The sequence below is a fragment of the Ensifer sp. Root1252 genome, from assembly GCF_001425885.1.
GTDB classification, from domain to species: Bacteria; Pseudomonadota; Alphaproteobacteria; order Rhizobiales; family Rhizobiaceae; genus Ensifer; species Ensifer canadensis.
The window spans coordinates 1-55,548 of record NZ_LMDT01000026.1; the positions used below are offsets into that span (position 1 = coordinate 1).

Consider the following 55,548-nt stretch of genomic DNA (forward strand, 5'->3'; position numbering starts at 1 on the left):
GTCTTCCGGGATCGGCACGACATTGTATTCCGGCAGGCAGACGAATTCGCCGAACGAGCCCGGCCGGTTGACGCCGACGCCGAGCGTGTTGCGGCAGAGGTGGCCGCGCCCGGCGCGGCAATTGCGGCACTTGCCGCAGACGATATGGCCCTCGCCCGAGACCCGCTCGCCGACATGGTATTTGGTGACGGCCGAGCCGACCGCGGCGATCTCGCCCATGAACTCATGGCCGACGACCATCGGCACCGGAATGGTCTTCTGGGCCCATTGGTCCCAGTTCCAGATATGCACGTCGGTGCCGCAGATCGCCGACTTCTTCACCTTGATCAGCACGTCGTTCGGTCCGACCTCGGGCACCGGCACGCGTTCCATCCAAAGCCCGACCTCCGGCTTCGTCTTGACCAGCGCCTTCATCATCTTCGTCATTTGGTTGTCTCCAAAATCAACTGCCCGCCTGGGGCCTGCCCCTCATCCGGCTGCCGCCACCTTCTCCCCGCGATCGCGGGGAGAAGGGACATGCCGCAAACTTCGCGTCCCTCTCCAACGGCCGACCGGGGCCAGTCCGCTCTCCCCGTATACGGGGAGAGGGTCAGGGTGAGGAGCAGAGCTCCACACTCACTTGATCACACCGAGCTCGCGGCCGACCTCTTCGAATGCGGCRATCGCCCGGCGCACGTCGTTTTCGCTGTGGGCGGCCGACATCTGCGTGCGGATGCGCGCCTGGCCCTTTGGCACCACCGGGAAGGAGAAGCCGATGACTGACGTAGACGCCCTTCTTGAGCATGCGCGCCGCCATCTCCTGCGCCAGTGCGGCATCGCCGAGCATCACCGGGATGATCGGATGGCCCTCGCCGGCSAGCGTGAAGCCGAGCTTCGACATCTGGTCACGAAACAGCGCCGCATTGTCCGACAGCCGCGCCCGCAGCGCATCGCCGTTGTCGATCAGGTCGAACACTTTGAGCGAGGCGGCGGCAATCACCGGCGCCAGCGTGTTGGAAAACAGATAGGGCCGCGAGCGCTGGCGCAGCCAGTCGACAACCTCGGCCTTGGCCGACGTGTAACCGCCCGAGGCRCCGCCGAGCGCCTTGCCGAGCGTGCCGGTGATGATGTCGACGCGGCCCTCGACACCGCAATGTTCGGCCGAGCCGCGACCGTTCCTGCCGACGAAGCCGACCGCATGGCTGTCATCGACCATGACCATGGCGCCATACTTNCGGCCCTCGACACCGCAATGTTCGGCCGAGCCGCGACCGTTCCTGCCGACGAAGCCGACCGCATGGCTGTCATCGACCATGACCATGGCGCCATACTTGTCGGCGAGATCGCACACCCCTTGCAGATTGGCGATGATGCCGTCCATCGAGAACACGCCGTCGGTGGCGATCAGCTTGAAGCGACTGCCTTCGGCCTTCTTCAGCTCTTCTTCGAGCGCCGCCATGTCGTTGTTTGCATAGCGGAAGCGCTTGGCCTTGGAGAGGCGCACGCCGTCGATGATCGAGGCATGGTTCAAGGCGTCGGAGATGATCGCGTCCTCTTCGCCCAGCAGCGTCTCGAACAGGCCGCCATTGGCATCGAAGCAGGAGGAGTAGAGGATCGTGTCTTCCAGGCCGAGGAAGGCGGAGATCCGCGCCTCCAGTTGCTTGTGCTCTTCCTGGGTGCCACAGATGAAGCGCACCGACGCCATGCCGTAGCCGTAACGATCGAGCGCCTTTTTGCCGGCTTCAGTCAGTTCCGCGTTGTCGGCCAGGCCGAGATAGTTGTTGGCACAGAAGTTCAGCACCCGCTCGCCCGAGGCAACCTCGATCTCGCCCGCCTGCTTCGAGACAATCACCCGCTCCGACTTGTAGAGACCGGATGATTTCAAGCCGTCGAGTTCTGAGCGGAGATGGGAAAGAAAGGCATTGGTCATGGCAGGTAAAGCCTCACTCTTGCCGGCGACACACTTCCGTGTCGCAGCACTGGGAAATCCATATTGAACAACGAGGACCGGGCTGTTGCCCGATCGTTTGCCACAATCGCCCGGCCTTCACGCACGATCGGCGGGCTGGCTGCCGCGAGCGCGTGAAAGCGGGCAATCAGGACTGAAGTCAGGCCGCCGCGGCAAACCCGTTGCGGCACAGCTCCTTGAGCTCGTCCAGCGACATCGCGTCGAGATCAAGGGCCGTCAGAAGGTCGTTCTCCGCGGTGAAATCACGGCCATACATCGCCGAGAAAATTCGGATACCCGCCTCGTGCAGTTCCGCGGGATGGCCTGCGAGACGGCCGATCTTCGCCGTCATGACCAGACCGAAGGGCACGTCTTCCGTCACGTAGCGGCTATCGGCGGTGGTCGGGCCGCTGCCGCCATTGCCGGCTTCGTGCATCTCCTGATTCATCTGGGAGATGGAGCTCATCGGCACGTGGAATGACAGATGAAAGTGCTGAAAGATATTGCGCACCTCAAGTCCGAGCTTGCTGGCGATGGCGATGCGCTCCCGGTCGAGATCCTCAAGAAGGCGTCCGACGTTCGGCGTCACGTTCTGGCCCTGGCTCCAACTTTCGCCGCGCTCCATGCGGGTCATGTTGCCGAGCGCGATGCCCATATGGTTCTGCGGATTGAGGTTGGAAAGCGCGATCGCCATCAGGCTGCCGCGGTCGAGGAAACGGTCGCCGAACAAGGACTGGCAGATCGAGAGCCCCTTGGCGCTCTCGGATGCCGGCACCGTCGCGAGATCGACCTGCTTGCGGATCGTGTTCACATTGACCGAGGTCGGGCTCAACTGCCTGCCCGACACAGCTGTCGTGCCCCAAGCGACGATCGGGACAGTAACGCCGCGCGCTGCCAGCAGGCGGGAGAGATAAAGCGCACCAAAGGAGGCGTGCGAACTGAAGATGACGATTTGCCCCGGCGTGATATGGGGTGCGATGGCGTCCAGTACAGTCTTGTGGCCATAGGCCGGCAGCGCGATGACGAGCGCTTCGGCACGGGCAACAAGGTCCTTTGCGCTGGTGGCAACGGCCGGATGGAAGGTGCCCTTGATCGCGCCTTCCGCAACCAGCGCCTGGCCGCTGGCCAAGGCACGCGTCCGTTCGCCGGATGGCGACCACAAGGTCACCTCGTGGCCCTGCTGCTCAACAAGCGCCGCCGTTCCAAAAGCGATCGAACCCGCCCCGACTATTCCTACCCGCATTATCATTCCCTTTTCTGCTCATGAATTCGGCCCGCTGGCCGATCGTTATTTCGGACGTATCGCCGTTCTCGGCGTGTTCGGCCCGACATCGCCGGACGCAACCACCAGGAATGCCCCCGCCCCGACAGGACCGACGCTTGTCAGCGAATGGGGGACGTCGGCGGCATAGCGCGCCGTTTCTCCGGCCCGAACGATCATGGTGTTGCCTGCGCTGCGCACCACGATCTCACCCTTGGTGCAGTGCAGATGCTCAACGGTGCCTGCCCCATGCGGGTCGCTCACCAGTTCCCCTTCAGCCTCAAAACTCAGCAGATACCATTCGATCAGCGACACCATGCTGGCCGGGGACAGGATCTGCAGCGTGCAACTGCCGTCCGCACTGCGGATGGTCGGCGTCAGGTTTCCCGGCTGGAGGTCGATGATGGAATCGCCGCGCTCTTCGCTTGCGCCGCTGACCAGACTGTTGAGGTCGATCTTGAGCGCACGCGTCAGATGCCACAGCGTTCCGTAGGTCGGGTTGGCATTACCGCGCTCAATCTCCGACAGCATGGAGCGCGATACGCCGGACATTGCAGCCAGTTCGGCGAGTGTCAGATTCAACTCTTTTCGATATGCCTGCAAGCGCGGCCCGATCTCGGGCGGGCTGACCAACACCATGGCTTGTCCCTCTTTGCCAATCGAGTGAGCGTCTCCTCCTGTCATTCCCTGATCGGTTCGCCGAGCGTATGCATAAGCCGGTTGGCCCAGCCGAACAGAGACGTGGACAGGATGAGATCGAGGATTTCCTCCTTACCTAAACCGGCCTCCACCAGCGCCGCCATATCATCGGCGCTTGCTTCGGACGGGCATTTCGAAAGCTTGACCGCAAACTTCAAGATCGCCTTCAACCGCGGCTCGATCTCGGCATCGACGCCATCGGCAAAAATGGATGCAATCACATCGGTACTTTTGGTCAACTGGTTGTAGCGACTGGCATGAACGGCCGCACAGTAGACGCAACGGTTGACGATGGAAGCACCGACGGCCCCGATCTCGCGCTCGGCGCGTGACAGGCCGCCACTATTATACATGACACCGTTGAAGAGCGGGCTTCTGTGCGTCAGCGTTTCGACGTCATGCGCCAGCACCAGCACGTAGTCAGAAACCTTGGTATTGGATGGCGTGACCTTGAGCGCTTCGAGCTGCTCGGCGCTCGCGTCCGCCAGCTTGAGCGGGGTCACATAAGGCTTCCAGACCGGGATATCGGTGGTGAAGTCGTGCACGATCTCGCTCATGCCAACCCCCTCATCAACTCAAGGCCGACGGCAACCCTGATCTGGTAGCTGACGAAGGCGACGAGTTCTGAAAGCCGCACGATGTCGTCATCGGCAAGACCCGCTTCCTGCAACAATTCGATGTCGTGGCGGGTTGCCTGCTTCGGCGCATGCGCCACCAGGTCGACGTGGCGGATCAGCGCCTTGGCACGGATATCGCTGCCACCATCGAACCAGATATCGGCCATCCGGGCAGCGGCGTCGGGCGCACCGGCTTTTTCCAGCAAAGCCTCGAAATGATCCTCGAAGGCTTTATGGTCATTGATCTTTGCAATGCGCCAGGCAAGTGCTGCGCGCTCGGCATGCGACAGGCCACCGGGATTTTCCGGCGTCAGCGCACTGTCATGTGTCTTCTGGGTAAGCGCCATGATGTCCGCGCGCGCCGATAGCACGCCGGCCATCGCGCTGCCGGGCTCGATGCCGACGATCGCGGCAATCACGTCCTCGTTTTCAGCCATGTAATCCTCCTATGCCTGCTTGCGATCGTTGACCGCTACGCTGTCCGGCAAGGGCGATGCCGTCCATTCGTCGCCGCGCAATTCGGGCGTGTCGTAGTCAAGTAAACGCTGCCAATATTGGTCGAAATTCTCTGAGTAGAGCTTGGCGGCGATCTCCCGCACCAGCCACGACGCGCCTTCGCTGATGCCCGGAATGTCGCCACTCACCTTGCCGAGGCTGGCGGCAGCGCCCGAGTTGAAGCTGTGGATGTTGGCAAGCCACGGCGCCTGGCCTGGTACGCGCTCGAGGAAACTGAAATCGTCGGCGAGATAGGGGAACCGGCCGAGCTGATCATTTTCCTCGCGCGCTGGCGGCGTGAAGCGGTCCTGCCACAAAAGGATCTTGTCGGCGTAGCCGTCGAGTTCCTTGCGCGCCAGCGGATCGACCCCAAAGCCGGTGCCGAGGATAAGGAAATCCGCGCGGACCGACTTGCCTTGCGACGTCTCGATGACGATTTCGTCGCCGTCGAGTTCGACACTTTCGACGGCGGCGTCAAAATGGAAATAGGCGTTGGGATGGCGGCTGACGCGCATCGTCGACCCACGCGGCGCCGGCGTCTGGGTGCGCAGCGAGTAGTTCATGATCTGCCACCGGCTGGCGTCACCCAGCTGCGGGAACGCAGCGGTGAAGCCGAACGAGCCGATACCCATCAGTTTGTTGATGCAGGGCATTTCCTTGCGTCGGATGAGATGGCGGACTTCGGCAGCCCCCGCTTCCAGCGCCTCGGCGGCGTTGTCGACCGCCGATGCGCCGACCCCGACAACCACGACCCGTTTGCCGCTGAGGGCAGCAAAGTCGATCTCGTGGGAGGAATGCGCCCAGTATTTCTCCGGCAGATCGCCGACGAAGTCGGGAATGCTGGGATGCCCCATGCCGTCGCGGCCGGTTGCCATTACCACCTTCCGGGTAAGCACCGACGTTTCCCGCGCGCCCTTGCCTGTTATCGTCAACCGCATGAAAGCGCCCTCGGGCTGGATCGCCTTGACCTCGACGCCGTTTTCGACCGGCAGATCGAGCACCTTGCGGTACCAGCGTAGATACTCCATCCACATCGGGCGGGGGATCTTGTCGAGCTTGGCCCATGCGTCATTGCCGAACTGGGCAACGTGCCAGGCGCGGAAGGTGAGCGAGGCCATGCCATAGGCCGGGCCGGTTAGTTGCTTGGGCGAACGCAGAGTCTCCATGCGCGCATAGGTCAGCCATGGCCCTTCGAGGCCCTCCTCGCTGCGATCGAAGATGCGGATATTCTGAATGCCGGCGCCGATCAGAGCGAAACTGGCGACCAGGCCGCACATGCCGCCACCGATGACGACGACGTCATGGACCTGTTCATCAGAGGCGGTGGGCACAACCCAGTTTGCCGGCGGATAGCACAGGCAGGCAAGATCGTCGCGGACACGCTGTTCCAGCTCCAGCAGGCTCGTCGCCGCCGATGGGATCGGTGTCTCTACGTTATAAGCCATGGTTCACCTCCGTCGGCCGATGGAACTTGGGGTTCGCATTGGCCGCCTTGCCTGCTTAGGACCCGCACCAATGCGATGCGCGCCGTTGGTTGATTAGTTGTGAGCGTGCCGGTCGGGAATGACCGTCGCCGTCTCGGGCTTCCAACCGACCCAGATGTCCTCGCCGTTAAGTTGCGCGACATCGCTTGGATGCACAAGGGTGTTGAGCAAGGTGCCCGCGCCGACTTCGACCATCAGCGAGGTGTGGTTGCCCTTGAACACCCGTTGACGGATCTTGCCCTTGATGCGGTTTCCGCTGGTCGGCTCGCTCGCCGAACAATGGATCGCCTCCGGGCGCAGGACCACGTAGAGATGCTCGCCGACCTTCGGCGAAAGCCCGCCTTGGTTTGCCGTGATGGTGATGCCGTTCCAGCTGAGAGCCGCGACATCGCCTTCGGTTCCGACAACGGTACTGCGCAACAGGTTGGTCTCGCCGATGAAGTTGGCGACGAAGACCGAGCCGGGGCGGCCGTACAGCGTGTGGGGATCGCCCATCTGCTCGATCCGGCCCTTGTTCATGACCACGATCGTGTCGGACATGGTCAACGCTTCTTCCTGATCGTGGGTGACGAACATGAAGGTCTTGCCGGTCTTTTCCTGGATGGCCTTGAGCTCGATCTGCATCTGCTGACGCAGCTTGGCATCGAGTGCGGAAAGCGGCTCATCGAGCAGCAGCACGTCCGGATCCGGCGCAAGGGCGCGCATGAGCGCGACGCGCTGGCGCTGACCGCCGGACAGCTCCGCCGGCAGGCGATTGGCATAGTCCTGGAGCTGGACCAGTTCCAGAAGTTCCGATACCCGGCGATGAATCGCCTGGTTGTCGAGGCCCTTCAGCTCGAGGCCGAAGGCAATGTTCTTGGCAACAGTCATATGCGGGAATAGCGCATAGTCCTGGAACACGATGTTGACGTTGCGCTTGTTGGGCGGAACCTTGGTGACGTCCTTGCCGCTCAGCAGGATGCGGCCGGATGTCGGCGTTTCGAAACCGCCAAGCATGCGAAGCGACGTCGACTTTCCGCAACCGGAAGGTCCGAGCAAGGTGACGAACTTGCCAGCCTCGATGCTCAGGTTCAGGTTGTCGACGGCGACGTGCTTGCCGTAGCTCTTGTTGACATTGTCGAATTGGACGACGGGTTCCATCAGCGGGTCCTCGCGCGGCGGGTGAGATGTTCGGCGTACAGTCCGACCGCGGCCGTAACCACGAGGACAAGCGTCGCCATTGCGTTGATTTCAGGAGACATGCCGCCCTGCACCTTGGCGAAGATCAGCATGGGCAGGGTCGGGCGATAGCCGCCAAGGAAGAAGGTGCGGACAAAATCGTCGATCGACAGAAGCACACAGAAGATCATGCCACCGAGCAGCGCCGGTCCGAGATAGGGCAGCGTCACGCGGAAGAAGGCAACGACGCTGTCGGCACCGAGATCGCGTGCCGCATCGACGAGGTTGCCGGGCATCGAGCGCAGGCGGGTGAGCGCCATGACGACGACGAAGGGCACGGCGTGCACGGTGTGGCCGAGGATGACGGCCGCCGTACCCGTCGGCATGTCGATGGTCGAGATGAAGATGCGCAGTGAGATCGCCGAGATCATGCCCGGGACGACCGCCGGCAGACAGGCGAGCGCGAAGATGATGACCTGGCCGCGGACGCCCTCGGCAACGATCAGCATGGCGATCCAGACACCGAGGATTGTCGCCGCAAGCGTCGTCGCTCCCGCGATCATGATGGAATAGAGGCAGGCTTCCAGGAACTGCTTGTCCTGCATCACCTTGACGTACCAGTCAAACGTCCACTCCCCGATCGGGAAGGCGACGAAATTGGCGCCCTTGAAGCTCATGGCCATCATCAGCGTGAGCGGCAGAAGCAGATAGAGGATGAAGGCCCAATAGAACGCGGTCAGTGATGCGCGCGGGGCATCGGAAAACAGATTGCGCATTAGATTGCTCTCCTTTTACGCCCGCCGACCAGCCGCATGAAGATGGCGGCGGCGACAAGTGCGGTCACCAGCATGATCAGGGCGAAGGCGGCGCCGACCGGCCACTTGTCGCTGGCACCATGGAAGAAACCGCTGATCGTTTCGGGAAACAGCACGGTGTTGGGGCCGCCGAGCAGCATCGGGGTGGCAAAGACGCCGATACATGTCAGGAAGACCAGGCAGCAGCCCGATACGATGCCATCGCGCGACAGCGGCAGGATGATCCGGCGGAAGCGCGTGAACGGCCCGGCGCCGAGATCGGCAGCCGCATCCAGCAACGGCGACGGGATCTTTTCGATCGCCGAATAAAGCGGCAACAGCATGTAGAGGCAGATCAGGTAGACCAGCCCGAAGCCCAGCGAGAACGACGTGTAAAGCATCGGGATCGGCCGGTCGATCAGGCCGATTTCGCGCAGCAGCACATTCACGGCGCCGCGGTTAGCAAGCAGCATGATCACCGAAAACGTCCGGATCAGCTCGCCGGCCCAGAACGGCACGAGCAACAACAGCAGCGCCTTGGAGCGTCCCTCGGGCCTGACGATCTTGGCGACGTAGTAGGCAACAGGATAGACCACGACCAGGGTCGCAGCGGTCGCGACAGTGGCAAAGATGAAGCTCTTGATCAGCGGCGTGAAGTAGATCGCCTCGCGGAAGAAGATAGCATAGTTGTCGAGAGTGAAGCGCGACTCCACGCCCGACTGAACCGGGTAATGGGAAAGGAGACTGATCTTCAGCATCTGATAGATCGGCCCGACATGCAGCATGATCAGCCAGATCATCGGCACACCGGCCAGAAGGATGATGCGACCGATCCGCGATTCCACCGCCGCTCCCAGCGTGTGCCGGTAAAGCGCGGAGTTGACCACCTTGGCTATCCCCGTCGAATATTTCGGTACGGGGGCATCGCGCACCGTGCCGTATCCGGCTGTCGTGTTGCTACTCACCATTGAACGATCTCGGTTGGCGCAGCCCGACCGGCACCGCGCGGCGTCGCCGGCAGTCAGTCCTTGCGCGTTGTTGGCTGGAAGGGGCCAGCAGACCGGCAGCCGTCCCGGAGCTTACCGAAGCGCTCCGGGACAGGTGCAAGCTATGCGAAGCGCCGCCTGATCAGGCCGCCTTGACCTCTGTGGTCGCGCGGTCGATCATTTCGTTCTTCATGTCGCGGTTGACCGACGAGAAGAAGATGATGCGCTCGACTTCTTCCTGCGGAAGCGTCGAGGCGAGCTTTTCGCGTTCGTTGAGCAGATCGCCGACGCCGTTCATGGTCGAGCTGTAGCCCGACTGGCGGGTCATTGCAGCGCCGACTTCCGGGCTCGCCAGGATGGCGTCGAGCAGCTTGTAGGCATTCTCTGCGTTCGGCGCGTTGTTGACGACATTGAGTGTGTAGCAGAAGCCGAACGTGCCTTCCTTCGGCACTGACAGCTGGATCGGATGACCGTCGATGATCAGTTTGGCGGCCGGCCCAGACCACGAATGGGCCAGATAGATGTCCTCGTTGATGAACATCTGCTGCACTTCAGACCCGGCATCATAGTACTTGCGAACCATGTCCTTGTTCTTGATCAGGAAGTCGCGCGCCTCGTTGGTCGCCTTCTGGGCGACGTCCGCTTTACCGGCATAGCTGACGAAATCGCCGTCATGGCCGAGATATTGCATGACGATGGTCATGAAATCGCTGACGATGTAGGAGGTCTGGCCCTTGAACTGCGGATCGAACATGATCTCCCAGCTCGGCGCCTCCTTCACATAGTCGACGTTGCGGGCGAGACCCTCGTAGCCGGCCAGGATTGGCAGACCCCACAGATTGCCGTCGACACGCGCCCAGGGCGCGTCCTGATAGGCGGGATTGAGGTTCTTCCAGTTGGCAATCTTGCCGGTGTCGAGCGGCTGCAGCAGCTTTGAGCTGATGAACTGTGAATAGCGGTGGCCGGCAACGGTGACGATATCGGTCGACGGATTGGCACCCTCGGCGGTAAGCAGGTTGTACTGCTTGCCCTGGTCGTCGGTCAGACGGATGCGAACCTCGATACCGGTATCCTTCTGGAACTTGTCGATGAATTCCTGCGGCAGGAACTTGTCATAGGTGGTGATGTTGAGGACACCATTGTCGGCCCAGGCCGGGCGCGGACGAATAATGTAAGGCGCCGCAAGAACAGCCCCTCCCGCACCAAGCAGTTTCAGCGCCGTTCTACGATTGATGGATACAATTTCACTCATTTAAGTCCCCCTTTTTTAGTTTTGACTTGTGAGAGCAGATATTCTGGAATGTTCACGCACCAACCGGGCGCATTTGTCCGCAGGCAACATGGTGCCTCAGCGCGATCTGTCGAAAAGGCCTCCCCGCCTTTGTCCGGTATACCGAACTTTGCGTCCGCTAAACAGGAATTGACCTGTATAATGGACGAATGTCAAGCGAGCTTTGCAGGAAAATTACTGGGATCATCGACCATGATGGGGTGGAATCGAACCCGAGAAAAAACGCACAGGTCCGGTTGACGGAAACCGCCCAGCACGGTCTCTCTGGTTTCGTCGCTCAAAGTCGTGATTAACAGTGATTGCTTTCCTATATCGAGAGATGCCAAACCCGGCAGAGTGACGTGTTTCCGAGAAGACAAGGTTGAATTTTCATGACCGAGAAATCCCCCGCCGATAATTTCCCCGCCGGCTATGCACTTCCTAAGGTCTGGACCTGGGAAGCGGGCAATGGCGGCGCGTTTGCCAGCATCAACCGCCCGATTGCCGGCCCGACCCATGACAAGGCGTTGCCCGTCGGCAAGCATCCGCTGCAGCTCTATTCGCTCGCCACACCCAATGGCGTTAAGGTCACGATCATGCTGGAAGAACTTCTGGCTGCCGGCCATTCAGGCGCGGAATACGACGCCTGGCCAATCCGCATCGGCGATGGCGACCAGTTCGGTTCCGGCTTCGTCGAAGCCAATCCGAATTCCAAGATCCCGGCGATGATGGACCACGCGCCGAAGGGTGGCGGGGCGCCGGTTCGCGTTTTCGAATCTGCTTCCATCCTGCTCTATCTCGCCGAAAAGTTTGGCGCCTTCCTGCCAACCGAGCTTCGCGCCCGCACGGAAACGTTCAACTGGCTGTTCTGGCAGATGGGCTCCGCGCCCTTTCTCGGGGGCGGCTTCGGCCATTTCTATGCCTATGCGCCGATGCACATCAAATACGCCATCGACCGCTACGCCATGGAAGTGAAGCGTCAGCTCGACGTGCTCGACCGCCATCTCGAAGGCAATCGGTTCATGGCCGGGTCCGAATACACTATCGCCGACATGGCCATCTGGCCCTGGTATGGCGGCCTGGCCCTCCACCAGACCTATGGTGACGCCGGCACCTTTCTCGATGTAGGGAGCTACAAGCACGTCCAGCGCTGGACGGCCGAAATCGCGGCGCGTCCGGCAGTCAAGCGCGGCCGCATGGTCAACCGCCTGAGCGGTGATCCGTCGGAACAATTGCACGAACGCCACGATGCCTCCGACTTCGACACGAAGACGCAGGATAAGATCGCCCAGAAAGAGACCGCGTAAGGAGAGTGGAATGGCCAAGCTGCCTGATATGACGAAACACCGGGGATTTCCCTACGCCATGCCGGGTACAGGCATCCAGTTCGTGATCCGTCGCGCCAATCCAAAGGGGGCAACGCCGATCAAGGCGTTGCCCCGCCATGCGCGGCCGGGCTCGGGAGCGCACCGCATCGACGCGGCCTTCCTCCACGCCCTTTGGCATCATTTCGGCGCGGAACCGTTCGAACGTGGCAATCTTGACGCCGCCCGGCTGAACCTCCTGTTCGGCCGCGAGGTCTTGGCTGTGGACAAGGACTTCGACCCGGTGTCCTATGAAGCCTTGCTCGTCATCAACGAAAAGGTCGCTCGCCAGAGCTTCCCGGAATCGTTCGAGGACGTCTTCGAGGTATGAAGGTAACGGGCCGCGACCAGTGCGCCTGTTAGCGGCCCGCACCAGCAGATACGGGGATCAACGGCGACCTGAGCCAAACGTAGGGCGGATGCAAACTCTCCGATAATGCCTCGACACGACGCCTGAAGGGCGCTGGAACTGCTGCAAAATGCGGGCCATCCTCGCCCCCACGCGCAAGCTGCCCCGATTGAGGGCCGTCAGCTAGTTCGGAGCGATTGCCTTGATACCGGCAGAACTGAGCTGGCCGCATCGCCAGACACCGTAGCCGGCGTTGGTATCCCAGTCATAATAGAAAGCGGCTTCCAATCGCCCTGACGACATGAGGTCGCTAAAAACTGATCGTATCGCCGCCACCGCCCCGGTGCGCTTCTGGTCGTCGAGCGGGCAGGAACGGGCGGAGTTCGCCACGCCCCATTCGGTGATCCAGCAGGGCTTGCCTGTGTCCCCTGCCCCGCAGAAACGAAGGAGTTCGCGGATATAGCCGGCAAGCTTCGGCCCTGCCTTACGTCCCGGATAGACGTGAATGCCATAGGCGTCGACATACTCATCGAGCCCACGCAATTTAAGAAGGGTGATCACTTCTTCCGGGTCCAGGCGCTCCATGCCCCTATGATCCGCCTCCCCGGCGCTCATGTCGGACAAGCCGGCAGAAACGACCACCGCGTCGCGGCTATGGATCGTCGCCTTCAGCTCCTGCCGGGTAATCCTGGCAACCTCCACATAGGTTGCCAGTCCTCGCTCGAAGGCCTGCCTGTTGCGGATGTCGGAGACACGGCGCGGTGTGACGGCACCGGGTTTTCGATAAACGACGAGATCGCCATTGTAGGCGCTATAATTGATCTCGTTACCGGGCTCGACGGCCATCAGCGTAACGCCTGCATCGTCCAATCTGCGCAATGCCGCCTTGAGGCTTTCGCGGTACTTCGCCGGATCGAGGTCGGAGAGGCGGCGAATGTCCCAGATACGACCGAAGCCGGTTCGAGCACGAACCTCATCCGCGTAGTAGTCGGGATTCGCGAGCTGAATCTCCAGCAGGATCTTCAAGCCGAGGCCATGAGCGATCTCGACCGCGTCGATGCTCTTGTCTACCGGGGCCGACAGGGATAGCCGCACGTGGGTTGCGCCGCTCGCGGCAATGTCACCAAGGATTTTTCTCTGCTCGTCGGGTGTCTGCCAAGCGAGATTGACCCTATTGATCCCGACGATCGCCGCCGGGTTTTGATCCTGTGCGATCGCCGATCTGGCCTCGAAGACAAGAAGCGAAATCAGCGCGCAAAGAAGGACTTTGCGCGCTGCAACCTTCCATGCCACGCGCTCAGATCCCAATCTGGCCGAGCACATTTCTGAAGTTGGTCTCACAGGCGCGATAACGGTCGACGGCCGCCTCTGCGTCGATCTTGGAAAGGAAGTTCGAAAGATAGGTCCGCTTGTCGGCCTCGCGATTCCAAGTCGCCGCCTCGATATAGGGGAAGCCGATGAACTCGAGCATTTCGCGCATGCGGTCGTCGACCGCGATCATCAGCGCCGGAACGCCGGCCTGCATGCCGATGATGCAGCCATGGAATCGACGGCCGAAACACATGTCTCTGGTCGTCGTCCAGCCTCGCCATTGGTTTGTGTCGAAGAAGGCGATCAGCTCGTGTTCGCGCTGCCACTTCTCCTTGTGCTTGTACTGCGTCGCCCCGGTAATACGTCCACTGGCGCGATCGTAAACCGGGGTCGTATCCTCACCCGGCAGGTCAAGATTGTAGGCGATGACCTCGTCCTGGACCACATAGCTGGCAACGGACTTCGGCCCCAGTAGTGCGTGCGCGTCGACGATCGTGTCGGCGACGCTGCCGAGGTAACCACCGAAGGCGATCTTTTGGGCATCCGCCAAGGCCGGATTGGCAAGTGCCGTGAGCGATCGGACCATTTCGTTCGGGGCGAAATAGAGCGAGGGGCAGCCCGTCGGCTTGACGAATTTCATCCCCTGCTCTCTCAGGAACTCCGCGGTAAAATAGCCGCGTGTCAGGAAGAAGCTTTCCCTGTTCCTGAGCACGTCCAGGAACTTGAGCGTGCCTGCCGGCAGCAACTCCTTGAGACCTTCCTTGCGCTGGATGCCGATGCCCATCACCACCACGGGCATCTTCAGCTTGGCGAAAACCTCGGCTTCGAGATCGGCGGAATATCCGGGCCGCAACAGGTTGGCGGAAGCGAAGACACAGATATCGAATTCGCGGTTTGCCTGCTCGTAGAGCTCGTCCGAAGTACGATTGTTGGCGAGGTGCCAGAAGGGAACATAGGTGACATCGTGCCCCCGCAGGCTTTGTGCGGCACCCTCGCCGATCAGATAGTTGCCGGTATTGGCTATTCTCCTGACCTGGGAGAGGAAGTCCTTCTTCGCCGTCACCTCGTCGAAATAGGGGCGGTGGTGCACCGTCATGCCGGCAACTGAGCCGATCGTGCGCTGCAGATACGAGGGGATCCCTGTAAGTAAGATACGCATAACTGTCCTTTGAACGAGCGCTTAGGAGGATGCCGAGTTCTGCTAGTGACCGATGCCGATTTCCCGCAAAGTCGAACGGAATCTGCGCTCGCGATCGGAATATCTGTCAACGAGTTCCGAAGCATTGAGCTTCCCAAGATGGTCGGCGACGAATTCGCTGCGGTTCTCGGCGCTGTCGATCTCGTTGATGTCGACTGCAGGCAATCCGGTGTAACCGAGCATTTCGCGCATGCGGTCGTCCACCGCGACCATCAGGCTCGGTACGGCCGCCTGCATGGCGATGATCGAGCCGTGGAAACGGCGGCCCAGATTGAAGTCCATCGACGAAGCCCAGGCTCGCCACTGATTGGTGTCGAAGAAGGTGCGCACCTGGAATGGCTTGCCGAGCCTGTCGGCGCCGGGATAGGCGAGGTTGCCCACCATGGTGCCCGACGCCGTGTCGTAGACGCGGCCCTCCCCATTGGGCTCGACGCTCATGTCGAAGTGGAGAAACTCGTCCTGGACCACGTATTGCGGGACGCTATCGCCGCCAGGCAGAGCCTTGGCATCCAGGACCGTATCCTGGTTGCCGCCAAGGTAACCGGAGAAAATGGTGCGCGCCTTGCCGACATCGACCTCAGGCAGCTTTCTGAGCGATTTCCGCATGTTGTCGGGCATGAAATAGACGGACGGGCAACCGGTCGGCCGCACGAAGTTAAAGCCTTGATCTTTCAGGAAACCTTCCGTCTCGAAGCCGCGCGTCAGGAAGAAGTGCTCACGCTCCTTGAGAATGGCCAGCAGCCGCTTCGTGCCCTCTGGCAGGTTGTTCTCCAGATCCTTGCGGTTCTGCTGACCGATGCCGAGCATGACGATCGGCATCTTGAGCTGCTCGAGCACATCGGCTTCCGCGTCAGCCGAAAGCCCTTTGCGCAGCAGATTGGCGCAGGTGAAGACGCAGATATCGAAATTCGAGTTGAATTCGTCGAGGCCGACGCCATTCTTGGCGCAATTATAGAGATGCCAGAACGGCACGTGCTTGGCGTGGGGTGAAAGCGCGCGCAGGGCACCTTCGCCGATGAGATAGTTGCCGGTGTTGCTGATATTGCGCAACTCCTGCAGAAACTCCTCTTTCGTCTCCGGCTGTTTTTGACGCTCCGCATAGGAGACAGACAAACCGTGGGCGCCATTGACGAGGCGGGTGTAGTGACCGGGAATACCGGTCACAAGAATCCTTGCAGGCATGCAATCGACCTTTCTGCTTGAAATACCGGCGTGGGCTCAACTGGCCGCCCGGATGCCGGCGTCTACCGCTGGATCCGCTGGAAAGACGGCCGTTCTTGACTGGGACGAGTTATCGACCCAGGTGTCGCACCACGCGAGAAACTGCGAAAACGAGGATGTCCACGAACGACGGGATGCAGTCTTGATGCAGCCTTCGATCAGCGGAGCAAGTTGGTCTGGGTTGCGGGCAACCGCCTCGATGGCCTGTGCCATCGACCTGACGACTTCGGGATCGGCGGCCGCATGGATCAGCACGCCATCTTCGCCGTCGATGATGAGTTCGTCGACGGCGCCAACCGCCGTGGCAATCGGAACGCATCCGAGCTGCTGTGCCTCGGCGATGGCGAGCGGCGCACCTTCCCAACGGGACGGCATGACGAGCACATCCGCCCAGGACAGTGCCTTGATGAGTTCCTTGCTGGCGAAGGCCGGTGGACGGACGTCGACGGAGAGATCCTTCAATCGTTCCGTCCATGAGACGCTCGAGTCGGCAAGAATCTCGCCGCCGACGGCACGCGCCTCGAATGGAACATTCCTCGCTCGAAGCTCGGACAACGTGGCCGCCAGCCTGTCGATCCCCTTCTGCCGATCAAGCCGCCCCATGTAGAGCACGTGCAAGCGCGCATCGTCGCGCGGCTGCCGTCGGGCGGCGATCACGTCTGCCTGGACTTTCGGTGGCACCGTAAAGCCCGCGCTGTTGGAGACGGCAAAGACCTTTGCGTGCGGCACGCCGAAACTGTGCAGGTAGGTCTTCAACTGCTCGGAGCAGGTCAGGAACGCGTCATAGCAATGTTCGTGAGCGATCGCGGCAAAAGGCTGGCCCGCCGGGCGCTTGAACGCGGTGTTGTCGACGACGTGAAGATAGCATGCCGTTCGCGTTCCCTCGGAACGCAGCCGGGCGATGAGGGGATGGACGGCCATGACATGGTTGTTGATCACCAGATCGAAACCAGACAGCTGGCCCTTCAACGCCTGCCAATCGACTCCATGCTCGTCGGCGATAAAATCCTGTCCGAGGAATGAGCCCGACCCGCCCCATGCAGGAACGCCGGCATCCCAGAAGTGAATGTGATCAAAGCTCGCATCGAATTCGTCGATGACATCCATCTTGGCGCTGCCGAGCACGAACAGATGTGTTTCGAAACCGGTTCGCTTCAGCTCGCGCGCGACAGCATAAATGACCTTTTCGGCCCCACCGAAAGAGGCGTTCGGCACCAGCAGAGCCGCAGTGCGCTTGCCGGAGCTGTGCCCGAGCGGCAGGACCGGCGAACCGCCGACTTCCCTTCGCAGCTCCTTGTATAGCTCGCCATAGGGCACCAGCCGCGAAGGCCGCCATGTCCACCGTTTGCCCGCCGTATGGCGCAAGGGGCTGGAAGCAATGGCATTGATGCAATTGATCATCATCTGCTGCGGCGTGATCAGCGAACGGCGCGACAGGCTCTTGGGGAAGGGAAAGCGAACTTTCAGCAGCGTCACCGTCGGCCAGACCTGCTGGTTGCCGATCGATGCGAACCACTCCAGCGCGTTGTTCTGGATCACGTCTCTGACCAGCGGCGTCGGAAGGAAAACAAGGTCAGCCGGGCCGACATTCTGCGAACCTGCCGGTAGTGCAACCGCCTCGATCCCACGCTTCACGCCGTCATTTGCAAGTTGAACGAACAACGCGTTGGTATTTTCGCTCAACCGCTCCAGGTGGGCGAGAATGTTTGGAAGCATGCGCGAGCGCAATAAGAGATCGAAAGCCGAACCACTGCCCGCCACGAGAAAGGGCGGGAAGTGTGCATTGTCGGGTTCGCCGACATTTGCCCAGAACGCCGGGATGATGTCGTCCAGCCGAAGCACGGTTGGTGCCTTGGTCGGATCGGTAAACAGCGAGATCGACGCATTTTCGGTTCGGGCGAAGAGATAGCGCGGCGCTTCCTCATGCTCGAAATCGACGAGCATCGGGCGGCGATACAGAGCCTTGTGGCGTTTTCTGAGGTAACTGACCGAAGTAGCGCGCTCCCGGTTGGCTTCCTTGAAACGGCTTTCGGCGCGCAACCGATACTCAAAGACCGTGTCGTGGCATGGCACCCCGACGAAGCCATTCTCGATGCAGGACAACCAGAATTCCCAGTCCTCAAATCCGTTCTGCCGGTCGTCGTTGAAGCGCACGCCGGCGCGGAAAACGTCGATGGAAATCAGCGATCCCGTGTCGCAAATGTTGTCCGTGATGCAATGCGCCAGCCGCGAATACTGATTGCCGTAATGCGCGCGCCAGGACACGGAGAACGTATCGATGTTGGTATAGACCCAGCCACAAGCACTGCTGCCGAGCTTTTCATAGAGTGTCTCTATGGTGCGAGGCAGAACACGATTGTCGGCATCGAGGAAATACACCGCCCGCGCCTCGGGCAGATGCTCGAGAATGAAGTCGATGGCGCGGTTGCGGGCACCACCTGGCCCCGCGTTGCGGCCGAATATCACGTGAATGAACGGATGGACCGCAGCATAGAGCAACAGCTGGTCGAACGTTTCGTGGCACGGGTCGCCATCGACCGAAACCACGATCGCGAGCCTGGATGTGTTCAGATCAGACCCAAGAGCGGATTCGATGGCTTCCAGGACAAGCGCCGCATGACCGTAAAGCGGCATCGCGATGGCGATGAGATCGGCCTCTGGATTACCTGGCATTCAGGGCCTCCGTCGACTGCTTTACCAGTCGGAAGCTCGACAACTTGAGCCAGCAAAAATCGACGGTCTCATCCACGGCCCGGCTGAGGATGATCAGATCCATTGGCACGCGGATCGCTTCGTCCATCTGCATGCTGATGCTGATGGATTGCTGGGCACCGACTTCGCGCCAGCCGCTGAACAGGGTCGAAGGTTTCACCGAACCCTTGCGCGCGAGCTCGGCGACTTCCGCGCGCGCGTTCGAACTGGCGGGGCTCAGGAGAAAACTGACTGCTGCCGGCGCGCCCTTGGGATGATCGATAATGGCGCTTGCCGACAACGAGACGGTGCCAGGCTCGATGGCGCGGTTGATCGCCCCGGCTGAGATACCGGTCGGCAGCGGGTGGCAGACGATCGCATGTTCGTGTTCGAGGAACCGGATCGTCTGGAAATCCGGGACGATCTGGGTCACCGAAACGTCAGTGATCTGGCTGAGCTTCTCGATCCCCAGCCTGTAATCGACGGTGAATTGTCCTTCCAGCAAACTGGTGGGAGCGATCATGTTCGCGGTGCTGGCGGGCTTGACCCCGGGCAGCCCCGTAAACACCCGGAACGCAAGCGGGCGCAGGTCAAGGTCGGGATGCGGATGTTCCGATCGCGCCGAGTAGCGCTCGCTGGCGATGTGGTGCCCGAGCGAAAGGCCAAGCGCGTCGGAGCCGCTTGCAGATACGCGCAGGCGAAGTGTCCTTGCCGCGCCGCCGCAGGCACGCGGCAGAGAAAAGAAGTTCCAGCCGGAAACCAGGCCGACATAGGGAACATTCCATTCCGCCACGCCTTCGCCACTTTCCAGGTAGTTCAAAGTGACGATGAGCTCTCCACTGCCCTTCGGCAATGAGTGCAGGTGAAGCGCGAAGCCGGCGACCCCGAGGCTCGAGACGGGCAGGAGCTGCTCGATGAACGCGCTGCTCAACAGCTGCCCTACACCCTCGTCCTTCGGATCGGCAAAGGGATCATGGGCAAAGACTTCGGCAACCGGCTCCCAGTTTCGCGCATGGAAGGCGTCTTCCAGAAGGCGATAGTTTTCGAACAGTTCTTCGCGCTCACGCCTCAGCATGGCGAGTTCCGACGTGATCGAAGCCGAATATCGGGCGAGCCGGCCTACTCCGTCTTCGGCAAGCGCACGCAGGAGCGCCGAGCTCTCCGCCACATTGACCGGGTCAAGACGCAGGACCGCCAGCTCCGGGAGCGTTCGCAAGGCAGACAGTCGCGCCAGCCCCTTCTTCAGGTCCACCTCTGCCTTGTCGGAAAAGGCGACCGCGGCGATCGGAAACGTATCCTTCAACGTGTCGAAGGAACCACCGTCGGCTTCCACATAGTCCACCAGATGGGCAACATTGCTGCCCTGCAAGATCGCCCGATCGCGATCCGATGCCAGAAGCAGCTTTTTCAAACCGAGCCGAGGCCCCATGGCGGAGTGTCTTACTTCTTGCACGTAACGCCCTCAGAAGAAACGATAACGCATATCGATGGAGTTTCTGAACCGACGACAGCTATACTGTCGATCGCCATTCATCACGCTGATTACGTAGCAGTGAATTTCGCAGTGCACAACGGCAAAATACATAGCGTGCCCAACAATAAACATAACAAATACTTCAATATTTGAAGTATTCTGAAATGCTACTGTCACATTGCTGCGGGACGCCCCGTCATCGTTGTCATGAGGTCTCGCTGACGCAGCAGGCAATCCTCGAGCCGGAAGCGCCGCTCGACAGTCCTTCGCGCTGCCGCCCGCATGCCGACGGACGCCTGCGGATTGCTGACGGCGCCGAGGATTGCTTCACTGAGCGCGTCGGCGTCGAAGAACGGCACAAGGATACCGTTGTGACCCGAGCGAATGACTTCGCGAACCGGAGGCGTGTCGGATCCGATAACCAAGGCGCCGCATGCCATGGCCTCGAGCACGGACCAGGAAAGCACGAACGGATAGGTCATGTAGACATGGGCCGCGGAGACCTGAAAAAGCTGGCGAAGGATGTGGTGCGGGACAACGCCTGGAAAGATGATGTTGTCAGGCGACACGTCAAGCGAGGCGAGCAGGTGCGATTTCCATGAACCACCGCCAGGAGGCGGCGGCCCGTAGCTGGTTCCGTCACCTCCGACGAAGACGAAAACCGTGTCAGGGCGCTTCTTCACGACCTGTGCGGCGGCCTGCAGTGCCTGGGGAAAACCACGATAGGGCTCAAGATCGCGGGCGACAAAGGTGACCACCGGCGGATCATTGGCCTTCAGCACGCGACCGTCCGGAAGCCGCACCGACGCCGAAGCGTTGGGGCGGAACAGCGCGGTATCGATACCTTCGTGGCAAACGGCAATGCGCTCGCGCGTATCGGCGGGATAAAGGCTCTTTTGCCATTCGGTGGGGCTGATGCCGCCATCCATGGCTTCCAGTGACAGCAATTGCGCGACGTTGCGCAGTCGCAATCTCTTGCGCTCTTCGAGGTCGGGTTGATCGTCGGGCGCAAAGCCGATATCGGCCCCCTGCGACCGATAGAAAAACTCGCAGTAGCCAAGGGCCGGAACGCGAGGAAGGGCATCCTTGACGAACATCATGCTGCCCCAGCCGATGTGGCCGACGACGATGTCCGGCGTCATGTCCTGTCGCGTCATCGCATCGAGCGTTTCGGCAACGCGATGTCCGATCCGGGCATGGTGATCCGGCACCGCCATGTGCCGAGCGATGGCCGCGGACATGCGCGGCCCGGGCTCGGCCCGGTGCCGAATGACGCGCACTGACGGAATCTTTTGATCCACGGTTTCGGTGATCAGGCTGACGCTGTTGCCCGACCGCACCAGGTCAGCCGCCAACGCGGCGAACTGGCCGAAGCCGCGCCGATGAACAAATGCCACATGCATGCTATCTAATCCGCTACCTGAATGACGTCCACATTGGGTTCTGCCCGGTCACATGTCGTAACGTGACGCGCTGCCCCAGACGAGTTCGAGTTGATGCAGGGTCTGAAAGGCGGTCTCCAGGTTCTGGCGATCCTGATGGCCGCGATTGAGCGCCCGCTCGTAGGCCATCGCCGCGTCGCGCAAGTTCGCCCTCAGTAGCCGGCCCTTTTCCGTAAGCTTGATGCGCGCCGAACGCTTGTCGCGCTGGGAGGCAACCCGATCGATGTAGTCGCCATCTGCCAGTTGCTTCAGATAGTACGACACGTTCGAGCCGACATAGTGCCCGCGATCGAGCAGCTCGGCCACCGACAGCTCGGCATCGCCGATTGCCAGCAAGACCATGGCCTGAGCCGGACCGATGTCGTCGACACGCAGCTTGGTCAGCTCGGCGCGCACCAAACCGGAAAACCGCCTGCTCACCCTCTCCATCAGGCGCGCAAGCTCGAAATAGGTCAGCTGTCGGCAATCGTTCGCGGCTTCGGCTTGATCGTGGGCTCCTACCGCCTTCGACGTCTGCTCCTCCTGCTGGAGCAACGACACATCTTTGATCCCCGTGGACGGATAGAGTACTCTTTCATTCATCCAACTCTCCATTTCGAAATTTACTTCAAATCTTGAAGTAAATCAGACTACAACATCCCCTCCCCTCTACCTTGAACTTGCATTACCTCTTAATTTTGTGCCACACATAGCGAAGCAATACTACGCTTCACCCTATTTTAAAGCCAGACGTCCTCCACGGATGGCTTTAACGTCAACCTCAGGCTACTGCCCATGCGTGATACTGTTCGGAACGAGACGATAAGCAACGCTCAAATTTTAGGGGTTCTGCGCCAGGATGAAATTATCAATCCAAGATTGCTAATATTGCAAGCCAAGCGTGTGTTTCTTTCCGTATCACTTTACGCCGCATTGCTCAGTGTCTGCATAAGCCTGCTTCAGCTCACGATACCGCTGTTCATGTTGCAGATTCATGACAGGGTTCTCAACAGCCAGAGCTTTGATACGCTCACCATGCTGACGCTGCTCGCGATCAGCGCATTGGTCGTCTATGGGGTCCTAGATCTTATCCGAGCCCTTGCTTTCCAAGCGATGGGCAGCGCCATCGTGCGAAGACTGAATGCTCCGGTTCTGGCATCGGCGGTGCAGGCATCGGTGAACCAGGGGCTTACTCGCGCCGCCCAATCCCTCCGCGACCTGTCGGAACTTCGCAGCTTCCTCACTTCATCGGCTGTGGTCGCGCCGCTCGACGCCGCTTGGTCCCCGATCTTTCTAGGGGCGCTGTTCCTGCTGCATCCGCTTTTCGGCCTGATCGGCGTCGTGTCCGTGGTGTTGCTCGTGTGCTGCGGACTGGTCAACGATTTGATGACGCGCCAGCTCACCAAAGAGGCCAACCAGGCGAATGTCGAAGCGGTCTCGAAGATCGCCGGTTCCCTTAGGCACGCCGAAGCGATCGAGGCGATGGGTATGTTGCCGGCGCTCGCAAGGCGCTGGCGTGGCCTGCAAATCCACGCTTTGGGCGCTCTTGAGGCCGGAGGAACCAGGAGCAGGGCGATGGCGTCGCTGACGCGCAGCCTGCGCTATTCGATCCAAGTGATCACGCTCGCCGCCGGCGCCCTGCTGGTTCTCGACCAGGCCATCACCCCCGGCCCGATGATGGCTTCGAGCATCCTTGTCGGCCGTCTGCTCATCCCCTTCGACACGATCATTGAAAACTGGCGCCAATGGGTGCTTGCCATTGCCGGCTGGCGCCGGCTCGAGGCGGCGATCGGCGAAGATCTGGCAATCCGCCAGACGACACCAACGCCCCATTCAGTCGGCGACGTGGGCGACATGATTGTGGATAAACTCGTTTACGCCGTCCCCGGCGTCGAGGTTCCGATCATCAAGGGCATTTCCTTCTCGCTTTCCCCCGGCGAAGTGCTGGGCGTGGTCGGCCCGTCGGCCGCCGGAAAATCGACGCTGGCCCGGCTGCTGGTCGGCATCTTGAAGCCGACCTCGGGTGGGGTCTTTCTCGATGGCCACAATACTTATCTTTGGGAGCGCGGGTCCTTTGGGGAATCGGTCGGATACCTCCCGCAATCGGTATCGCTGCTGGAGGGCACGATCCGGGAAAACATTGCCAGAATGGAAGATGGGGACCCCTACAAGGTCATCGAGGCCGCGCGGCTTGCAGAAGTGCACGAGATGATCGGCCGCCTGCCGCTCGGCTATGACACGCCCGTCGGCGATGGTCACCTGACGCTTTCCGGTGGACAAAGGCAGCGCATCGCGCTGGCGCGCTGCCTCTACAATCGCCCGCGCCTAGTCGTTCTCGATGAACCCAATGCCAACCTCGATTCGCTTGGCGAGCGCGCGCTGGTGCGTGCGATCCAGCGCATGCGCGACCAGGGTGCCATCGTCATCATGATCGCCCACCGGCCATCGATCATGCAGGTCGCCGACAAGCTTCTTGTCCTCGAAAATGGTCGTATCAGCCAGTTTGGGCCGCGAACGGATATCCTGACGACCGTGCCTGGGCCCGGCGAAACTCGGCGCGAGGTTGCTTCCGCATGACCGACAAACAGATGCTTCCGCTTCGTCCGCAGCCTTCAGAGCCCGTTGTCAGACCGCTGGCAAAAATCGCCCCTCAGGCGGCACCGACCCTGGCCGATATCGATGAGGCGCATTCCGAACGCGCGCTTCGCCGCCTGATGGTCGCGGGGCTTGCGACCATCATCGTATCCTTCGGCGGCTTCTTCACATGGGCGGTGTCGACGGAACTCAGCAGCGCGACCGTTGCCAACGGCAGCGTGATCGTCGACTCCAAGCGCAAGACGATCAGCCATTTCGAAGGAGGCGTCATGGGGCGCCTTCTGGTTCAGGAGGGCGAACAGGTGGCCGTGGGTCAGCCGCTCATCCTCTTGGAAGACACGCGGGCACGCTCCAACTTGAATGCCCTCACCAGCCGTCGCATCGGCCTCATTGCCAGGCTCGCCAGGCTCAAGGCGGAACAGGACGGTGCAGCCGCAATCGCCTTCCCGAAAAATTTCGGCGAAGCCGGCGAGATCGCCGTCGACGAAGCGATCAAGGCGGAGAATGTCTTCTTCGACAAGCGACACGAGGCCAAGGCCGGGCGCGTCGACGTTCAGACGAAAACGATCGAGGAATATGGCGAACAGACAAAATCGCTGCTCATCCAGCTCGAAGCGACCGACCGGCAGATCGCCCTCATCACCGAACAGCGCACCGCAATCGCCACGCTGGTCGAGAAGGGCTTCGTGCAGCGCGCGAAGCTCATCGAGGTCGATACGCGCCTGAGTGAGCTCGCCAGAGCGCGCGGCGAACTGGCCGGAGACAAGGCGCAGGCAGAAAAGGCAAGGGCTGGCGCCCAACTCGCGTTGATCGGCATCGAAAGCGAGTTTCAATCGACCATCGCGGGTGAGATAACCACGGCGCGCATCGACCTGACGGATGTCGAAGAACAGATCGTTGCGGCAAAGGATGTCTTGCGGCGCATGGAAATCCGCTCGCCCCAGGCAGGCGTGGTCAGCAACATCTGGCTGCGTACCCCCGGAAGTGCTGTCACGCCTGGCCAGCCCCTGATGGAAATCGTACCCGAAGACGAGCCGTTGGTCGTCGAGATGCGCGTCAACCCTCGTGACATCGACAGCATATCGGTGGGCTCTCCGACGCAGATCCGTCTGACCGCCTACAATCAGCGCTCGCGCATGCCCTTCAATGGCGCGGTGACCTACATTGCCGCGGACCAGACGGTCGATGAGAAGTCGGGTGCCTCCTATTTCACCGCTCGCGCCAAGATCGATGCGGCGTCTCTTGCTGCCGATCCCGATGTTCGCCTGTATCCGGGGGCGCCTGCCGAGGTGCTGATCGTGCACAAGGCACGCCGCGCCATCGACTACCTGGTGTCTCCGCTGACAGAGAGCTTCAATCGCGCTTTCAGGGAAGATTGATTCAGCGCCGACAGGCGGGATACGCAGTAAATTACTACAAATCTTGAACTAGTTTGCTACTAAACTACCCAATGAATCGCGGAAAACTATGTATAGTTTAATTTCTGTATTGATTTCCCACGAAAATTGGCAATAATGTCGCGAAGATTTCATGATTTAATCTGGAATCGATGTTGAAATATATTCGAGGCCGATGCACACTCCCGGCGCATCAACATCGACCTGGTCGGTGGACGTGCGATTTATCCACCAAGAGGAGAGGCAGATGGCCACACTAGAAGGCGGCGCATACGACGACGCGCTGTTCGGCTCTCGCTTCAACGATTTCATCCATGCTCGAGCGGGTGATGATTTCGTGAGCGGCGGCAACGGACATGACATCATTTTCGGTGACGAAGGTGACGACCAGCTTTTCGGCGGCAACGGCAACGATACGCTGTTTGGCGGCGAAGGCGACGACGTTCTCTATGGCGAGAACGGCAACGATACGCTGACCGGTGGATGGGGTGATGATCTCCTTTCCGGCGGCAATGGCAGCGACATTTTGCTCGGCGGTCAGGGTAACGACTTCCTGTCCGGCGGCAAAGGCAGCGACATGCTCTTCGGCGGTGGCGGCAATGACGTCATCGACGGCGGCGCTGGCGACGACCTCCTGGTTGGCGGTGCCGGCAGTGACGTCTTCGTATTCGACGGCGGCGGCGGCAACGACGTCATCCTCGACTTCACGCCCGGCGAAGATCTGCTGCAGATCTCGAAGGGCATCAATGGTCTCGATATCACCTCGCCTGACGACCTCGCTTCGCGGGTCACCCAGGTCGGCGGCAATGTCATCATCGACCTCGGCCACGGCGATTCACTGACCCTGGTCAACGTCGACGTCGACGACATTCACGCAAATCCCGAGAACTATTTCACGGTTCACTAAGCGTGGACTAGGCGTGCCCTGCATTCCTCCCGCAGGGCGCGCACTCCAAGAGGGATTGAATTTGCCGTTCAGCGATATCAAGCAGCCGAATACCGATCATCGGGACGCAAAGGCATTTCGTTTAGGATCGGACCTGGCTGTTCTCATCTGGGACCTGCCGCCGGGGCTGCCAATTCCGACGCGGCCGGTGCTGACGATGTCAAAGCCGCCGGTTCCGCTCGTGAGCGTAACTCTTTCGCTCGTTGACGGACATCAGCGAACGCTGTGGGCGATGCGGACAGCGAGAGCGCCGATGTCAGCCGTCATTGCCGTCGAAGGCAGCGACAGCGTAGTGCCGATCAACATCGAACCGGCAAGCGGTCTGCCTCCCCTCGACATGGAGCAGCTGTTCCTGGAACTCGCGCCGGAAGCGCGTATCAGATTTCTCAACGTCCTGCTGACGACGTGGCGAAGCGCATTCAAGGTCGCTAGCGACCCATATTTCTCACTTATCGTCGAAGACGCCCTCAACGCATTGGCGCCAACGCCTCGACCGGCGCGCATCACCTGCGAGCTGGGCCGCGGACGGTTCTTGATCGAAACGACCATCAATCCGGAGTTCGACGACAAGCTCGGGATCTATGTCGTGGGCGCGGCAAGCGTCAGCCAATTAAGGCCGAAGGCGATCATCCGTCGCGGCACACGGGCAGGCTGGCAGGCCTGCCACTTCATTGCCGAGATGCCAAGCCTCAGCCCACCCTTTCAGATTGTGCTGCTCAGCAAGAACGGCATCGCCATAAGACAGCTTTCCGAGCGCGAAGCGCAATGTCCAAGCCTTACGCGCTGGTGGGCAGACAATCGCGACGCGCTCGAACTGCGCGAATTGCTCGTTCAGCATCTCGCCGCCTGGCCGAACGGTGGACCGGCGACCGCAATCGACCTGCAGGTCCGGGCGCCCTTGAAAGAACGTCACGTTCCGAGAGCGGCACAGCAGCCATCCGGACAGGTCGACCTGGCGCTCGCCCTTTCCGACAGCCTGCTGGTCGGCGGATGGTATCATGATCCGTCATCCATGCTCGCCGGCATCGACTATCTGCAGGCGGATGGCAAAGCGGTGCCGCTGGACGGCAATATCTACGAATTCCCCGGATGGGCGCAGACACAGGCCGACAAATCGAAGACGGACGTGACCGGCTTCGTTGCCCGGATACCCCTTGATCAACCGCTCGGCCCACTGCTTCAGCCGCGTTTTCAGATGCGGCTTGCCTCCGGGGCCGTGAAATCCCTCATCCCGCCGCCGCAACCCTTCGAACCCGTGCTGCAGCGAAACCAGATCCTGCGCGCGGTGCCGCCGCAACATGCCATCGACGATGCATTCCGCACGATACTTGCGCCGGCGCTTAGAGAAGTGGAGCAACGCCTGGGCAAGACGGTCGAGGTCAAGCGGACGAGAGACTACGGCCTGCCGCAGCATGCACCGCTCGTTTCCATCGTCATCCCGCTCTACAAGGTTCTCGATTTTCTCCGCTTCCAGTTGTCGGGCATGGCGACGGACCCCTGGCTCATGGAAAACGCGGAACTGGTCTTCGTTCTGGATTCCCCGGAAATTCAGGACGAGACCGAGCATCTGCTCGGCGGGCTGCACCTGTTGCACGGTTTGCCCATGCGGCTGGTGGTCATGAACCGGAACGGCGGCTACGCGCGGGCGTGCAATACCGGCGCGCGTATGGCGCGGGGCTCCGTTCTGGTCATGCTCAATTCCGATGTCGTGCCCTGCGAACCCGGCTGGGTGCAGACACTGATAGATCCGATCATGAGCGGGGCGTACGGCGCGGTCGGCCCCAGGCTGATCTTCGAAGACAAATCGCTGCAGCACGCAGGCCTCTATTTCGGCCGCGACCAGCGTGGGATCTGGCTGAACCACCACTTCTACAAGGGCATGCCCAGCGACTACATGCCGGCGCAGCAGGCGCGAACGGTTCCCGGTGTCACGGGCGCCTGCCTCGTCACCACGAGGGATCTCTACGAGAGCGTCGGCGGCTTCACCGAGGACTATATCATCGGTGATTATGAAGACAGCGACCTTTGCCTGAAGATCCGCCGGGCCGGCTTCGAGATCGGCTATGAGCCGTCGGCCTGCCTGTATCACTTCGAGCGCCAGTCGATCCGGCGCAGCCAGGACTACATGCGCGGGGTCGCCAGCCAATACAACTCCTGGCTCCACACACAGCGCTGGGACGATGACATCGCCGCCCTGATGGCGCGCGACTATCGATCGCCGAGCAGCCTCAAGACCGCGTCTCCCGATGACCACGCAATTGAATGGACGAATGCATGATCGATGCCCTGCCCCGCGATGAAATCGGTGCACCACCGCCACTGGACGACGCACATCTTCGCTGGCTGACCGACAGCGTGTCGCGCAACCGGTTCCTTCCGCAGCCGGACGCGAACAGCATTTTTGTCGGCGACGGTGATTTCCGTGCGATCGGCGCGGAGTTTCTCGGACATTTCATCCGCATGGGCGGCTTGCGGGCCAATCATCGCGTTCTCGATATCGGCTGCGGCATCGGCCGCATGGCCGTGCCGCTCACCCAATATCTCGATGGCGACCGAGGCCGTTATGATGGCCTCGATCCCGTGGAGGGCGGCATCCGCTGGTGCCGGGCGACCGTGACGCCGACCTATCCGAACTTCACCTTCCAACGCCTCGACATCGCCCATGATCTCTACAACCCGACGGGGACGATCAAGGGCCGGGAACTGAAACTGCCATTTGCAGACGCGCAGTTCGATTTCATCATCATGACGTCGGTCGTCACGCACCTGCCCGCCGACGAGGTCATGGCCTATCTGGCGGAGATCGTCCGGGTCCTGGCACATGGCGGCCGATTGTTCATGACAGCCTTCATCGTCGACGAGATCGCCAGGCGAAATGCCATGGGGCGGCGCGATCCGCGCCTTGCCTTCGAGCGCGCCGGCCAGGGGCCCTGCTGGTTCGTACCGGGTCAGCCGCCGTTGGCCGCCGTCGGCTTCGACGATGGTTTTCTCGACGGCGCGTTCAATCGCACCGGTCTCTCGCTCGCGCTCAAGTCCTTTGGCCATTGGCGCGAACCGGGCGGCACACACTATCAAGATGTGCTCGTGGGTGAGCGTCACCGGAGCCGCCCATGAGCGAGCGCATTCTCGTGGTGGCGCACAATCATCCGGCCCTTCATCCCGGCGGCACGGAAGTCTTTGCGCACGATCTCTTCCGCGCCTACCAGCGCGCAGGACACGAGGCGCTGTTCCTGGGCGCGGTCAACCAGGTCCATCGCGAGGCCAGACCGGGCACGAGTTTCCAGGCCATAGGGCCGACAGGCGACGAAATCCTGCTTTGGGCGGGGCATTTCGATCGCTTTTTCATGAGCCAAATCGACCTTTACGGTTTCGTGCCGGATCTGGTGGAACTGCTGCGCGAATTCCGGCCCGATGTGGTTCATCTCCACCATATTCTGCTCATGGGCGCCGAGTTTCCACATATCGTGCGCAGAGCGTTGCCGGCGTGCAAGATCGTCATGACCCTGCATGATTACTACCCGATTTGCCATCATGACGGTCTGATGGTGCGCACCGACAAGCGGGAGCTCTGCCACGGCTCTAGTCCGGACCGTTGTCACGCCTGCTTCAAGGACATCAAGCCCGACCGCTTCGCGCTCAGGGAACAACATCTCAAGGCGCTTCTGAGCACGATTGATCGTTTTGCTGCGCCGAGCGAGTTCCTGAAACGACGCTATGTCGACTGGGGAATTGCCGAAGACCGCATCTCCGTCATCGCCAACGGCCTACCGCCCCAGGCGTTTGAGGCCGGCAAGGACAAACCCAAGAGCGGACGCCCCGTCTTCGGCTATTTCGGCAATCTGAACCCTTGGAAAGGGATCAAGGTGCTGCTGGAGGCGGCGCGCCAGCTGATCGCCGATGGCGTCGACTTCGAGCTGCGCGTCCATGGCGGCGCACCGTTTCAGACCCAGGAATTCGTCGCCGACATCGACCGCCTGTTTTCCGAAACCGCACCCTTCGTCCAGCGGCGCGGCCCCTACCGCCGAGAAGATGTGGCAGCCCTCATCGGCGGCGTCGACTGCACCGTTGTCCCCTCCATCTGGTGGGAAAATGCGCCGCTGGTGATCCAGGAGGCGCAGGCGCAGGGACGCCCGGTGATCGCCAGCAACATCGGCGGAATGGCCGAACTGGTCAGGAACGGCGTCAATGGCCTGACCGTGGCACCCGACGATCCACGCCAGCTCGCAGCCGCCATGCGGCAGGTCATCGAAAAGCCGACGCTTCTGCGACAGCTTTCCGGCCGAGCCGTTCGCCCTGATGACATCGACACCACAGCCGGTCGTTACCTTGCTCTTTTCAATCTCCAGCAGGTTCAGGCCGCATAAAGAGGACCCATGGCCCAAGTCGCAGAAAAACTCGACACGCCGCCGCCCGAGAATGAAGGCGCCAAACCCATCAACGGTCGCGTCGATGCCATCGATGGGGGACGCCTGTTCGGCTGGGCGCACGATCCCGCCGCCCCCGGCCAACGCCTCAAAGTGCGCGTCCTCCTCGATGGCGCACCGGTCGCCGAAGCGATCGCCGACCGCAATCGCCCGGACCTCAAGCGAAACGGGATCGGTGACGGCCAGCACGCATTCGAAATCGCCCTGCCTGAGGCGGTGCAGAAGCGCAGCCGCGATCTCGTCGTCATGGCGTTTACGGGAGACGGAGCGGGGCAGCCCCTCCGCGTGCCGCAACCCGACGAACAGGCAGCCGAAGCGCTGATCGCAGCACCATTGACCAGGGTGCTCGACAAACTGGACGTGCTGATGGCTGCGCAGCGTCAGCTGCAGATTTCCCAACGTTCGCTGCAGCGCGTACCTCATATCGGCGCAGATGCGGCGGAAACCGAGGGAGCGCAAGACCCGAGCGCCGGCATCGACGGTCTTCGTGCCGAGATGAGCCGACGGCTGGACGATCTGGACGTGCATCTGCTGCGAATGGATGGCGTCGTGGCGGGCATGGAGAAGACACTCTCCACACTTCAAAAACGGGCGGGCGGCGAGACCAGGCCGCTCGTGCTGCTTCTCTTCGTCCTCATGGGATTTGCAGCCGGAGCGCTGCTGGCATTGCTGGCAAGATGATGATGCGGCAGGCGATGGCGAACGATGAAAGATCCGCTGGCACCAACGGCACCCGCGCCGCGGGGGCGCCCTTGCGCTTCGGCAAGGGTCGGGCCGTCTCCGCTCGGATCGATCAGGAAACCATGCTCGTCCTTGGCAGCGGACGGGCCAAGGGCCACGCTGTTTCCGTCAGAGCCGATGGCGCCAAGCCCCCGCGAGACGGCGCTTCCGTTGCAAGCTGGCCCTTAACTGCATCGTCGCCGTCGGCGACGCACGGTTTTGCGGCGCTCCTGACGCAACCGAATCCCGATGTGCCCATCTCGCTGATCGACGTTGACGATGGGCGCATCAGCGAGCGCTTCATCGTTGCCCCCAGACCGATTTCGATCGAAGACGCGGCAACCCTTATTGCGCAGACCACAGCAGGAGAAACGGCCGTCGTCGTCAGTCGCCTCGCCGATCAGCTCATGGCGCAACCGGGCAACCGCAACAGGGTTTTCGCCGGACTTACGTTGATCAAGGCACTGCAGCCGTCCGACGGCTTCATCGAACTGGTCGGAGAGACCCATGACGGCGTCATCGTCATCATGGGCTGGAGCCGCGCGTTCGTTCCCGGCCGTTGCCAGGCCTATCTTCTAGCCGGCGCAACGACCGTCGCCGATTGTTTCGTCGCCAGTTTTGCCCGGCCGGATATACCGGAGGGCGAGCTGGGTTTCATCGCCGTTCTGGAAACGGGCGGGAGGGTACGCGCCGACGCGCTCAAAGGCATCGTCTACAATGCCGGCGGAGGCTGGCACTTGACACCGGCGCATTCGCGCGTGCAAATCAGCGCGGCCCTGGACACTCCGGACCACATCCGGTCCGTGCTGCTCGAAGCCCGGGCAACGCCAGAGGCCATGCTGCGCCTGCGTTCAGCGGCAAACGGTTTCACCGGAAAGGACACGATTTCGAGCCTTCCATACCCGGTTCGCCTGGACGTTGACCGGGTGTTCGAAACCGATGAAGGCGACATGCTGATTTCGGGCTGGCTGCTCGACCCGGAGCACCATGTTTCCTCCGTCAAACTGCGGCGGCCGGGCGCAGAGGCCAGACTCGACGACATCTGGACGCGCCTCGATCGGGTCGACGTTTCGCAGAGCTTCGCCGATCAACCCGCATTCCGGGCATCGCTTGACAGCGACGATCAGGCCCACGGATTTGTCGCCCATGCGAGACTGCCTGGCGGCAATCTCGACGCTACACCCTATCTTGAACTGACCTTGAGAGAAGGTCGGCGCGCGTTTCTGCCCTTGACACCCAAGCGGATGCCGGCGCGACGGGCCGCAAGCCAGCAATTGTCTTTGTTCGATGCCGCCAACTGGGCGCTGCCGGCGATCGTCGATCACCAGATCGTTCCGCTCCTCTCCAAGGTAGCCTGCACCGCGCCGCGCATGGAAACGATCATCGACGTCGGGGTGTTCGACGAAAATGCCGGCGTTCCCATCATCGTCGGCTCCACCGTCGGAATGCCGGAAGTCGGCCCGCTCCTCGCATTGTTTGCGCTCGACCCGCAGACGCGCTGCGCTCCGCTCGTGATCGTTGTCAGCAAGCCGGCCTTCCAGAGGGATCTCGTCCGTCTTAGGCAGCTGGCACGGTTTTATGGTCTCTCGGTCCGCCTGGTCTGCGCGGCCGCGGCACAAGATCGCTTCGATCTGCTGTCGGTCGGGGCGGAGGTGGTTTCATGCGACACGGTCGTAACCATGGCGGGCTCACTCGTCCCTACTGGCAAAGGCTGGTACGACGCACTGACGGCAGTCGGAGAGGCCCACGTCGGAAGCGTGATTTCGCCGATGCTTGCCTATGACGATCACTCGGTGAAATGGGCAGGAAGCTGGCTCTCCGAGGACGGCGATCAACTGCTGCTCGATCGCTATGCCGGTTATCCGCTGATGGCGATTGCGGCACTGCAATTGACGCGGGTCGACGTCGCGTCGCTCGAATGCTGCATCATGCCGCGTGCGGTCCTGAACGACGCGATGCGCGATTGCGGCGTCTATCTCGGCTCAAAACAGAAGGCCTGCGAAATTGGGCTCCGGATCAACCGGGCAGGCATCGCTGCTTATTTGCTGCCATCGATCCAATTGCTCGGCTGCGACGAGCCGATGTCGGGGGAGCAGAACGGCAAGCTTGCCGCGCTCGCCGAACGCATCGATGTCGAAATCCTCAAGTCGCGGTGGCGAAGCGCTCACCAGAGCCAAAGATCGTTTGACAGGATTTCCGCATGAGGGAACAAAAGCTTCGCGTCCTGGTGATCTCGCATGCGCACCCCTCCTTTTCGCTGGGCGGGGCGGAGATCGCCTCGCACAACCTGCATCGCGGCCTGAACGCGATGGAAGGTGTCGAATCCGTGTATCTGGCGGCCGCCTCCCCGCCGCTGCAACGACACGCCTCGTCGGCGCTTATGAGTGCGCGCCTGCCGCAGGAAGAGGTGTTGTTCCACACCGTTGCCTATGATCATTTTCACCTCGCGAATGAGGACGTCGAGTCGATCGAGCGTGATCTCCTGCGCTTCGTGCGCGATGTGAAACCGGATGTCATTCATTTCCATCACGTTCTGGGTTTCGGTCTCGAGGCGCTCTATGCGGTGCGCTCCGCACTGCCAGACGCGGCAATCCTTCTCACCCTTCATGAATTCGTGCCGATCTGCCACAACCACGGCCAGATGGTAAAACGGCCGACGGGTCAGCTTTGCGAGCAGGCTTCGCCGACCGCCTGCAACAGCTGCTTTCCGGATATTCCGGCATCAAGGTTCCTCCGGCGTGAGGCGCTCGTGCGCACCATGCTCCTCGATATGGTCGACGCGTTCGTTGCGCCGAGCGCCTTTCTCGCCAAGCGCTATGCGGAGTGGGGCATAGATCGCCAACGCATTCACGTCATCGAAAACGGAATCATGGGCGAGGAAGCTACACCCGCGCGCGAACTTGCGCGAAGCGACGCGCGTCGCAACCGCTTCGCCTTCTTCGGCCAGATGACGCCGTTCAAGGGCGTCGACGTGCTGATCGATGCCATCGGCCGCGTACCGGATGAGATCTGGGGCGATGACGCCTACCTGATGATCTTCGGCGCCAATCTCGAGCGCCAACCGGCCGAATTCCAGGCGCGGATGAAGAAGCTGATCGAGCGAGCCGGTCGTCGGGTGCGCTTCTACGGGAGCTACCAGAATGCCGATCTGCCGAAGCTCATGCGATCCGTCGATTGGGTGATCTTCCCATCGATCTGGTGGGAGAACTCACCCGTCGTTATCCAGGAAGCGCTGCTGCACCGCCGACCGATCATCTGCTCTGACATTGGCGGCATGGCCGAGAAAGTTCGCGATGGCGCCGATGGCCTGCATTTTCGCGCCGGCAACGGCCAGCACCTCGCGGATCGGATCGTCGAGGTGCTGAACGACGACACGGTCTGGGACCGCTTGCGCAGCAGCATGCGCGGTCCCTTCAGTTCCAAGGATTGCGCAAGGGAACACCTCGGCGTCTATCGCAGCCTGCTGCGCGAAAAAGACGGTGCCGCGCAGCGCGAACATCGCGTCGAGATGCGCGTCTCGTCACAGTTCCAATGACGGATTAAGCTTTTGGCACGCATATTGGTCATGATCCCCGCCGGCGAAGTCTACGCACATGACAGCGTTCGCTGGTATCAACATCAAGACATCCAGTCTCACATCAACCACTACCACAATATGGGCGATGCCTTCGTCTTCGACTCGTCGCTGAAACTGCTGCGGTTCGAAGAACTCGGTGTGCTCGAAATATCGGAATTCAGGCCACGCGACATCGCCCGGCTTCGGGAGGAATACGATTACGTGTTCCTGCGCGGATCAAATTACATTCACGACGCCATGAACTGGGAGGCGGCAGCAACGGTCCTGAAGGCGCTCGGCCTGCCAGTGATCGGCTTTGGGATCGGTGCACAGGCTCCGGTGGATGGAAAAATCAGGCTCTCCGACGATACGCGCGCCGTGCTGCGCCTGATGTCCGAATCGACGACATCAGTCGGTGTGCGGGGTGCCTATTCGGCCGAGGTTTTGTGGGATCTCGGCATCCGCAACGTCCGGATCATCGGATGCCCGACCGCCTTCCGCCTGAACGATCCGGAACTGCGCATCACGCTGCCGCCGCTCGAACAGGTCCGCAAGGTCGGGGTCACCGTCAGGCGAGAAGTCTCCGACGCCTATGCCAAGGATATCGAACGCTATCTCGGCTTCCACCGCGAACTGGTGAAAACCATGGCTGGGCGCTTCGAGACCGTGCTGTTGACGCAGGGCGAGGTCGAGGAAAAGAAGCTTGTCCTGGGAGACGAGGCCCAGCGCGAAGAAGCACTCGCCGCGCTCAAGGCCGACCATTGGACATCGTCCTGGTATCTCGATGAGGCGATGCTGGGCCTCTACGAGCAAAGGCTGTTCTATTCTGATGTGGTTGCCGATTACGAACGGCTGATCCGCGCCCAGGACCTGGTGCTCGGCTACCGCCTGCACGGCAATCTCATGGCGCTGGCGAATGGGGTTCCGTCGATCTACTGCACCTATGACAGCCGAACGGCCGAGTTCTGCGACACATTCAAGATCCCCAGTTTCGACATCTTCGGGCAGCAGGCGTTCTGCCTCGAGGACTATTGGGACCAGGCCCTCTTCGACAGGTACAACCGTGCCTGGTTCCACACCTACGGCGAAATGTACCGTTTCCTCACTGAAAATGGTGTCGAGCACAAGATGCACGACATCCTCAAATCCCCACCCGCAAAAATCTCCCGAGTTGCTTGAAGCGAAAAGGTGCTGACATGCAGAACAAAGTGCGCAAGGCGATCATCCCGGCCGCCGGATTCGGTACGCGAATGCTGCCGGCGACAAAAAGCGTTCCCAAGGAACTGCTGCCGATCGTTGATCGGCCGATCCTCGACTACATTGTCAGTGAGGCGTTTGCCGCGGGCATCGAACACGTCATCATCGTCACTGGCCGCATGAAGGGCGCAATCGAGGATTATTTCGATCACGCATTCGAAGTCGACGCAACGCTGCGGCGAGCCGGCAAGAACCCGCTTGCCGATCGGCTGGCGACGGCAACGCCTGATGTCGGCAGCATCTCATTTGTGCGCCAGCAACAGGCCCGTGGCCTTGGCCACGCCGTCTGGACGGCGCGCCACATCGTCGGCGACGAACCTTTCGCCGTGCTGCTGCCGGATATGCTGATGGTCGATCACGAACCCTGCCTCCAATCGATGACGACCCTTCACCAGCGACATGGCGGCAATGTCGTGGCTGTCGAACGATGCTTGCCGGAAGAGGCTCACAAATTCGGCATCGTTTCCCTGAAGCAGACTATTGGGGGCGCACTGGTCGATGGCCTCGTGGAAAAACCGGCCCCGGGCACGGCGCCGAGCAACCTGTTTATCTCAGGGCGCTATATTCTCCAGCCGGAGATCTTCAACATCCTCGAAAACCAGGAGCCGGGTGCAGGCGGCGAGATCCAGTTGACCGACGCGATGATTACCCTGATGAAAGACCAGGAAATTCGCGCTTTCGAATTCGGCGGCCGCACGTTCGACTGCGGAAATCCGACCGGCTTCGTCGCGGCCAACCTGCACATGGCAATGGCGCGCGCCGACATTGCAGCAGGGATCTCCGGCGAGATGCATGCACTCATGACGCCCATGCGCGCAATCGCCTGATGGCGCGTAGGCTGCGCCGCGAGGAACGGCCATGCCGCCAGGATGCGCAATCTGTGTTCGTGGCGCGGCGTTACGGTTCGAAGCTTTGCTTTTTTAGCTTTGTTTGCGCGTCTAATATGACGCGCGGCGCTGTAGAACATCAAAAGGCCCGCAGACATTCCTGTTTGCGGGCCTTGTTTGATTTGGCTGTCAATCTCTTCCGGATTTTCACCGATCACGAGACCGGAGAATCATTGGCGCCCCGTTAGCCGCCCGCGATCAACTGTCTGGTCCCGCCGAATGGCGGTCCACAACCGTCAATTCACGGGTGCCGGAGGAAGCGTTTCGCGGATCTGATCGATCTTGCCGACGTCGGGCCCGACGCCAAGGATATCCTTGGCTTCGTCAAGCATATCATCGGTTACGACACCGTCTTTCGAGAAACCGGCAAGCGCATCGCGCAGGGCCTCGTCGCTGAGGGCCGGGTCGCTTGGGATGGCGTCCACGCCGTTCTCAGCTTCAAACTCTGCATAGGCGATGGCGTAGGCAGAAACCGCGGCCATTCGGGGATCGTTCGAGTTGAGATAAGCGTGATAGTTGCGGTTCAGCGAGCGCAGTCCCGGCGTGCCGACGCCAGCTTCAATTGGCTCCACCTTGGTCAGCTTGTCGGCCTTCGCAGCTTTTTTCGCCGTGTCCGGGCCTTTTTTGCCACGTGTGAACAACGATTTCCACGTCGGCTTGTCACTGGCGCTGGCCTTGCTCGACCGGGTGTCCTTGCTTGCACGCGCGGTTCCCGATTTTCCATGGCTGGAACCTGAGCCCCCGCCATGGTTGCCGCCATTTCCATTTCCATTTCCATTACCACCGCCGCCGCCGCCGGAATTGCCATGGCCTTCCTTGGCCAGGGCTGTGCCCGCCGCACCGACCATCCCGCCTACCGCGGGGGCTACGACCAGACTCAGCGCCAAGGCGCCACGAGCGATTGCTTTCGCGAAAACCATAAGAAACTCCTCTTCGAATAGCCGCGGCACCGACTTCGATGAAGGCCGCGTTTGTAGAGAAGCGTAACTTATCTTGGGCCAAAGGCAGCTACTATGCCCCCCGGACCATTGCGGTGGCCTATAGGACCTTGGTCCTGTCGGGCAGACAGCCTAAGGTCCGATAAGGATTGAGAACCGAGCCACGGCATTGACCAGCCTGCCCAAGCGTTTAGGTTAACGCGGGTTTGTTGTACCACAGAGACGCTGGCGGCCAGCAGTCGATACCGGGAAATTTCGTGCGCGCCACCCAACTCATCAAAAATTGGAACGCCCGCTCACTGGCATCGCAGTTCCTGCTGATCGGCGGCCTTGTTGCAGCGGCTGCAATGGTGCTGGTTGGGGCGTTTGTTTCACGCCTTATCGAGGAGGCAGTCACTCGGAACTCCGCCGCAACCACGGCTCTCTATGTGGACAGTGTGATCGCACCGTTGTTGCCCGATATGCAGACGACCCAGATACTCGACGGCGGTGTCGCGCGCGCGCTCGACGAAACCCTTGGTCAGGGCGCCCTGGGAGACCGTCTCGTGTCCTTCCGCCTTTGGCGGGCAGACGGCACGGTTCTGTATTCAAGCGACGAAGCCCAGATTGGAAAACGGCTCGAGCTCAGCGACGAGTTGCGAACGGCATTCTCCGGCAGGATGGTGGCGCTCTTCGATCAATCAGGGGAGCAGTCAGACAAACGCCCAGCCGACATGCCGATCCTTGAGATCTACAATCCGGTGCTGCAACCGTGGTCGGGAGAGGTCGTCGCCGTTTCTGAATTTCATGAGGTCTCCTATGATTTCCAACACGGCTTGAATCAAGCGCGCTTCTATACCTGGTTAGCGGTCGCAGCCTTTACGCTTGCTTTTTTCGTGGTTCTCTCTGCGATCGTGCTGCGAGGCAGCCGGACCATTGAGACGCAGCGCCATGCGCTCAAGGATCGGATCGCCCAGCTTTCAGCGCTGCTCGCGCAGAACGAAGCTCTACGTGGGCGGCTCCAGCGGGCCTCGCAGCGCACGGCGGCGCTCAACGAAAGTCATCTGCGCCGCATCGGTGCTGATCTGCACGACGGGCCTGCGCAACTGCTGGCCTTCGCCTCCCTGCGGCTCGACAGCGATGCTTTGACGAACCCGAAAACACCCGGAGCGACGCGCGAGCGCAGCATCGCCGAAATCAAGGAAAGCCTCGATGAAGCAATGCAGGAGATCCGAACGATCTGCAGCGGTCTTGTTCTGCCGCAGATAGAAACAGCGACCCTGCCCGAGATCTTGAAGCGGGTCGTTCACGCCCATCAGCAGCGAACGGAAACGACCGTGGAGCTGTCAGTTTTCGACCCGCCTGATCACCTCGCTCTGTCCGCCAAAATCTGCATCTACCGCTTCGTGCAGGAAGCGCTCAACAACGCGTACCGCCATGGCGGCGGCGTCGGCCAGCGTGTCTCACAATCGACGGTGGGTGCGCAGGTGATGGTCGAGGTCGGGGACAATGGGCCTGGCTTCAACCCGGATCGCGTCGAGCCAACGGGCCTTGGCCTTGAGGGTTTAAGGGAACGAATCGAAAGCTTGGGTGGAGCCTTCGAGATTAAAGTCTCAACAACTGGCACCGTTGTTCGTATGACAATCAGCACCGAGGAGACAAAAGCGGTATGAAGACAGCGATACGCATAGCCGTGGTCGATGACCATCCCTTGTTTCGAGAGGGCGTAACAAGAAGCCTGCTGGAGATCGGCGGATTCGAAATCGTTGCCGAGGGGAGTTCCAGGGATGATGCCCTGCTTATTGCCGAGAATCTGCGTCCCGATGTCATGCTGCTGGACATATCCATGCCCGGGGGCGGCTTGAACGCAATCCCACCTATCCTCGAGTTATCGCCGTCGCAAAAAATCATCATGCTGACCGTTTCCGAAACGAGCGACGATGTCACTGCAGCCCTCGAACGAGGGGCGCTGGGATATGTGCTGAAGGGCGTAGGTGGCCGAGCCCTGGCGGAAATCATACGCAACGTCGCCACGGGCGAGAGCTATGTCACTCCGGCGCTCTCGGCCAAACTTCTCTCCAATCGGACGCGCGGTCCATCAAACCTGTCGGCCCTAGTCGCCAGCCTGACCGCGCGTGAACATGAAGTGCTGCAGTTGGTGGCCGCAGGCATGAGCAACAAGCACGTCGCCCGGAAACTCGAACTTCAGGAAAAGACAGTAAAGCACCATATGACGCAGATCATGGCCAAGCTCAGCGTCACCAACCGAACCGAGGCTGCCATGGTGCTGCGCGACGCGGCCGATTGGCGTCCCCTCACTGAATGAGGGACTGAATTCGTTTCAAGTCCGCCAGGGTCGCCTTTCGGTTGATGATTGTGCGCCCCCGCGCATCCTTCATTATGTAGCGGCCGTTATTGATCTCCTCGCTCATACCATCGGCATGGCGCACGCCGACCCTGGAAGCACCGCCGCCGGCACCCTTCGAATTGCCACGGGCGTTGCCGCCGCTCGAGTTGCCTTTTCCAGACCTGCCCCCTCCGTTTCCTCCACCGTTACCACCGCCATTTCCTCCACCACTTCCTCCGCCATTGCCTCCACCGTTACCACCGCCGCCGCCGCCGCCCCCACCATTGCCGTTATTCTCCCCGCTCTTGGCAAAAGCGGCCTGGGGAACAAGTTCCAGCAACGAGCCGGCAGGGCCGAGGGTATATGGAAGGGCTGTGGCGAACAGACAAACGGCTCCCGAACTGACTGCGGTAAGAAACTTCCGACGCGTAGGCATGACATCTCCTCAGTACAGAACTTTGCCCGGGCTTCGACAGGTTGTCGAGATTGGGCATGCTCTGCCAGACCGCAATCCGGCGGTCGATAGCATGAGTTCAACCGAGACAACCGCCTCGACAAACCCCTGTAAATGAAAGCCCTGATCGCTGAAACGCGTTGGGCCAGGGCGCCGCGAACGACCCGTGGCAGGCTTTCAGTGCGGACCTTCGGCTTTGCCGGCACGGTCCACCTTCTCAATACAGGACATGAGCCGCATTTCAATATCGCGACACAGAACTTCAAACTCCCGGATCACATCCTGCCGCGGATGCGTTTCTAGCTGCAACCTGTGCAGCTCCGTGACCGCCAGGTTGTAGGCTTGGCAAAGGTCAAGAAGAGACTCCAGAACATGTGTCCTGGGCGCCAGTTCTTGCCCGAGCGTCGGAGAAAGAAGTCGGCTCAGAGAGTTCTTGATCCTCATTTTCGTGACACCAGCCCAACATGCTGTCAGCGTGCGGAACAAGCGGGCCTGTGTCAAAGCGGACTGAAGTCGGATCAGGAGTAGGACCAAAGTCCGCCGGACGCACTTTCTCGACAGCGGAAGAACGGGATTTTCCCCGCGGCCGTCTTGAACTTGCACGCCGAGCGCGAATATTCAGGCGGCAGTTATGCCGTTTTGGTGCATTTCCCTGGTGCATTCTATGCGGTGCATAAAGTTGTAGATACCGAGGAAAGGGAATATGCATAAAACTGCACTAGACCGATTATCGTCAGTGAATCGGGAGCTGGATGCATGCAGAGAGAGTTACCATTCAACGGGCAGAGGGATTGGCGGATCGTGCGCTATGTCCTGGCCGGCATCGTTGGTTTCGCCGTACTCGCCCAGGTTCTGGTCTATCTCAGCCTGGTCGCTCTCGTCGACCGGCCCTATGCGGCAGCGATGGTCGGCGCGGCCTTGATTTCCTTGCTGATGGGTGTGCCGCTGATCGTCGTCGCGGCCATGCAGTTTCGCCGGGCTCAGCGCCTCCGCAACCAGATCAACCACGTCGTTGCCCATGACGCCACGACCGGCTGCGTTACCGGCCGCGGGCTCGTCCAGCATGTTAATGGTCTCGAGCGCCGCCGTCGGCGCGGTGCCGAGGAGCTTCACGGGGCTCTCATCCATCTGCGGATCAACAACCTCGACGATGTCGGCGCCGCTTTCGGCCCGGAATGGAGTGATGAACTGCTCCAATTCGTCGCCTCCACCATCAGCACCTCGGTGCGGCGCGACGATGTCGTCGCGCGAACCGGTCCAGCGAGCTTCGACGTCCTGTTGGTGGGTGCGACCGAAGCCGATGCAGAGCAGGTTTGCACACGCCTGACGAAAGCGCTGACCTCGTCGCATTTCGCAGCCGACGGCAGCAAGGTCGATCTTGCCTTCAGCGTTGGCGGTGCGTTGTTCGACGGCAGCGTTGACCTGGAGCAGCTGCGCCGCACCGCCGCTTCCGAGGCCGTTGCTGTTGCAGAGACCCGGAGCGTCGGTTTTGTCCGCCTGCCCTCGGCTTGAATCAATGTGGGCGCTGGCGCTCACGTTAGGTGAAGATACAACCTTTGCACGCGGCGACTGAGATCCAGTGGCTGAATTCGCGCCTGCATTGAGTTCCGGCGGCAACTTAGTCGCTCAAATCCTGAAGACGCATGCGCGATTAGTTTTATTTCAATAGCTTAACGGATCCCTGTTTAGCGGGGCGATTGTTCCATTTTTGCAACATGGCCGTGCGAAAGGCTGGGATACTCTTGCACCACCCCAAAAGTGGTGGCCGCCTTTTATTACAGCTGTATTATTTAGCGATAAATTTCTGCAGTTGTAATGTGCGCTTGGATTTGCAAGCGTGACGTACTGATTGCCAGGGGGATAGTATTGAACGTGGGGAAAACCTTTAAGGGCGGGCTGTTTTCTATTCTGCTCGCGTCATCCGTGCTTGCGGGCGGTGCGGCCGATGCGATGACGCTCAGGGAAGCGCTTCAAATCGCGATGGAATCGAACCCGGAGATCGGGCAGTCGATGGAGAACCGCGAGGCGATCGAGTTCGAACTGCGGCAGGCCCGCGGTCTCTACCTGCCGAGCCTCGATGTGGAAGCTTCCACGGGCGTGCAACACCTTGAGGACGAAGCACGACGGCTCGGCTCCATCGAAAACGACCCGCTCTATCCTTCCGATGTCGGTCTGACAGTCACTCAGAAGCTCTTTGACGGCGGTGGTCGTCGTGCCGAACTGGAGCGGCAGGCAGCACGCGTCGACAGCGCCTCCTTCCGTGTGCTGGAACGTTCCGAAACCATTGGGTTGCAGATCGTCCGCGAGTACTTCGAGTATATTCTTCAGCAGCAGATCGTGGCGGAGGCCCGCAAGAACGTCGGCGTTCATCAGTCGATCCTATCGGATATCAGCTCGCTGATTTCAGGGGGAACGTTGACTGATGCGGATCGCCAACAGGCCAGTGAACGCCTGCTTTCCGCAAAGGCCCGCCTATTGGAAGCGGAGGAAGCGCTCGATACCGTCAAGATCAGCTTCAATCGCCTGGTGGGCCAGCCGCTTACCAAGCCGTCGATGCCGAAGTCGGTTGCGAACGTCTTGCCGAAAACGCTGGAGACGGCGATCGGCATCGCCCGCGGTAACAACCCGCGCATCAAGGCTGCCGATTCCGACATCAGTGTCGCGGACTCGCAGGTAAAGGCTGCGCGATCGAGCATGTTTCCGGAAGTCTTTGCCGAAGGAAGCGTGCGCTCCGGAAACGATATCGACGGCGCGACCGGCAATTCCTGGGACGCGCAAGCGCGGATCGTAGCAAAATGGAATCTCTATCGTGGCGGCATCGACATCGCCAACGAGCAGGAACAGATGCGCCGGGCGAGCGAGCAGCGGCTGGTCTTCCACCAGGCGCATCGCGAGGTCGAGGAGGCCGTTCGCATTTCCTGGGAACGCCGCACGAGCCAGTATGACATTTCGCGCACGCTGAATGCACAGGCCCAGATGAACGTGCAGATCGTCGAGTCCTATCGCGAGCAGCTCAAGGTCGGCCAGCGCTCGCTGCTCGACGTGCTGGGCGCGCAGAACGCACGTTTCAATGTCAGCGTCCTGGCGAAAACATCGCAATATGCAGCCTTGTTTGCCGAATATCGCCTGCTTGCCGCAACTGGCCAGCTCCTGGCGACGATGCAGATCAAGGCACCGGCTCAATCCGAAGCCTATGCGCGCACCGAGTTCAATGTTCCGGACACGCCTGCTACGGAAACCTATCGCCGTGTTCCGTCGCGCCAGACGAACGATTTGCCGCTCGACTTGTTGGCGCCGATCCGGCAGAAATGATAGTCCTCGTGAGGGCGGACACAACCGGTGGTGATGCAAGCTATTGACAGGCATGCGCAGATTGGCCCGTCCTTGACTGGCTTTTCCGAGGCGTTCAAGGAGATTTGCATCTTCTTGAACCGCCCCTCGTCAGACAGTGTGCTCTATTCCGACGTCCCCTTCGACGCCCGGTCGCCGAGCGCCGAAGACGTTTCCCGCATCGCTGAGCGCGTTGGCCTGGAGACGGAGCTTGTTTCCACGCGGGCCCTTGCCAACCGCGATTTCGTGTTCCCGCTGCTGCTCGTCTTTCGCGATGGCAGCGCCACGGCGCTGTTGGAGGAGGCGCCGGACGGTACACTCAGTCTTTCGAACAAATTGGCAAGGCCCGACGAGACGGCGGTGAAGCTGTCTGATCTGCAACTCGGCGGGCTCGCCTATGCCGCGTCGTTCTCGGCGACCTATTTGAACGCGGCTGCCGGCCGGGGTGTTGGCGAGGCGCGCAACATTGACCGCCGACACTGGCTGACTTCGACGATCAAGCCCTTCTGGCAAGCCTATGTCCAGGTGGCGATCGCGACATTCTTCATCAACGTCCTGGCGCTCGCCGCGCCGCTGTTCACGATGAACGTGTACGATCGCATCCTGCCGAACAAGGCGATCGCGACGCTCTGGGTCCTGGCGCTGGGCATCAGCACCGCCATCCTCTTCGATTTCCTATTGAAGACGGTACGCGCGGCGCTGATCGACTACGCCGGCCGCAAGGCCGATCTGAAACTCTCCTACATGCTGTTCGAGAAGATTCTGCATGCAACCATGGCGTCGCGGCCGCCGTCCACCGGCGAGTATGCGAACCGGGCGATGCAGTACGAATTCGTGCGGGAGTTTTTCACGTCGAATACGCTCAGCATGATCATCGACAGTCTTTTCGTCTTCGTCTTCATCGCCGCCATCTATGCGGTGGCAGGTTGGATCGCGCTCATTCCAGCGATTGCTTTTATCTTGAGCCTCGTGATCGGCTACGTTGCGCAGTACAAGATCGGCAATCGCGTCGCCGCGGCATCCAACGAGTCCGCCCAGCGCCAGGCACTCCTGGTCGAAACGATCAGCGCGATCGAGACGGTGAAAACGCTGCATTCGGAAAAACAGCTGCTTCGCCGCTGGAACGAGTTGGCCAAGCATTCCTCGAACACGGCCGAGAAAATCAAGGAGATTTCCTCCTGGGCGTCGCACGCGACGCAGTTCGTGCAGCAGTTGGTGACGGTCTGCATCGTCGTGGCCGGCGCCTATGAATTCACCGAAGGAAACATCTCCTCCGGCGCGATCATCGCCGCCAGCATGCTGGCCGGCCGCGCCGTCGCACCGCTCGGCCAGATTGCGATGACGCTGGCGCGACTGCGCCAGGCGCTTCTATCGCTGCGGATCCTGAATGCGGTGATGGAGCAGCCGGAGGATCGGCCCGATACGATCGGTTTCGTCAATCGCGAGATCCGCAACGGCAGCATTACCTTCGCCAATCTCGACTTCGCCTACCCGGGTACCGACCACAAGGTGGTCAGCGGCATGAACGTGGCGATCAAAGCGGGAGAGCGGGTCGGCATCATCGGCCGCATCGGTTCCGGCAAGACGACGATTGGCCGGCTGCTTGCCGGCCTCTACCCACCAAGCGCGGGGCGAATCCTGCTCGACGGCGTCGACATTCGCCAACTGCACCCCTCTGTCGTTCGCTCGGCGGTCTCGTTCGTGTCGCAGAATTCTGATCTGTTCTCGGGCACGATCAAGGAAAACCTCCTGATGGCAAATCCGACCGCCAGCGATGAAGAAGTGGTGGCGGCAGCGAGGCTTGCCGGCGTGGACGAATTCGTCTCCCACCATCCGCGCGGCTATGACATGCCCGTAGGTGAACGCGGTTCTCAGCTTTCCGGCGGGCAACGCCAGGCGGTCGCCATCGCACGGCTGCTATTGCGCAAGCCGAAGGTCGTCTTCCTTGATGAACCCTCCGGGGCAATGGACCTTGCAAGCGAACGTGAGCTGATCAACAAGCTCTCCACCGTCTTCAGCAGCGATGTCACCCTTTTGATATCGACGCATCGCCATAGCATGCTGAGCCTCGTCGATCGGCTGCTGGTTCTTGACCGCGGGCGCGTCGTTGCCGATGGCCCGAAGGCTGAGGTCATCGAGCAGTTGCAAAGGCGGCCCGGTCCTGCTGGCCCAGTGGCCGGAGCCGGCCTATGATGCACGCTTTCACAAAGATGACGAAAAGACGTCGGTTCGCAAATGGCGGGAGGGGTCAGCATGACTGAGAAACCGCCGCTTGCCGCGCGCGCCGGGTTGCTTGTCATCGGCTTGCTGATCAGCTCTTTCGTCGCCTGGGCGGCGATCGCCGAGGTTGATGAGATCGCCCGCGGTGAAGGCAAGGTCATCCCCGTCTCGAAGACGCAGATTATCCAGTCGAGTGAACCCGGTATCGTGCGCGAGATCGCGGTACAGCCCGGACAGGTCGTTCGCCGCGGCGATCTGATCCTCCGGCTCGACGATACCGCGAGCGGCTCCTCCCTTGGCGAACTCGAGGCCAAGGGGCGATCGCTGCGCGCGCAAGTCGCGCGGCTCAAACTCGAGGAGACCGGGGCCTACGACGCAAAATACCAATGTCCTGAGGACATCACTAAGGTCGCGCCGGCCATATGCGCGAACGAGGAACAACTGCTTCAAGCCAAGGCCGGCAATTTCAACAACAAGCTGTCGGTCATGCAAGCGCGCGAAGGCCAGCGGCAGAAGGAGCTTGCCGAGGCGGCGGCCAATATCACCCGCCTGACAGAGAGCCTGCAGTTAACCGAGCAAGAACAGGAAATGCTCGCGCCGATGGTCAAGCGCAAGCTCGTCGCGCAAACCGAGGTGCTCAGGGTCGAGAAAGAGCTGACCGATACCCGGGGTCAGCTCGCCCTCTGGAAGGAGTCAGTCGGAAAGCTAGAGGAGGCGCTCAGGGAGGCAACCCTCCAGGTGACCGAATTGTCGCTGCAACTGAAGCAGGAGGCCCTGGCGGAAAAGACCGAGGCGCTTTCGCAACTTTCCGTAATCGAGGAAACCATCCGCGGCGCCAGCAGCCGGGTCGCCAACACCGACATTCGCTCACCAGTCGACGGCATCATCAATACGCTCGATGTCAACACAGTCGGCGCCTATGTGACGCCCGGTGGGGTGATCGCCGGCGTCGTACCGACGTCGGAGATTCTGCTCGTCGAGGCACGGCTATCTCCAAGGGACGTTGCGTTCGTGCGCGCCGGCCAGCCGGCACTGATCAAGGTCTCGGCTTATGACTTCTCGATTTACGGTGGCCTCGGCGGTGTCGTTGAGACCATCAGCGCCGACAGCCTGGTTGATCAGAACAATGGCGAAACCTACTATCTCGTGCGCGTCAAGACCGACACAGCCGCGCTGGTGAAGGATGGGCGCGAATATGCGATCATGCCCGGCATGATTGCGTCCGTGGATATCATGACCGGCAAGAAAACGATCCTTGCCTATCTGATGAAGCCGATCAACAAGGCGCGCGAGGAAGCTCTGCGGGAGCGCTGACGATGAACGAGACGCCGCCTCCCCCGTCCGACGCGGACCTGAGCGCTCTGCGGTTCCGTGTCGTCACCGTCGGCGGTCAGCGCCGCGGGATCAAACTTGAGGAGATCTATTGGCAGAGCCTTGGCGAGCTTGCCGCGCGGCAAGGCCGTAAGCTCGCGGATATCGTTGCCGCCTGCGAAACAGAACTCGAGGGCGAAGGCAACCTGACGGCGCGGCTGCGCTTTATCGCCACCCGCTACCTGCGCGACGAACTCTCGTCGGCCAAGGAGCGCAGCAATCTGGCGGTGGTTGCAGGCCAGGTCCGCGCAAGTCCGTCGCCGGCCTTTGCGCTCACGGGGAACAAGCACATCATTGCCTATAACCCCGCCTTTCTCTCCTTCGTCCAGTCACGTGTCCTGCGCTCGCACCTGACTCAACCCGCACAGGGCTTGAAGCTCTCCTTCGACGTTCAGTTTGTCGATCTCGTGCACCGCCTCAAGGAGACCCCCGGCGAACCGCAATCGGCCGGCTTCACCATCGGCGCGCAGGGACAGATCACGCGGGGCAAGTTTACCGCCGCCCTCGCTCCGCTCTCCGACCAGGACGTCATCATCGGCTTTATTCTGGCCTGATCCAATGCGACCGCCGCTGCGACAGCGTAGTTAAAATGGCGACCCTTTCGAGCGGTCACCCATTCGACGAAAGGCGTTGCGTTTGGAGATGAGGTTTAGCGAAGCGCGACGCCCTCTCCGGGCATGACATCGGACAGAGGTGCGGCCGAAGCGACCTTGTCGCCGGTCGACCTGACGCCGTGGATCCAGGAGCGGTCGGCGCTGACCGAGAAGAGCGGCTGGTAGTTCGGCAGAGCACGGTCGGGCTTCACCTCGTCGCTCAAATTGTCGAGAATGAAGTGGCCCTGGCTCGTCGTGATCGCGAGCACCGCGTGATAGAGGTTGCGTCGGACATCGCGCAGAACGACGACCGACATGGCTTCCGGCGGCAGGCCGGCCGCCTTCAGAGCCGCCATCTTCAGGATGGCATAGTCTTCGCAGTCGCCCTTGCCGCGGGCGAGAATTTCGTCCGGCGTTGCCCAATAATCCTTGGGGCCGTAGTTCTCAGCGTCCGGCTGGTAGCGGACAAGCCGGTTCACCGTCCGGTTGATGCCGCTGATCTTCTGCCGGAAGGCGAGGCCGTTGGCGTTTTCGATCGCCCTGCCGAGGATGCCGCGAGCGGCACAACCACTCTCGTTGGCGCAGTGGTCGAAATCGGCTGCCGCGACCGCCGGAAAGACGGTTTTCCATTTGCGGGCCACGGGGATCGAAGAGACGCGGAAGGCGACGGAATGGAAAACGGCGGAGGGCGTCGACTGCGCCGGTGTTTGGCCACCGAGGTTGGTGCCTGCCGTCACCGCCACTTTCTGCACCCGCTGCCGCTTGAGCCCTTCGGAGGCTTGCTTCGACCAGGTGCCGATTGCCTCAGTGGCGACGGCCGCCAGCGGACTCGCGAGGCTCAGCATCTGCTGGAAGACGCCGGGCTGGAGCATGCCGGGCTGTCCGGCCTGCACGGAGGATATCGCTGAAAGCGATGCCAGGCCGATCGCAAACACCGAAGTCTTCAGGTATTTTTCGCAGTGCTTCCAGCTCTTCTTGTTCATCGCCGTGTCTCTCGGTTGCATGGAGACACTCTACGAATCAAAAGAAAAATGCAGGTAAAGCCGTATGTATTATTTAGTATGTGTCACGCCAATACGTTTTATGTAAAATTTTATTCAAACTTTATACTTGTGTATGCTTTTGGAGCACTGACGGATTCGTGTATAGAAGCCGCCGACTCCGTCATCATGAAAGCGATCGCCAGCCCGGAGCATGCCGTTTGGCACCTGTGCCGGTTGTTTCATGAGGATGCGTGCAACGGAACGTCTTGCAACGCGGCCAGTTGCGATTGACGGGCGCATTTTGCTCTCTGTGGCATCAGGGCTTCTTTTTATAGCTCCGGCGGCCGGATGGGGCATTCGTGTCGAACCCATGACCAGAACTATTAAAATTGCGTCAATCTAACCAATTTTGGGTATTAGCATATCATATTATGCTGTTTTTCTCTAATCCCTTCGATGCCGATTGCGGCTGCACAAGGTTGATGTTCTCTTGCCCGCAAAGGTCGAGGGGTATTTTCTATGGCAACCGCAGGCACCACAAATTCCAACGAAGCCGCCGCAAACCCGGCAGAGGCAATCGAGTACCGCGACGCACCGGATGGCAAAGCCGGCCGGTTGGTAGCACAGACCGGTGGTGGCGCGATGGCCGAGCCGCAGCTCCTGGACCAGGCAACCGGCGCTCCGGTGAAGGGCGCTGAGAACGCGCCCCAAACGCCGCCGATGCCGGCGACGGTCAGCGCCGATGCTTCAAATGTCGTGCACCTCCCTGCAGGCGCATCGATCGAAAAGATCCAGGTGGTCGGCACTGATATCGTTTTAGAACAGCCTGATGGCTCTACAATCACGATCCAGAACGCCGCATTGAAAGTTCCGACCTTCGTCATCGGTGACGCCGAAATCCCCCGCGAAACCCTCGTGGCGGTGCTTGGAGAAAACGGTATCAACGTCGCCGCGGGCCCGGATGGCACCATCAGCGTCGTGTCGAACCAAAGCAGCGGCGGGGATCTCTCCGATGCGACCGGCGACATCGGCCAGGCCGGGCCGGTCATCGACTTGCTCGCCCCGACCGCCCTGGAGTTTCCTGCGCTTGAAGCGACCGAGCGTCTGCCCTTCGCGCTTGACCCCAACGATGACCCGTCGATCACCCCCGACTCCAAAGATAATCCAGGCGGCATCGCGGTGAGCGACAGGCAAGTCGACGAAGCCGGCCTCGCAGTCGGATCGCGTGCGGGCGATGGCAGTGCGTCGGTCAGCGGTGTGTTTGCCCTCACCGATCCGGACGGGCTTGACGACATCGCTGGCCTGACCATCAACGGTCAGACGTTCGCCATCGGCGGTCTCGTCGGGCAAACGGTTGTGGGTCAATTCGGTACATTGACCATCACCGGCTACAACCCGCTTACCGGTGTGGCGGAGTACACCTACGAGCTGACGAGCGCAGTCACGAGTTCCGGGGTCAATCCCGGCGCGAATATCGAGCAGGACCGGGACATCTTCGACCTCACGGTCACCGATCACGATGGTGCCGGCGGTTCGGCCACCCTCCAGATCGATATCATCGACGACGTTCCGGTGATCGGGATCACCGATCCGGCCGCGCCGAGCGTGGTGGAAGGCCAGACGCTTGCCGGCAGCTGGACGCTTTCGGCAGGTGCCGATGGCGTCGGCACAGTCGACGTGACGGTCGGCAACACGACGCAGACGCTGACGGCGGGCCAGTCGGTGGCGTTTGCGCTTGCCGAGGGTACGCTGACGGTCAATGCCGACAAGACCTGGTCGTTTGCAGCGGCCAGCAACCTCAACAATGCGGGCGGAGTCAATGTCAGCTTCACGCTGTCGGCCAAGGATGCCGACAACGACACGACCAGCGACAGCCAGACGATCACCGTGACGGACGGCGCCGGCCCGGCAGTCGATCCGCTTGCGGCTTCCGCATCGCTTGCACTCGACGACCAGAACCTGGCCGACGGCAGCACGCCGGGCGCCGACACCAGCAGCGGCACGATCGGCTTCGTGGCCGGTTCGGATGCCATCGCCACCATCGTGTTCGGCGACACCAGTACCCTCACCGGTGCGCTGACCTGGGATCGGGTCTCCGACACCCAGATCGTCGGCAAGGCCGGCGGCGTGACCATCGTCACCCTCGACCTGGTGCGCAGCGGCGACAGCGCGACCGTGACGGCGACGCTCACCGACAACTATGCCAGCCATCCCGGCGTCAATGCCGACGATCTCGCCGCACTCGGCTCGGTCAAGGTCATCGCTTCCGACACGGACGGCGACCAGACCGAAGGCACCGTCTCCGTCTCGGTCTCCGACGACGTTGCGACGGCTGCAGCGGACACGGATAGCGCGACCGAAGATGATGTGCTCGTTGCGGATGGCAATGTACTGACCGGCTCGGGTGGCACGGATGCCAATGGTACGGACGGTGTCAAGGACGTGCGGGGGGCAGACGGGGCGTCGGTCACGGCCGTATCGTCTGGCGACGCGGCGGGCGTGGTTGGTGGCGCAACGGTCGGCCAGTTCGGTACGCTGGTTTTGGGCGCTGACGGCAGCTACACCTATACACTGAACAACGCGCATGGCGCCGTCCAAGGTCTTGCTGCGGGCCAGACAGTGACGGATACCTTCAGTTACGAGATCACTGATGGCGATGGCGACAAATCGTCGACGACGGTTACGATCACCATCACCGGCACGAACGACGTTCCAGTGATCACCTCTGCGGTGCAGAGCGGTTCGGTGACGGAGATCGCCGACGGTGCTGCGGGCGAGAATGCGACAACGCATGCGCAGAATGGTGCGGTAACCTTTGCCGACGTCGATACGCTCGACACCCACAGCGCAACTTTCACCGCACAGGGCGCCAGCTATCTCGGCACCTTCGCGCTGGCGGCRGTGAACCAGGCGGGTGACTCGGTCGGCTGGAGCTTCGAGGTCGCCGACGGCGTGCTCGACAGCCTGCAGGCTGGCCAGAYSCTGACGCAGAAGTACGATGTGACCGTCGATGACGGCCATGGCGGCACGGCAGTGCAGACGGTGACGATTGTGATCACCGGCACGAATGACGTTCCAGTGATCACCTCTGCGGTGCAGAGCGGTTCGGTGACGGAGATCGCCGACAATGCTGCGGGCGAGAATGCCACGACGCATGCACAGAATGGTGCGGTAACCTTTGCCGACGTCGATACGCTCGACACGCACAGCGCAACTTTCACCGCACAGGGCGCCAGCTACCTCGGCACCTTCGCGCTGGCGGCAGTGAACCAGGCGGGTGANGGCAGCACCCATCGCCTGGATGACATCCCATCGCTCGACACGCACAGCGCAACTTTCACCGCACAGGGCGCCAGCTACCTCGGCACCTTCGCGCTGGCGGCAGTGAACCAGGCGGGTGATACGATCGGCTGGAGCTTCGAGGTCGCCGACGGCGTGCTCGACAGCCTGCAGGCCGGCCAGACGCTTACGCAGAAGTACGACGTGACCGTCAATGACGGCCATGGCGGCACGGCGACACAGACGGTGATGATCGTGATCACCGGCACCAACGACGTTCCGGTAATCACCTCTGCGGTGCAGAGCGGTTCGGTGACGGAGATCGCCGACGGTGCTGCGGGCGAGAATGCCACGACGCATGCACAGAATGGTGCGGTAACCTTTGCCGACGTCGATACGCTCGACACGCACAGCGCTTCCTTCACCGCACAGGGCGCCAGCTACCTCGGCACCTTCGCGCTGGCGGCAGTGAACCAGGCGGGTGACTCGGTCGGCTGGAGCTTCGAGGTCGCCGACGGCGTGCTCGACCCGACGTCGATACGCTCGACACGCACAGCGCAACTTTCACCGCACAGGGCGCCAGCTACCTCGGCACCTTCGCGCTGGCGGCAGTGAACCAGGCGGGTGAYWCGRTCGGCTGGAGCTTCGAGGTCGCCGACGGCGTGCTCGACAGCCTGCAGGCYGGCCAGACGCTGACGCAGAAGTACGATGTGACCGTCGATGACGGCCATGGCGGCACGGCAGTGCAGACGGTGACGATYRYGATCACCGGCACCAACGACGTTCCGGTAATCACCTCTGCGGTGCAGAGCGGTTCGGTGACGGAGATCGCCGACGGTGTTGCGGGCGAGAATGCCACGACGCATGCGCAGAACGGCGCGGTGACCTTTGCCGACGTCGATACGCTCGACACGCACAGCGCCGGCTTCACCGCACAGGGCGCCAGCTACCTCGGCACCTTCGCGCTGGCGGCAGTGAACCAGGCGGGTGACTCGGTCGGCTGGAGCTTCGAGGTCGCCGACGGCGTGCTCGACTTTCACCGCACAGGGCGCCAGCTACCTCGGCACCTTCGCGCTGGCGGCAGTGAACCAGGCGGGTGACTCGGTCGGCTGGAGCTTCGAGGTCGCCGACGGCGTGCTCGACTCGCTACAGGCCGGCCAGACGCTGACGCAGAAGTACGAYGTGACCGTCGATGACGGCCATGGCGGCACGGCAGTGCAGACGGTGACGATYRYSATCAMCGGCACGAACGACGTTCCGGTAATCACCTCTGCGGTGCAGAGCGGTGCGGTGACGGAACGAGCTGATAACGCGGCCGGTGAGAATGCGGTTGTGCATGTGCAGGGCGGCGCGGTCACTTTTGCCGATGTGGATACGCTCGACACACACAACGCCAGCTTCGCGGCGCAGGGTGGCGGTTATCTCGGCACATTCTCGCTCGGCCCGGTGAATCAGGCGACTGACAAGGTCGGCTGGAGCTTCAAGGTGGCTGACGGCGTGTTGGACTCGCTGCAAGCCGGCCAGACGTTGACGCAGAAGTACGACGTGACCGTCGATGACGGCCATGGCGGCACGGCAGTGCAGACGGTGACGATCGTCATCAYCGGCACCAACGACGCCCCGGTGATCACGTCCGGTTGGCAGCTTGGCGGCGTGGTGGAACGGTTTGACGGTACCGTGGGCGAAAATGCGGTAACGCATGCGCAGAACGGCGCGGTAACCTTTGCCGACGTCGATACGCTCGACGCGCACAGCGCCAGCTTCGCAGCGGGGGGCAGCGGCTATCTCGGTACCTTCTCGCTCGGCGTGCTGAATCAGGCGACCGACAAGGTCGGCTGGAACTTCCAGGTTGCCGACGGTGCGCTCGACTCGCTGCAGGCAGGCCAGATCCTGATGCAGAAATATGACGTAACCATCGATGACGGCCATGGCGGCACCGCGACGCAGACGGTTACGATCGTAATCCTAGGGACGAACGACGCACCGGTGATCACGTCGGGTACACAGAGCGCTACCGTGACGGAGCATGCTGACGGCGCGGCCGGAGAAAATGCGGTCGTCCATGTGCAGGGGGGTGCAGTGACGTTTGCCGACGTCGATACGCTCGACACCCACAGCGCCAGCTTCTGGCCGCAAGGCGGCGGTTATCTCGGCACCTTCGCGCTGGACGCGGTGAACCAGGCGACTGATACGATCGGCTGGAACTTCAAGGTTGCCGACGGCGTGCTGGACTCGCTACAGGCCGGCCAGACTCTAACGCAGAAGTATACCGTGCTCGTCAATGACGGCCATGGCGGCGTCGCGACACAGACGGTGATGATCGTGATCACCGGCACGAACGACGCACCGGTGATCACCTCTGCGGTGCAGAGCGGTTCGGTGACGGAGATCGCCGACGGTGTTGCGGGCGAGAATGCCACGACGCATGCACAGAATGGTGCGGTAACCTTTGCCGACGTCGATACGCTCGACACGCACAGCGCAACTTTCACCGCACAGGGCGCCAGCTACCTCGGCACCTTCGCGCTGGCGGCAGTGAACCAGGCGGGTGA

Annotated in this window: 43 protein-coding genes and 2 pseudogenes; 22 read left to right on the forward strand and 23 right to left on the reverse strand. The window is 61.2% G+C overall.

All coding sequences use genetic code 11. From position 1 onward, the window contains the following. The 12 genes and pseudogenes from ASD02_RS25045 to ASD02_RS25095 form a co-directional block, all read right to left on the reverse strand. Positions 1–426: alcohol dehydrogenase catalytic domain-containing protein (locus ASD02_RS25045; RefSeq protein ID WP_156408463.1), on the reverse strand; the 426-nt coding region annotated here is incomplete at its 3' end. A gap of 189 nt (positions 427–615) precedes the next feature. Then, positions 616–1,213, reverse strand: a pseudogene (locus tag ASD02_RS39955) (aminotransferase class I/II-fold pyridoxal phosphate-dependent enzyme); the annotation flags it as partial. Position 1,214: 1 nt separating this feature from the next. Then, positions 1,215–1,909, reverse strand: a pseudogene (locus ASD02_RS39960) (aminotransferase class I/II-fold pyridoxal phosphate-dependent enzyme); the annotation flags it as partial. Between the two features lie 178 nt (positions 1,910–2,087). After that, on the reverse strand, positions 2,088–3,170 hold the full coding sequence (locus ASD02_RS25055; protein WP_200951713.1) for an NAD/NADP octopine/nopaline dehydrogenase family protein: 1,083 nt from the start codon (positions 3,168–3,170) through the stop codon (positions 2,088–2,090). Positions 3,171–3,215: 45 nt separating this feature from the next. Further along, positions 3,216–3,827 carry an XRE family transcriptional regulator gene (locus ASD02_RS25060; RefSeq protein WP_063978369.1) on the reverse strand — a complete coding sequence of 204 codons (612 nt, stop codon included), beginning with the start codon at positions 3,825–3,827 and terminating at the stop codon, positions 3,216–3,218. A gap of 41 nt (positions 3,828–3,868) precedes the next feature. Beyond that, positions 3,869–4,444 carry a peroxidase-related enzyme gene (locus ASD02_RS25065; RefSeq protein WP_057221342.1) on the reverse strand — a complete coding sequence of 192 codons (576 nt, stop codon included), beginning with the start codon at positions 4,442–4,444 and terminating at the stop codon, positions 3,869–3,871. Then, complete coding sequence (locus tag ASD02_RS25070) at positions 4,441–4,941, reverse strand: hypothetical protein (RefSeq protein WP_057221341.1); 501 nt, start codon at positions 4,939–4,941, stop codon at positions 4,441–4,443. The genes ASD02_RS25065 and ASD02_RS25070 overlap by 4 nt, the downstream gene beginning before the upstream one ends. 9 nt (positions 4,942–4,950) lie before the next feature. Then, positions 4,951–6,444, reverse strand: coding sequence for an NAD(P)/FAD-dependent oxidoreductase (locus ASD02_RS25075; RefSeq protein ID WP_057221340.1), 1,494 nt, complete (start codon positions 6,442–6,444; stop codon positions 4,951–4,953). A 93-nt stretch (positions 6,445–6,537) separates the two neighbouring features. Then, complete coding sequence (locus ASD02_RS25080) at positions 6,538–7,623, reverse strand: ABC transporter ATP-binding protein (RefSeq protein ID WP_057217248.1); 1,086 nt, start codon at positions 7,621–7,623, stop codon at positions 6,538–6,540. Beyond that, complete coding sequence (locus ASD02_RS25085) at positions 7,623–8,417, reverse strand: ABC transporter permease (RefSeq protein WP_025431402.1); 795 nt, start codon at positions 8,415–8,417, stop codon at positions 7,623–7,625. The genes ASD02_RS25080 and ASD02_RS25085 overlap by 1 nt, the downstream gene beginning before the upstream one ends. Then, entirely contained in the window at positions 8,417–9,403 is a 987-nt protein-coding gene (locus ASD02_RS25090) for an ABC transporter permease (RefSeq protein ID WP_057217251.1), read from the reverse strand. Before ASD02_RS25090 ends, ASD02_RS25085 begins: the two co-directional genes overlap by 1 nt. Before the next feature lie 160 nt (positions 9,404–9,563). Next, the gene (locus tag ASD02_RS25095; protein ID WP_057208311.1) at positions 9,564–10,673 is read right to left on the reverse strand and encodes an extracellular solute-binding protein; all 1,110 of its coding nucleotides are present in this window, start codon (positions 10,671–10,673) and stop codon (positions 9,564–9,566) included. Between the two features lie 410 nt (positions 10,674–11,083). Between ASD02_RS25095 and yghU the strand changes: the two genes are divergently transcribed. Together yghU and ASD02_RS25105 are read left to right on the forward strand one after the other, a co-directional pair. Further along, complete coding sequence (gene yghU / locus ASD02_RS25100) at positions 11,084–11,998, forward strand: glutathione-dependent disulfide-bond oxidoreductase (RefSeq protein WP_025431405.1); 915 nt, start codon at positions 11,084–11,086, stop codon at positions 11,996–11,998. A 10-nt stretch (positions 11,999–12,008) separates the two neighbouring features. Continuing rightward, positions 12,009–12,386 carry a hypothetical protein gene (locus ASD02_RS25105; protein WP_025431406.1) on the forward strand — a complete coding sequence of 126 codons (378 nt, stop codon included), beginning with the start codon at positions 12,009–12,011 and terminating at the stop codon, positions 12,384–12,386. A gap of 201 nt (positions 12,387–12,587) precedes the next feature. Here the strand turns inward: ASD02_RS25105 and ASD02_RS25110 are convergent, their stop codons facing one another. From ASD02_RS25110 to ASD02_RS25140, 7 genes are all read right to left on the reverse strand, one after another. Then, positions 12,588–13,697 (reverse strand): hypothetical protein, encoded by a 1,110-nt coding sequence (locus ASD02_RS25110; RefSeq protein WP_063978370.1) that lies wholly within the window; start codon positions 13,695–13,697, stop codon positions 12,588–12,590. A 4-nt stretch (positions 13,698–13,701) separates the two neighbouring features. Next, positions 13,702–14,874, reverse strand: coding sequence for a polysaccharide pyruvyl transferase family protein (locus ASD02_RS25115; RefSeq protein WP_057221338.1), 1,173 nt, complete (start codon positions 14,872–14,874; stop codon positions 13,702–13,704). A 42-nt stretch (positions 14,875–14,916) separates the two neighbouring features. Continuing rightward, entirely contained in the window at positions 14,917–16,095 is a 1,179-nt protein-coding gene (locus ASD02_RS25120; protein WP_057208317.1) for a polysaccharide pyruvyl transferase family protein, read from the reverse strand. 36 nt (positions 16,096–16,131) lie between these two features. Then, the gene (locus ASD02_RS25125) at positions 16,132–18,807 is read right to left on the reverse strand and encodes a glycosyltransferase (RefSeq protein WP_057221337.1); all 2,676 of its coding nucleotides are present in this window, start codon (positions 18,805–18,807) and stop codon (positions 16,132–16,134) included. Then, positions 18,797–20,254 carry a DUF6212 domain-containing protein gene (locus ASD02_RS25130; protein ID WP_107028307.1) on the reverse strand — a complete coding sequence of 486 codons (1,458 nt, stop codon included), beginning with the start codon at positions 20,252–20,254 and terminating at the stop codon, positions 18,797–18,799. The genes ASD02_RS25125 and ASD02_RS25130 overlap by 11 nt, the downstream gene beginning before the upstream one ends. 218 nt (positions 20,255–20,472) lie before the next feature. Continuing rightward, a complete protein-coding gene (locus ASD02_RS25135; protein WP_057221336.1) occupies positions 20,473–21,702 on the reverse strand; it encodes a glycosyltransferase family 4 protein in 1,230 nt (409 codons plus the stop codon). Between the two features lie 48 nt (positions 21,703–21,750). Further along, a complete protein-coding gene (locus tag ASD02_RS25140) occupies positions 21,751–22,323 on the reverse strand; it encodes a MarR family transcriptional regulator (protein ID WP_057217263.1) in 573 nt (190 codons plus the stop codon). 192 nt (positions 22,324–22,515) lie between these two features. Between ASD02_RS25140 and ASD02_RS25145 the strand changes: the two genes are divergently transcribed. From ASD02_RS25145 to ASD02_RS25195, 11 genes are all read left to right on the forward strand, one after another. Further along, positions 22,516–24,297 (forward strand): type I secretion system permease/ATPase, encoded by a 1,782-nt coding sequence (locus ASD02_RS25145; protein WP_057217265.1) that lies wholly within the window; start codon positions 22,516–22,518, stop codon positions 24,295–24,297. Beyond that, positions 24,294–25,694 carry an HlyD family type I secretion periplasmic adaptor subunit gene (locus ASD02_RS25150; protein WP_057217267.1) on the forward strand — a complete coding sequence of 467 codons (1,401 nt, stop codon included), beginning with the start codon at positions 24,294–24,296 and terminating at the stop codon, positions 25,692–25,694. The genes ASD02_RS25145 and ASD02_RS25150 overlap by 4 nt, the downstream gene beginning before the upstream one ends. Positions 25,695–25,959: 265 nt before the next feature. Further along, positions 25,960–26,619: a calcium-binding protein gene (locus ASD02_RS25155; protein ID WP_057217270.1), complete on the forward strand. Its 660-nt coding sequence runs from the start codon at positions 25,960–25,962 to the stop codon at positions 26,617–26,619. Positions 26,620–26,911: 292 nt separating this feature from the next. After that, positions 26,912–28,936 (forward strand): glycosyltransferase, encoded by a 2,025-nt coding sequence (locus ASD02_RS25160; RefSeq protein WP_244494282.1) that lies wholly within the window; start codon positions 26,912–26,914, stop codon positions 28,934–28,936. Further along, on the forward strand, positions 28,933–29,772 hold the full coding sequence (locus tag ASD02_RS25165) for a class I SAM-dependent methyltransferase (protein WP_057221349.1): 840 nt from the start codon (positions 28,933–28,935) through the stop codon (positions 29,770–29,772). Before ASD02_RS25160 ends, ASD02_RS25165 begins: the two co-directional genes overlap by 4 nt. Continuing rightward, positions 29,769–31,022 (forward strand): glycosyltransferase family 4 protein, encoded by a 1,254-nt coding sequence (locus ASD02_RS25170; protein WP_057221335.1) that lies wholly within the window; start codon positions 29,769–29,771, stop codon positions 31,020–31,022. The genes ASD02_RS25165 and ASD02_RS25170 overlap by 4 nt, the downstream gene beginning before the upstream one ends. A 9-nt stretch (positions 31,023–31,031) precedes the next feature. After that, positions 31,032–31,763: a hypothetical protein gene (locus ASD02_RS25175; RefSeq protein WP_057221334.1), complete on the forward strand. Its 732-nt coding sequence runs from the start codon at positions 31,032–31,034 to the stop codon at positions 31,761–31,763. A gap of 14 nt (positions 31,764–31,777) precedes the next feature. Then, complete coding sequence (locus tag ASD02_RS25180; protein WP_063978372.1) at positions 31,778–34,006, forward strand: hypothetical protein; 2,229 nt, start codon at positions 31,778–31,780, stop codon at positions 34,004–34,006. Next, positions 34,003–35,337, forward strand: a complete 1,335-nt coding sequence (locus ASD02_RS25185; protein WP_057221332.1) for a glycosyltransferase family 4 protein — start codon at positions 34,003–34,005, stop codon at positions 35,335–35,337. Before ASD02_RS25180 ends, ASD02_RS25185 begins: the two co-directional genes overlap by 4 nt. A gap of 12 nt (positions 35,338–35,349) precedes the next feature. Continuing rightward, positions 35,350–36,537, forward strand: coding sequence for a polysaccharide pyruvyl transferase family protein (locus tag ASD02_RS25190; RefSeq protein WP_057221331.1), 1,188 nt, complete (start codon positions 35,350–35,352; stop codon positions 36,535–36,537). Positions 36,538–36,554: 17 nt separating this feature from the next. Continuing rightward, entirely contained in the window at positions 36,555–37,442 is an 888-nt protein-coding gene (locus ASD02_RS25195; RefSeq protein WP_057221330.1) for a UTP--glucose-1-phosphate uridylyltransferase, read from the forward strand. 296 nt (positions 37,443–37,738) lie between these two features. Here ASD02_RS25195 and ASD02_RS25200 read toward each other — a convergent pair whose 3' ends face one another. Next, positions 37,739–38,422, reverse strand: a complete 684-nt coding sequence (locus ASD02_RS25200) for a hypothetical protein (RefSeq protein ID WP_057221329.1) — start codon at positions 38,420–38,422, stop codon at positions 37,739–37,741. A 275-nt stretch (positions 38,423–38,697) separates the two neighbouring features. On the opposite strand from ASD02_RS25200, the gene ASD02_RS25205 reads away from it, so the two are divergent. Beyond that, a complete protein-coding gene (locus ASD02_RS25205; protein WP_057217280.1) occupies positions 38,698–40,092 on the forward strand; it encodes a sensor histidine kinase in 1,395 nt (464 codons plus the stop codon). Beyond that, complete coding sequence (locus ASD02_RS25210; protein ID WP_057208345.1) at positions 40,089–40,745, forward strand: response regulator transcription factor; 657 nt, start codon at positions 40,089–40,091, stop codon at positions 40,743–40,745. The genes ASD02_RS25205 and ASD02_RS25210 overlap by 4 nt, the downstream gene beginning before the upstream one ends. Here ASD02_RS25210 and ASD02_RS39265 read toward each other — a convergent pair. Both ASD02_RS39265 and ASD02_RS25220 read right to left on the reverse strand, forming a co-directional pair. After that, positions 40,735–41,202 (reverse strand): hypothetical protein, encoded by a 468-nt coding sequence (locus ASD02_RS39265; protein ID WP_057221328.1) that lies wholly within the window; start codon positions 41,200–41,202, stop codon positions 40,735–40,737. The genes ASD02_RS25210 and ASD02_RS39265 overlap by 11 nt on opposite strands. Positions 41,203–41,397: 195 nt before the next feature. Next, positions 41,398–41,664: a hypothetical protein gene (locus ASD02_RS25220; RefSeq protein WP_156408464.1), complete on the reverse strand. Its 267-nt coding sequence runs from the start codon at positions 41,662–41,664 to the stop codon at positions 41,398–41,400. Positions 41,665–41,976: 312 nt separating this feature from the next. Here ASD02_RS25220 and ASD02_RS25225 point away from each other — a divergent pair, with 312 nt between their 5' ends. The 5 genes from ASD02_RS25225 (at position 41,977) to ASD02_RS25245 (ending at position 48,695) form a co-directional block, all read left to right on the forward strand. Then, positions 41,977–42,732, forward strand: coding sequence for a GGDEF domain-containing protein (locus ASD02_RS25225; protein WP_082555632.1), 756 nt, complete (start codon positions 41,977–41,979; stop codon positions 42,730–42,732). Positions 42,733–43,170: 438 nt separating this feature from the next. Beyond that, on the forward strand, positions 43,171–44,532 hold the full coding sequence (locus tag ASD02_RS25230; RefSeq protein WP_225906504.1) for a TolC family outer membrane protein: 1,362 nt from the start codon (positions 43,171–43,173) through the stop codon (positions 44,530–44,532). Positions 44,533–44,565: 33 nt separating this feature from the next. Next, entirely contained in the window at positions 44,566–46,743 is a 2,178-nt protein-coding gene (locus tag ASD02_RS25235; RefSeq protein ID WP_057221324.1) for a type I secretion system permease/ATPase, read from the forward strand. A gap of 60 nt (positions 46,744–46,803) precedes the next feature. Beyond that, positions 46,804–48,084: an HlyD family type I secretion periplasmic adaptor subunit gene (locus ASD02_RS25240; protein WP_082555634.1), complete on the forward strand. Its 1,281-nt coding sequence runs from the start codon at positions 46,804–46,806 to the stop codon at positions 48,082–48,084. A 2-nt stretch (positions 48,085–48,086) separates the two neighbouring features. Further along, on the forward strand, positions 48,087–48,695 hold the full coding sequence (locus ASD02_RS25245; protein ID WP_057221322.1) for a ribbon-helix-helix domain-containing protein: 609 nt from the start codon (positions 48,087–48,089) through the stop codon (positions 48,693–48,695). Between the two features lie 95 nt (positions 48,696–48,790). Here ASD02_RS25245 and ASD02_RS25250 read toward each other — a convergent pair whose 3' ends face one another. After that, complete coding sequence (locus ASD02_RS25250; protein WP_244494283.1) at positions 48,791–49,738, reverse strand: transglutaminase-like cysteine peptidase; 948 nt, start codon at positions 49,736–49,738, stop codon at positions 48,791–48,793. Positions 49,739–53,490: 3,752 nt separating this feature from the next. Here ASD02_RS25250 and ASD02_RS25260 point away from each other — a divergent pair. Together ASD02_RS25260 and ASD02_RS25265 are read left to right on the forward strand one after the other, a co-directional pair. Continuing rightward, positions 53,491–54,096, forward strand: coding sequence for a VCBS domain-containing protein (locus tag ASD02_RS25260; RefSeq protein ID WP_082555635.1), 606 nt, complete (start codon positions 53,491–53,493; stop codon positions 54,094–54,096). Beyond that, positions 54,080–55,548: VCBS domain-containing protein (locus ASD02_RS25265; protein ID WP_244494284.1), on the forward strand; the 1,469-nt coding region annotated here is incomplete at its 3' end. The genes ASD02_RS25260 and ASD02_RS25265, both read left to right, overlap by 17 nt.

Bases quoted from the DNA above. Each gene is read 5' to 3' on its own strand.
- ASD02_RS25055 (WP_200951713.1), bottom strand. From the start codon at position 3,170: ATGCGGGTAGGAATAGTCGGGGCGGGTTCGATCGCTTTTGGAACGGCG.
- ASD02_RS25060 (WP_063978369.1), bottom strand. From the start codon at position 3,827: ATGGTGTTGGTCAGCCCGCCCGAGATCGGGCCGCGCTTGCAGGCATAT.
- ASD02_RS25065 (WP_057221342.1), bottom strand. From the start codon at position 4,444: ATGAGCGAGATCGTGCACGACTTCACCACCGATATCCCGGTCTGGAAG.
- ASD02_RS25070 (WP_057221341.1), bottom strand. From the start codon at position 4,941: ATGGCTGAAAACGAGGACGTGATTGCCGCGATCGTCGGCATCGAGCCC.
- ASD02_RS25075 (WP_057221340.1), bottom strand. From the start codon at position 6,444: ATGGCTTATAACGTAGAGACACCGATCCCATCGGCGGCGACGAGCCTG.
- ASD02_RS25080 (WP_057217248.1), bottom strand. From the start codon at position 7,623: ATGGAACCCGTCGTCCAATTCGACAATGTCAACAAGAGCTACGGCAAG.
- ASD02_RS25085 (WP_025431402.1), bottom strand. From the start codon at position 8,417: ATGCGCAATCTGTTTTCCGATGCCCCGCGCGCATCACTGACCGCGTTC.
- ASD02_RS25090 (WP_057217251.1), bottom strand. From the start codon at position 9,403: ATGGTGAGTAGCAACACGACAGCCGGATACGGCACGGTGCGCGATGCC.
- ASD02_RS25095 (WP_057208311.1), bottom strand. From the start codon at position 10,673: ATGAGTGAAATTGTATCCATCAATCGTAGAACGGCGCTGAAACTGCTT.
- yghU (WP_025431405.1), top strand. From the start codon at position 11,084: ATGACCGAGAAATCCCCCGCCGATAATTTCCCCGCCGGCTATGCACTT.
- ASD02_RS25105 (WP_025431406.1), top strand. From the start codon at position 12,009: ATGGCCAAGCTGCCTGATATGACGAAACACCGGGGATTTCCCTACGCC.
- ASD02_RS25115 (WP_057221338.1), bottom strand. From the start codon at position 14,874: ATGCGTATCTTACTTACAGGGATCCCCTCGTATCTGCAGCGCACGATC.
- ASD02_RS25120 (WP_057208317.1), bottom strand. From the start codon at position 16,095: ATGCCTGCAAGGATTCTTGTGACCGGTATTCCCGGTCACTACACCCGC.
- ASD02_RS25125 (WP_057221337.1), bottom strand. From the start codon at position 18,807: ATGCCAGGTAATCCAGAGGCCGATCTCATCGCCATCGCGATGCCGCTT.
- ASD02_RS25130 (WP_107028307.1), bottom strand. From the start codon at position 20,254: ATGGGGCCTCGGCTCGGTTTGAAAAAGCTGCTTCTGGCATCGGATCGC.
- ASD02_RS25135 (WP_057221336.1), bottom strand. From the start codon at position 21,702: ATGCATGTGGCATTTGTTCATCGGCGCGGCTTCGGCCAGTTCGCCGCG.
- ASD02_RS25140 (WP_057217263.1), bottom strand. From the start codon at position 22,323: ATGAATGAAAGAGTACTCTATCCGTCCACGGGGATCAAAGATGTGTCG.
- ASD02_RS25145 (WP_057217265.1), top strand. From the start codon at position 22,516: ATGCGTGATACTGTTCGGAACGAGACGATAAGCAACGCTCAAATTTTA.
- ASD02_RS25150 (WP_057217267.1), top strand. From the start codon at position 24,294: ATGACCGACAAACAGATGCTTCCGCTTCGTCCGCAGCCTTCAGAGCCC.
- ASD02_RS25155 (WP_057217270.1), top strand. From the start codon at position 25,960: ATGGCCACACTAGAAGGCGGCGCATACGACGACGCGCTGTTCGGCTCT.
- ASD02_RS25160 (WP_244494282.1), top strand. From the start codon at position 26,912: ATGTCAGCCGTCATTGCCGTCGAAGGCAGCGACAGCGTAGTGCCGATC.
- ASD02_RS25165 (WP_057221349.1), top strand. From the start codon at position 28,933: ATGATCGATGCCCTGCCCCGCGATGAAATCGGTGCACCACCGCCACTG.
- ASD02_RS25170 (WP_057221335.1), top strand. From the start codon at position 29,769: ATGAGCGAGCGCATTCTCGTGGTGGCGCACAATCATCCGGCCCTTCAT.
- ASD02_RS25175 (WP_057221334.1), top strand. From the start codon at position 31,032: ATGGCCCAAGTCGCAGAAAAACTCGACACGCCGCCGCCCGAGAATGAA.
- ASD02_RS25180 (WP_063978372.1), top strand. From the start codon at position 31,778: ATGGCGAACGATGAAAGATCCGCTGGCACCAACGGCACCCGCGCCGCG.
- ASD02_RS25185 (WP_057221332.1), top strand. From the start codon at position 34,003: ATGAGGGAACAAAAGCTTCGCGTCCTGGTGATCTCGCATGCGCACCCC.
- ASD02_RS25195 (WP_057221330.1), top strand. From the start codon at position 36,555: ATGCAGAACAAAGTGCGCAAGGCGATCATCCCGGCCGCCGGATTCGGT.
- ASD02_RS25200 (WP_057221329.1), bottom strand. From the start codon at position 38,422: ATGGTTTTCGCGAAAGCAATCGCTCGTGGCGCCTTGGCGCTGAGTCTG.
- ASD02_RS25210 (WP_057208345.1), top strand. From the start codon at position 40,089: ATGAAGACAGCGATACGCATAGCCGTGGTCGATGACCATCCCTTGTTT.
- ASD02_RS39265 (WP_057221328.1), bottom strand. From the start codon at position 41,202: ATGCCTACGCGTCGGAAGTTTCTTACCGCAGTCAGTTCGGGAGCCGTT.
- ASD02_RS25220 (WP_156408464.1), bottom strand. From the start codon at position 41,664: ATGAGGATCAAGAACTCTCTGAGCCGACTTCTTTCTCCGACGCTCGGG.
- ASD02_RS25225 (WP_082555632.1), top strand. From the start codon at position 41,977: ATGCAGAGAGAGTTACCATTCAACGGGCAGAGGGATTGGCGGATCGTG.
- ASD02_RS25230 (WP_225906504.1), top strand. From the start codon at position 43,171: ATGACGCTCAGGGAAGCGCTTCAAATCGCGATGGAATCGAACCCGGAG.
- ASD02_RS25235 (WP_057221324.1), top strand. From the start codon at position 44,566: ATGCAAGCTATTGACAGGCATGCGCAGATTGGCCCGTCCTTGACTGGC.
- ASD02_RS25240 (WP_082555634.1), top strand. From the start codon at position 46,804: ATGACTGAGAAACCGCCGCTTGCCGCGCGCGCCGGGTTGCTTGTCATC.
- ASD02_RS25245 (WP_057221322.1), top strand. From the start codon at position 48,087: ATGAACGAGACGCCGCCTCCCCCGTCCGACGCGGACCTGAGCGCTCTG.
- ASD02_RS25250 (WP_244494283.1), bottom strand. From the start codon at position 49,738: ATGCAACCGAGAGACACGGCGATGAACAAGAAGAGCTGGAAGCACTGC.